The sequence below is a fragment of the Mucilaginibacter puniceus genome (assembly GCF_054783175.1).
On record NZ_BAAGRB010000001.1, the window covers coordinates 1 to 57,671 of the forward strand.

Here is a 57,671-nt window from a genome sequence, read left to right on the forward strand (position 1 = left end):
ATACCTATACGTTAACGAAGGGTGGTCAGACCTCGGCACCTATCACGGTAACGATGCTGGTAAAACCCAAGGGCAGTGATGATATTGTAACTGTTTCTAAGAATACCGCAAAAGATATACCGGTTACAAATAATGATTTAACTAAAACAGGTGTTACTATTACAATTGTAGGTACGCCTCCGGCTCATGGTACAATTGGAACTATAGATAATGTTGCCGGCACAGTAAAATATACCCCGGCAAGCGATTATACAGGTACTGATAGTTTTAAATATACATTAACCAAAAATGGTTTAACTTCTGCTCCTATCAATGTTGATATAACAATAGCCGAAATTACGCTTGCCGGTGTTGATGATATAGATTATGTGCCTGGCTATAACAGTGGCCAAACCCCAACCTCTGTAACAACATCAGTAACAACTAATGATGGCGCGGATGGAATCGGCGCAACCGTTACAGCGGGTAATGGTTCAAACGGAACTACCATTGTAACCGGTAACACGGTTACTTATACACCAAATGCAAATTTTATAGGAACTGACACTTATAAATATAGGTTGAACAAAGGAAGCGGTGTTTCGAATGATATTACAGTAACTATACATGTATCTGGGATAACGCTTAAAAAACAGGCTACTAATGTGGTAAATCGGGCTGGAGATGTTATTAATTATAACTTAACTGTTAAAAACGTTGGCCCTGTAGCATTAACTAATGTGGTAATAACAGATTCCGGTGCCGATGCAGGTTCAATTTCACCAGCTTTGATAACATCGTTAGCGCCGAATGAGGAGCAAATAGTTACAGCTAAACATACTGTAACAACTACTGATGTAGCTGCTGGTAAATACGCCAACCAGGCCACCGTAACCGCTAAAGATCCTAAAAATCCTACGCCAAACGATATCACCAGTAAATCTGACGATCCAACAACTACGGCTCCGGATGATCCTACTGAAGTGTCAATAATACCATTACCTGCATCAATAAGCTTAGCCAAAGCTGGTGTGCAGGCAGGAAATAATATTAATTATACTTTCACTATTACTAATACAGGCACTGCAAATTTAAATACCATTACTTTAACTGATGCCAAATTAGGGCTTAGCGGTGTTGCCGTCACCGTACCTGGCGGTGTATTAGCACCAAATGCAAGTGTAACCTATAACGCGGTATATGCATTAACTCCAACCGATAAAACTGCCGGATCTGTAAATAATACGGCCACAGTTAACGCTAAAGATCCGGGTAATAATGACATACCAGGCACCGGCAATACTGTAACCCCAGTGCTTGTTGGAGTAGACGATAATGACTTAACTCCTGTAAATACGCCGGTAACAACTAATGTAATTGGTAATGATGGTACAAGTGGAACGAGTGCTGTAGTTACCTCAACTGCCGGTTCACATGGTACTACAACAGTAAGCGGTGGTGATGTTACCTATACACCTGCTAATGGTTATATAGGGACAGACACTTATACCTATACCTTAGCAAAAGGCGGCGGAACATCTGCTCCAATCACGGTAACTATTAATGTTTATTCGGCAACAATGTCATTAAGCAAAGTGGCCAATAATGGTGCAACCAAAGCGGGTGACGTTATTAATTATACTTTGATATTGAAAAATACAGGTACCGTAGCGTTGACTAATATTGTAATAACCGATGGGGGAGCAGATGCGGGTTCAATTTCACCGGCTTCCATAGCAACTTTGGCGCCGGGCGCTTCTGCAACAATTACAGCTAACCATACAGTAGTGCCATCGGATGTTACTGCCGGAAAATTTACTAATCAGGCAACAGCAACAGCAAAAGACCCTAAAAACAATACGGTTAGCAAAATATCTGATGATCCGTCAACGACTCCTTTTGATGATCCTACCGTAGTGCCAATAATACCTGTTGTACCGGGATCAATAAACCTGGCCAAAACAGGTGTGTTTTCGGGCAACCAGGTTGCTTATACTTTTATTATAACTAATAATGGTGGTGTAGCGTTAAATACAATTACACTTACCGATACAAAATTAGGCTTGAATGCGGTTTCGATAACTGCACCGGCGGGGGGATTATTGCCTAACGCAAGTTTAACCTATAATGCCACTTATACCTTAACACAGGCAGATAAGGATTTAGGTGCAGTAAATAACACGGCTACTGTTAGTGCCAAAGACCCTAGTAATAATACAGTTACTGGTACTGGTACTACAGTTACTACGGTGCTAACATCACCGGTAGCTACAAATGACGTATCCGAAACAAAATCTGGTATACCGGTAGTTGTTAGTATACTTACCAATGATAACCCTAAAAACTCAACATTTAATTTAGCCAGTATCGAAATTGTGAGCAACCCAATACATGGAACAGTTGTAACTCATGCTGACGGAACTATTACATATACTCCAACTGCGGGATATGTAGGTACAGATTCATTTACTTATCGCGTAAAAGATGCGTATGGTTATTATACTAATGTGGCAACGGTAAATATCACAATAAACGAGTTCAAGGACCTTAAAATTCCAAGCCTTTTCTCACCTAATGGCGATGGGGTAAATGACGGGTTTGTTATTAAAGACCTTGGCGACTACGCCCAAAATGAATTGATCGTAATTAACAGGTGGGGTAATGAGGTATACAGACAAGCTGATTATAAAAACAACTGGTCAGGCACAGGCTTAAATGAAGGTACTTACTTCTATATAGTAAGACTTAAAAAATCAAATGGCGATTCGTGGGTGATAAGGAAGGGATATGTGACCTTGATAAGAACATTTAAAAAGTAAATGAAATATTACCGGTTGGTAATTGAATGAAGATATTATGAAACGAATAGTAGTATTGTTAATGTTTATGCTAAGTACAAGCTGGCTTTATGCCCAGCAGGATGCTCAGCAGAGCCAATATATGTTTAACGGTATATATATAAACCCGGCCTATGCGGGTTATAGGGAGAGTTTAAACATCCATAGTTTTTATCGTACTCAGTGGACAGGTATACAAGGTGCTCCCAGAACAATGGCACTTGCCTTAGATGCCTCTGCCAATGATGGAAATGTAGGTTTGGCCTTTCAGTTGGCCGGTGATAAATTAGGTGCCCAAAGTAACCTTTCTGCTTATGGAAGTTATGCTTATAGGCTTAGATTGAATGATGATGGCAGTTCCCGTTTAGCATTTGGTGTCAGCGTTGGTGTTATGCAGTTAGGCATTTCTGGTACATTACTTGACCCTAATGATCAAGAGGCAAATCAACCTATCGGAGTTCAAAACGCTATAGTTCCGGATGGCAGATTAGGAGTTTATTTTTCCAATGATAAATTCTATGCCGGTTTATCGGCTGATAATATGATAGCGCAATACATTAATGTTAAAGACCATGCTTATATATTACAGCCTAAGCCTCACATTTATTTTACTGCGGGTACTTTATTGCCGCTTACAGCCGATGTGTTGATCAAGCCAAGTATATTAATAAAGGATGATAGGGCCGGGCCTACCAGTATGGATGTAAACGCCTTTATATTATTAGGTGAAAAACTATGGCTTGGAGCTTCTTACAGAACAGGTGTAAGGATTTATGATAAAGGATATTTACAGCGTACGCTTAATACTCAAAATTCAGTTGTAGCCGTTGCCGAAGTTTTTGCTATGCCAAATCTAAGAATAGGGTATGCTTATGACTTTTCAGTTGGCCCATTGCAGGGATATAGCGGTGGCACACATGAAATATCAATTGGTTATTACTTTAAAAGGAATAAAAGCAGAATGTTAACACCAAGATATTTTTAATATCCCTGGTTATATAAAAAAGAAATATACATAACAAACCTTGTGATCTTGAAAAGAAGGAAAGGTAGAACAAAAATGAAAAAAATACTTACAACCAGTAGTCTTATCATAGCCTTTATGGTGTTGCTTATTCAAAGCAGTGCTGCACAGTATGTGATAAAAGAAGCTGATGAACAATATCGCTTATTTAATTATAGCAAAGCCGTTGATCTGTATGCGCAAGCTTTTAAAAAACAAAAAACTTTACATGCAGCACAACATTTGGCAGATAGTTATAGATTAATGCATGATTATAAAAATGCCGAAAGTTGGTATGCCATTGCTATAGCTTTGCCCGAGGCGAGGCTTGCAAACCGGCCAGAAAACATATTAAGATATGCTGAAGCCCTTCAAAACAATTCAAAATATACTGAGGCTAAAGTGCAATATTTATCTTATTTAGTTTCAAGTAGAGAGCCCGATGAGGAGCGTATTAAAAGGTTAATGATGTCCTGCGACTCGGCCATTAAATGGATGAAACAGCCTGGATGGGTAAATATTTTAAATGAAAAGGCTTTAAATAGCGATAAATCTGATTGGGGGTGGGCTCAGTATAATAAAACTATGGTTTTTACATCTGATAGAATTAATAATAACAAATTGCCGGAGACAGATATAAACAGGCCTTTATTAAAATTTGACCACGGAGACATAGACCCCAGCAAAAAAGTATATGGCTGGACGGGAAATAATTATTTACGCCTTTATCAGTCAGATGCCGACAGTGCGAAACTATTCCCTATTAATACAGGGACTGACTACCACATTGGCGCCGCAAGCTTTACTGGAGACGGCAACCAAATGTATTTTTCAGTAACCAGAAGAGAAGGTAAGGAAGATAGGGATGAGAATGGTACAAGTACTATTAATATTGAAATATTCTCGAGCATAAAGGACCCGGCAACGGGAGTATGGGGACAGCCTATCGCCTTTGAACATAATAATGCAAGTAAATACTCTACCGGCGATCCGTTTATTACACCTGATGGTAAAACACTATATTTTGTATCAGATATGGAAGGCGGAAAAGGTGGTACAGACATTTACTACAGCATAAAAAATAACCAGGGTGGATGGGATACACCCGTAAATATTGTCGCTATAAATACTAACGGAAATGAACGTACGCCTAACCTGGGTGCAGATGGATTTTATTATGCCAGCGATGGTGGTATAGGCATGGGTGGGCTTGATATATTTAAAGCCACAGTGGATGGAAATAAATTTTCGAACCCGCAAAATTTACGTTACCCAATAAACTCGCCGCAGGATGATTTTGCCTATGTTAGCACCGGTAAAAATTCAGGCTATTTCTCATCAGAAAGGGTTGGCGGAGCCGGCAGCGATGATATTTATAGCTTTGTTGAAAGACCTAAACCAATTTTGGCTTTCAGGGTTGAAGGCACAGTAATAGATAAAACTACACAGGCAGCTTTGGCTAATAGTGTAGTTACATTAAGAAATGCTAATGGCATTAATTTGATTGTGGAGACGGATGAGACAGGTAAGTTTAAATTTGATCTGGATGGTGGGATGACTTATTTATTAACCGGGGAAAAAACCTCGTATATCTCCGACAATCAAGGGGTAACTACTGCAGGTTTAACAGAATCATTGGTAATTAAAAAAGATCTTTTCCTTTCACCAATTGTTTTGAACAAGGGAATAAGATTGGAAAATATTTATTATGACCTGGATAAAGCAGATATAAGGCCCGATGCCGCAGTTGAGTTAGACAAACTGATAAAAATATTAAAGGACAACCCTACTATATGGATAGAATTAGGTTCGCATACAGATAGCCGCGCCAGCGATAGTTATAACATGGCATTATCGCAACGCCGGGCAGACGCTGCAGTTAATTATATCATCAATGTAGGCGGTATTGATAAAAACCGTATAACGGCTAAGGGTTATGGCGAAAGCCGATTGGTAAATGGTTGTTCAAATGGCGTAAGCTGTACTATTGAGCAACACCAACAAAACAGAAGAACAGAGTTTACTATAGTTAAACAATAAACTCAGATTATAATAGAATTACAAGGCCGGCAGCTACAAACTGCCGGCTTTTGTTTGTCTACTCTTTTCTCACAATCGTATTGCTTACCTCAATTTCTGTAAGTAAACCGGGCGAACTTTTAGCTGTGTTTGCATATACAGGGTCATTCTTGGTTTGCGACAGCTTAGTTATATCTGTATTTATCTGCTCAAGCTTTTTGATAAGGATATTAATTTGTTCCAGGTGGGCATTAAATATTTTAACCTTGGTATTATATCCTTCAATTATATCAATATTAGCTATAGCCGTATCGGTTTGGGCGGTATCGGCCACCGCATAATTAAAGGGTGTGAGATTAGAAACGGTAGTGATGATAGGTGTTAACGAGTAGGCCGAATCGGCACGCGTTAATTTGGCTAATGATAACCTTGCGGGGTTAGGATTATAACTGATCAGGTTTTCATACTCGCCTAATATGGCATCCTTTACCTGCCCTTGATGGGCATATGCGTCTGCAATGATTTTTGCTTTAACGCTATTTTTAAATCCATTAAACAAAAGTGATGTAAAATCATAAGCCTTGGTGCGCAGCACCGCGTTTTGTACCGAGTAAAAATTACTCATATTATTATTTTGCGCATACACTAAGCCCAGGTTTGAGCTAAACAATTTAAAGCCGGGATTGCTGCTTATAGAAAGATCTGTTTGGTTGCCAAAGCTATATAGCTTCTTGCCATATATATCCAAATTGTCTATCCGCTCGTAAGATGACAAGAAGTAAAGCCTGTAGCGTTGGTATTGCTGGTCGGGGTTATCAATTTGTGCGTAACAGTTTTGCAAAAATGATTTTACCGAGTTATCATCAAAAACCTGATAGATGTTGGCTGTTGGGCTCGGTTTCCATCTTAGTAATGATATTTTACCCTTAAAATTAAGCTGAACGCTATTGGTGTTGCCAAATTGAGACGATAGTTTTCCTAAAAAGTAAGCTACCTGTGCACCACCTTGTACCTTGGTTTGCGTGTTTACTAATGCGCTTAAGCTATCCTGGATAGTTAAATAATTTTCGCGGTTGTTCCAAAAGGATGGTTCAAGCGGCGGTAACAGCAACCTATTGGTTTTAGTATCCACAAAAATAAAAGTGCCCAGCGGGTACACATTTTGAAAGTTGTTTTCCAGTAGGGCAAAGCTGGTTGCTGCCGAAGAATCTATCTTCAATAAGAAATTTAAAACCTTATTATGTTCCAATTGCAGGCTTAGATTTTCAAGCGACTCAAAGCTGGCATTTTCTTTATCAGGAATAACAATAGGTATAAGCGTTATTTGATTTTTTGTATTTGATAGTATTTCATAGTCTTTCTTTACAATGGCTGATGTTACATCGCCGGGGCTTTGGCCATAAAAGGCAATCGTGTCGCCCGTTCTTACCGAAACCGATTTGATCAACTCCTCGCCTGCTTGCAGCCTGGCCAATGATTTTAATTTAAACTTGCCCGACTTTTTAGATATCTTATAAAACACAGTAACACTGGTTTTAGCGGTATTTTTTATTTTGAATTTAAAGCCATCGGCTTTACTTATAACCGGGAGTAAAAATACTGCCAATAATATGATAAGAGGTTTTATTAAACGCGGTTGAGTTATGCTTTTTAAAATCATGCTAATTTTATTGAAAGGCAAAAATGGCTATTTATCCAATCTTAATAACAAAAATTGGATGCTTTTAGTATCGGTTTATGTTAAAACGAGTCGATTGGCTTAACATTCGAAAGAAATTGGTAGCCTGTCCACTGCACAGTACCGGCATCTTGCCACGGATGTGCCATTTGGCGTTTTAAGAAGTTTGGTTCCCAGTTATTAATAGGATCAAGATGTTTTACTTTTACTTTAAAGGTCAGGTTATGCAAGGTAAAGCCGTGTTTAACGGCCCAAAAAGCCGTGTAGTCTTTTATGCCTTTAACTACCTTGTCCTGATCGGGATTGCCGGATACCACCCTGAAAGCCCAGTTAACCCAAAATGGCCCATATTGATATAAGCCCGGCTGCCCGGTTGGACGTGTGATGGGCAAAAAATGTTCAACGCCTTTGGCATCGGTATAGGTTACGGCTATTATTTGTGTATAATCGTGAAAATGAAAATCCATAAATACATCATGGCTTACTATGCCACAAAGTATTTTTGAAAAAGCGCGGCTGTCTAAGGCAAAGTTTTTCAATTTAGTGCCTACCCAGGTAGCTTCAAAGCCCGATTTGCGGGCAATGATATTAACCACGGGCGAGTTATAACTTACCATTAACTGCAGGAATACCAGTAACGAAACCCCGGCTGCAGCACCCCACCTTTTCAGGTCATGCAGCGTTAGGTTTTGAAATAGTTTAATATGGTCATCATTTTCCGGGGGATTAGGCGGTATGTAGCCGCAATTATCCTCGGTACAGCGCTCGGTTGTGCGGTTGCGCGAAACTTTTTTATAAATAGCGGCACTCAGCTGATAAATACCCGGTATACGTATAAACCAACTTAGCGGCTTTAAATAATTAATAGCATTAAATACCTTTATATAAGTATCAACTCCGCTATATACATTGCCTTTGGTATCTACGCTATATATATCATCCAACAACCTATCTTCACTAATTCCATTTAATGCAGGTTCATTCATGGCATGAGCTTGTACACTTGAAATTTTGATACGTTTTTTAATATCAAAATGCTCAATGGTTAAGCAAGCACGTGCACATAACGGGCACTCGGCATCGTAATAAAAGGTAAGCTTTTCTTTTCCGGGGGCGGCCTTAAACCAGCGTTTCCAGCAACCAACCGGAATCATGAGTAAATATAGCGCACCGAACCCAATAGCAAATAGCGGTATCGGGAATTCAATTAAAATACCCAGATGTAAACCAACGCCAATAATTATTAGCGGCCACCTGAATTTTTTAAAGGGTAATAAAAACAAGAATAAAAACTCAAAAACTAAGCTTAGGTAACCCAAAAACTTTACCAATATCTCATTATTTAACACAGGGCTGGTATCAACCTGCGCGGCAAATGGCAGCGAAGCGGGCAGCCACATACCCAGCCCCTTTAGCCATAAGGGCGATACAAATTTATGAAGCGTGCTATCAAAATAAACAAAGGCTATACCCACCACAACTAACACGTAATACGATAGCTGGCTTACCGTAGTTGGTGGCCGGTAAGTAAAGCGTGTGTTAGAGTATTTAAGTTTAATTAATAGCCTATCAATAGATAATACCCGCGATATGGGCAAAAACATAAATAATATGCCCACACATTGGTATACATAAAACATGTGATACGGGTATACCTTACAGGTAGCCATAAAAACCAGCGTAAAAATGTAATTGATAATGGCTGCTGTCCGTGTAAACAAGCCAAATATGAGCAACACGGTTATGCCTGCCCAAAGGGCTAATGGTATGGCTAAATTAACCTCATAAGGCACTACAAAAGGCACCACATCATAAACCAAATGGCGGAAATAAAAAAGCTGTAGTATTTCCAGTAACTGAACGGTACAAAAAACTATCCTGAAAATGGCAAGCCCTGTGCCATCTATCTGGTTGTCGTATACCTTTCTAAATGTTGTTGATATTTTACGGAACACTTATGCGCTTCTTTATGCTAATATATTACAAATTGGCCCTAAACACCAAACTGGCTTAAGTGATGATCAAGGTGTTTGTAAAACATGGTGTTCCATTCGGCAACGGTTAGTTTGCCAAATGATAATGATTCTTTACCATCAAAATGATCTTCGCCTAATTGCAGGGTTTGCTCAAGGTGGTCAATTAACCGCTTTTTTTCAACCTCAAAATCCCGGTCACCACTAATTAAAAATGCCGGTGCGGTACGTAGGTTTCGCCTGTAGGGTGTAGGACCGCATACAGTTGGCTTAACTATGGTTTTTAAAATCAATCGCATTAAAAAATTGGGCTTGGGGTGTTTATCGGTGTAAACCATTTCATAAGTTACGTTACAATGCGCCAGCATTTGTGCCACACTCATTTTTCCCCAAAGGGGTTTGCTTTCGGGTGTTAATTTATTTATGCGGTCGGTTAGTTCGGCAACGTCGGCAGGGTTAAATACACTTTTCATTTTTTTGTTTATTGATAATATAAAGATGGTTATTTATCTGCAATTTCAAAGGCTAATTGTTGCATACACACAGAACATTCGCTTCATTTTATTGTTCAATACGTACTAAGCCGGTGCCGACTATGATTTACAAAACGTAAAAATTTCCCGATCATAGTAGTTGTTTAATTTTTTATGGGTAGATTATCCGTTAGAATTTAATTTATATGCCGGCAAAGCAATATTTATCAAACAAATATTACATAAATGGCATTAATTTTATCTGATATTATTAAAATTGATAAAATTTTTAATAAAAAAGTATAAATATTTCAACAAAACGTTGGTTTTATAGAAAAAAGTTTTATAAATTACGTTTTTTATAAATAACAGACTAAAAACGGGCCTTATTTTACAAATAATTCATGCAGGATTCAGCTTATTTTGATAAATATAACCCAATTGGCGGCGTTTGGGACGAGATGTATGGTGCGGATAGCAATGTGCGCGAGCATTATCGTAAGGTTATTGAGTATATATCAAAAGAATCGTCTGATGACCTGAATAAAAAGGAAGAACTGGCTAAAAGCTTGTTTATGAGCCAGGGTATCACCTTTACGGTTTATAACAGCGGCGAGGGTATTGAAAAGATATTCCCGTTTGATATTATCCCCCGCATTATTACGGCTGCCGAGTGGGCCTTTGTGGAGAAAGGTATTAAGCAACGCTTAACCGCCCTTAATCATTTTTTAAAAGACATTTACCATAACCAGTTTATTATTAAGGATGGTATTGTACCGATAGATATCATATACTCGTGCCCGCATTTTTTACGCGAAATGTACCAGTTGCAGGTGCCTTATGATATCTACATACATATATCGGGCATTGACTTGATACGCGACCATGACGGTACTTTTTATGTGCTGGAGGATAACCTGCGTACCCCATCGGGCGTAAGTTATATGCTGGAGAATAGGGAGATCACCAAACGTTTATTCCCCGATCTGTTGCCACAGTGTGGTGTGCGCAGCGTAACCGAGTATCCAACCATTTTATATAAAAACCTGTTAGCGCTATCGCCAAGGCAAATAGCCAATCCTAATATTGTATTGCTTAGTCCGGGTATTTATAACTCGGCGTATTTTGAGCATACAACATTGGCCCGTTTAATGGGGGTTGAATTGGTAGAAGGACGTGACCTGGTAGTGAATAATCATAAGGTATACATGAAAACCACCACCGGCTTGCAGCAGGTAGATGTGATATACCGCCGGGTGGATGATGATTATTTAGATCCATTGGTGTTTAACCCATCAAGTATGTTGGGTGTGGCCGGTATTATGGGTGCTTATCGTAAAGGTAACGTGGCTATAGTTAATGCCATAGGCAATGGTGTAGCCGATGATAAAGCCGTTTACGTTTATGTGCCGGATATGATACGCTATTATTTAAACGAAGAGCCTATCCTTAAAAATGTGCCAACCCACCAGTTAGGCAATAAAGAGGAGCGCGAGCATGTTTTTGAAAACATGGATAAAATGGTAATCAAACGCACCAATGGTAGCGGTGGATATGGGATGTTGATGGGCCATGCGGCATCTAAGGAAGAAATAAAAGAATATAAAAAAGAGATATTAAAAGATCCGCGCAACTTCATCGCGCAGCCAACTATAAGCCTGTCTGCCGCGCCATGTTATATGCAGGGCGAGTTACAGCCAAGACGTATAGACCTGCGCCCTTACGCGCTGTGCGGACCCGACGGTATTGAGATAGTGCCGGGCGGTTTAACCCGTGTAGCCCTTAAAGAGGGGTCATTAGTAGTAAACAGTTCGCAGGGTGGTGGCAGTAAGGATACGTGGGTGTTAGCCTAATTTCGGATTTCGGATTTTCAATTTCGGATTTACTCCGGCATTGTAAAGCCAAATTTCCGACAATTAAAAATTGAAATTATGTATAAAAATAAATCCGAAATCGAACATTCGAAATCCGAAATGACAGAAATATGCTAAGCCGTGTTGCAGCAAGTTTTTATTGGTTAAGCCGTTACATTGAACGTAGCGATGGTATGTTGCGCATGCTTAAAATTAACTACGCCTCGTCGCAGGATACTATACAGGAGTTTACCTGGGAGCCGGTTATCAGGATATTTTCCGACTCGGAAGAGGATGAAACCGAAAACCTGGCAAATGATAGCCGCGCAGTGCTAAAATATATGGTTACGGGTAAAAGTAATTCAAACTCGGTACTGAATATTATTACTCTGGCACGTGAAAATGCCCGTGGGGTACAGGAGCATATCACCAAGGATTTATGGCAATGCTTAAATGAATACTACCACACTATAAAGGACCCTAAACTTGACAGGGCCTTACAGCGCGAGGACCCTATTGGCGTACTGGATGTTTTGATAAAGCAGGTAATGCTTTATTATGGTACGGTTGAAATTACTATGGAGCGTGGCGAGGGACGCAGCTTTATGAATATTGGCAAATACCTGGAGAGGGCCATACAATCAGTAGATATTTTGGATACCAAGTTTGGTTCCATAAATGATAACCCCGACCTGTTAACAGATACTACCTACTGGAAACATTTGCTGCTATCATTAGGTGGATATGAATTGTACCGTAAAACCTACCGCGAAGGATTTGAAGCCGAGAATGTATTGGAACAAGTGGTGTTGAACAATGATTTTCCACGCTCGGTTATCTACTCGGTAAATAATATTCAACGCTATTTTGAAAGATTGAAGAATAATAGCAATATGGAAGATTTTAGAGAGATGTCGTTCCAGATAGGCAGGCTGCAAAGCCGTATTAAATATAGTTCGGTTCGCAGTATTAAACAGGAAGGATTACATACTTTTTTAACCCAGATACGAAGTGAGTTATATGGTGTGGCCAATGCATTGAATGAGCATTATTTTGCGAATTCGTAAACCCCACCTAAATCCTCCCCGGTAGGGAGGACTTAAATTTGAGGGGATATAATTTATAACATTAAACAATAAAGTCTCCCCTGCCGGGGGAGATTTAGAGGGGGTCAATTATGCCTGAATTTGAAATACAACACACTACCCGTTATATATATGAGGGCCCGGTACGCGATAGTGCCAACCAGATCATATTATTCCCGATAAAGGATGAGTACCAGGATGTGGTAAAGCAGGAACTGACTATAACCGGCCACCCCATAGTTGATACGCATATCGATTATTACGGCAATGAAGTGGGCAGCTTTACGTACAGCGAGCCGCACTCCATGTTGATCATCAATTCAAGAATAACGGTAGTTACCAAACATCGGAACTTACCGGTAAATGATATTTTTCCTTCACAACAGTGGCAGTATTTGGCCAACTTGCAGCACATGGTGCCCTATATTGATTTTTTAAAACAGGAATACTTTGAAGGCCTGGAGGAGCTGGAAAAAATAGTAGAGGCAGAAAGGTCGAAAGATGAAACCCCTTACCAGGTTGTCCTGCATTTTTGCCAATACGTGTATGATAACTTTGAGTATATAAAAGGTGTTACTACAGTAGAAACAACGCTTGATGAAATATGGAAACTAAAAGCAGGTGTTTGCCAGGATTTTGCCCATATACTAATGGAAATGCTGCGCCTGGTTCAAATACCTGCCCGTTATGTTAGTGGTTATATCTGCACCTATAAAAATGGCTTACGCGGCGAAGGTGCTACCCATGCCTGGGCAGAAGCTTATATACCTGATTATGGCTGGCTGGGTATTGATCCGACCAATAACTGTATAGCTAACGAAACACATATACGGTTAGCCGTTGGGCGAAATTTTACCGACTGCTCGCCGGTAAAAGGTGTTTATAAAGGCGCATCGGGCCATAAACTGGAGGTATCGGTATCAGTTGATGATGATAATACTATTGTTCCGGCAGATTTTACACCGGTTACAGATATAGCCCCATCAACAGCACCGGTAACCACATTTGCCCGCAATAGCTATCAGCGCTATATGGAAATGGTGCAGCAACAACAACAACAGCAGCAATAATAATTGTTATTACAGGCCAGGTCCGGCAGCACCCATATCGTCGTACTCATCTGTTTGGCCGTTGTCCCTGTCGTCTTTATCTCGGTTCTTGCGCTCAGTTGATGATTTATTTGAGCCACCAAACCGGTACGATAACGTAAATAATATAGTACGTATTTGAAAGTTGCGTTCCGCGTATTGATCAAGCACAATATTTGCATTATTAATACGGGTTTCGGATATAAATTTACGGCTGTTTAAAATATTACGCGAGTTAACACTAAAATTAAGCGACTTGGTTATGTCGTATTTTATAGCTGCATCTAAACCATATCTTGCCCTGTTTCTTCCCTGTGCTGCAACTTGCGCTGCCTGGTAATCTCCACGCAATTGGAAACCCAATTTTTTTGTGGGTTTAATGCTTGCCGTTAAATTACCGTTCCATGAAAAGCCTGACGTTGTGGCTATATTATAAGCGGCATACCCTTCAATACGGCGATAGTAAACATTTAAATTAGCCGTTAAATCAAAAATAGACGAAGGTGTTATTTTAGCTATTAATTCATATCCCGCGTTTGATGCGCTTTTTAAATTCTGTGAGGTAGATAAGGTTGTATTGGCATTAAGTAAGGTAGATACCCGCTGTATATTATCATTAGTGAGCCTGTAATATACCGATGATGTTACTACCAATGATCTCCAATAGTTAATATAGCTTAGTTCAAATGAGTGCGTATCTTCCGGTTTCAGGGCAGGGTTACCTTGCGAGTAGTTTAAAACATTACTCACATCTAAAAATGGTGATAGTTCTCGTCCGTTGGGCCTGCTTATCCGTCTGCTATAGCTTAACTGTAAGGTTTGGTTATCGTTAAATTTATTGGTTAAAAACAAGGTTGGATAAACACGGAAATAATTTTGCTTATTGGGTGTATAAGCACCTGCCGAATATAAATCAAAGTTGATACGGGTATCCTCTAAACGCAAACCACCCTGTATACCAAATTTGCCAAACTGATGCTGGTAATTGCCATAAATGGCGTTTACATTTTGCTTGTAAATAAGGTTGTTTGATAATAATGGGTTATAGTAATAAGTGCCGCTGTTTATATCAAAAGGATTTACCATAAAATCATCGTCGCTTTTGTCAAACATACTACGGTAACCGGCCTCAAATCGTCCATTCTCTAAAGGCAGCGTATAATCTGCCTGGATATTAAAATCCTTGTCATTACTTGAACTAAAGTTATTATAAATATTTGATGGCAAAATGGGTGGCAAATAGTTGGTGATAACGGTGCTTAATTTATTATTGTTGTTATTAAAGCCTGTTGAGTAACCAAAGTTAGCGGTAAGTACTTCGTCTTTTTTATCAAACTTGTGTTCAAAATCTAAATTAAAGTTAACATTGGTACCGTTACCGGTAGAAACGTTATTTTGATCTTGAGTTTGATAGGGAGCCCCATTTTGAGTTACCGTGGTATTGCCATTTTGAAACTGGTTACGATCACGAATGTTAATATTGTTAGAAAAACTTAGCGTGTTTTTATCATTTAAATAGAAATCAATGCCACTACGGATGTTATGCCCGCCAAAACGGGATAGCTGGTTAGATTGTTGGTTAGTATATTGATTGGTAACTGTACCGTCTGTGGCAGTTTGCATAGTGGTTTTAGTACTAAAACCATTTCCATTACGGTCGGCTTTACGGTAGCTGTAGTTACCATAAACGTTTATTTTTTTATTTTGATAAGCCAGGTTAACTGACCCATTAATTGTATTTTGGTTTCCTGCAGTTGCCGAAACCGATCCTGTTAAACCGGCTTTTACATTTTTTTTAAGCACTATATTAATAATTCCCGATTGTCCTTCAGCATCATATTTTGAAGAAGGGTTGGTAATAACCTCAATATTTTCGATAGAACTTGCCGGCATTGATGCCAAAATATCAGCTAAATTGCTACCTGTAAGTGCAGATTGTTTGCCATTAATAAGCACGCGTACATTGCCTGACCCGCGCAGGCTTAAATTCCCGTCCACATCTACTTGTACCGAGGGTACATTGGCCAACAGATCAGTAGCAGAACCACCCTGGCTAACCAGGCTTTCGGATACGCTGAATATTTTTTTATCAACGCCTAACTGTATCTGGCTGCGCTGTGCGGTAACCGAAACTTCCTGCAATACACCCTTGGCCGGGGTTAATACAATTTTGCCAAAGTTGATATTGTTTTTATCAGGGCTTGCAATAAGGGTATCTTTTGTATAGGATAAATAGCCAATATAACTGGCTTTTAGTGTATAAGCACCATCTGCAACATCGGTAATGGTAAAATTACCATCAATGTCACTTTGCATGCTTTTAGGAGATTGAGAAGTGTCTTTTGGGGCTAAAACCACCGATGCAAAAGGAAGCGGTTGGTTGTTAGCACCATCAATTAATGAGCCTGATACTGTACCCCCATTTTGAGCAGCCGCCGTGGCAGCAAAAAGTATGAAAATTACGAAGAAGAACGATTTAGCAATATTAAATATCATGCTACAAAAATCTGTTTTTAAAAATGGATAGGCTAAAAAAGCCTGTAACTTTCTTGATAAGAAAACTTCAGGCCGGTTTTGAAGATGTCTGACGCGGATTCATTACTTACTAACATTCAGTAACTTATGCATTTTTTAGCTTTGCGATAAAAGCTACGCAAATAACATAAGCTAATTATACGTTTGAAAAACGCGTTAGGGCAATTATGCAGAAACTTTTTTAATCACACTTAGCAGGTCATTTACATTTTCGGGTACCATCGTAAATGATTTAGCCACCTTGCCATTACGGTCATATACTACAATATAAGGTGTGTTAAATATTTCATAATAACGTTGAACTTTATAGTCAGGGTACTCGGTACCTACTGTAACGTTAGGGTATTTTTTAAGGTTATACTTTTTGATAAAAGAAGTAAGCATACTTAAATAAGGAGATTCAGTATGGGTATAGGTTACCAATACCACCTGCACATTCTTAAGCTTACTCATATGTGGCTTCAACTCATCCATTAAATGTTCGCAATGGCTGCAGGTGGGTTCAAAGTAAATAAACATCACCGGCTTTTTTCTATTCAGGTTAGCCTGTGTACTAATTTTGCCGTCATCTTTCATTATCCGGTAATTAGGTATAGGCAGTGTAGTTTCATGATTTTGCGCGTTGGCATATAACCCTGATATGATTAAAGAAAGTACAAGTAGTAATTTTTTCATTTTTATTGTTTGTTAAGCTTCCAGCAACTCCATTTGCCAGTAAATATGTTCTTCTGTTATGGGATATAACGCATTATCACGTATGGTATGATACACGGCGTTAAATAAATTATTATAATCCCCTTTTTCTGATGTTACCCATTCCACAATTTTTTTACCATCGGCTTCAATAGTAACCAGTTTGCCTTCGCTGCCCGGAGCTTCAATACCATACTGTTCATCGGTTGGCATCATACCACCATCTAACTGCTCCTCCTGTACATCGGTACGGTATTTTAAAAAGCTGCCCAAAGTACCATGCACTACAAATGATGGTACAGGCTCAGGTATTAACAATCCCGAAGTTAGGTAAACATTAAAATTGCCCGGGTAGGTTAAACGGAAATTAAAATAATCTACCACTATCGAGTTATCGCGCTGCAAAGCTACGGTTTTATCAAAACTTAAAGGTTTACCAAACAAAATTATAGCCTGGTCAATAATATGCGGTGCCAGGTCATACACCAATCCGTTTACCGGTGTTTCAGTTTCTTTAAAGGGCTTTACTGATAATTCGGGTTTATATCGGTCATATCTAAAATGTACTTCGGTAAGCCTGCCCAGTTTGCCGCTTTCAATAATTGCTTTAACCGCTAAAAAGTCGCTGTCCCAACGGCGGTTTTGGTAAAAGGTAAGTTTACGGCCGGCAGCTTTTGCGGTATCAAATAACGTTTCTATTTCGGCAGTATTGGCAGCCGCCGGTTTTTCAACTAAAACATGCTTGCCCGCTAATAACGCCTGTTTGGTTAAATCAAAATGAGTAAAATTTGGGGTGTTAACAATAACCAGTTCAATCTCCGGGTCGGCAAGCATATCATCCACACTATCATAACTCACAATGTCCGGGAAAGTGCGGCCCATCTTTTTTTCGTTACGCTCAACCACGCCTTTTAATTTAAAGCGTGGATTGGTACTTAAAAAAGGTGCATGGAATATCCTGCCCGACATTCCGTAAGATATAATACCAGTAACAATTGGATTTACCATTGATTAAAGGGACATTTTAAGATAATTGCCAAATTATTATTTTAATAAAGGTTATGCAAAAAAACAGGGTAAAATAGCTGTTAATATTTCATAATTGCCTTTATTCCATTTAGCGCATATAGGTGGCGGTGCAGTATAAGCAGGTGTTTCGAAGCCTGTTTTTTGAGGTCCTTATCAACTACATGGTTTGAGGCGTATTCAAAAAATTTAATATCAGTTTCATGATTGTTGATCATGAAGTTTAAAAAAGCCTTATCAAAGGCTTTTCCGGAGTATGTCGAAAGACTATCCAGGGTTTTCTGAGTGGCAGAAGTGATAGTAATGGGTAATGTTATCGATTTAAGTTTGGCAACCTTTTGGAATCCGGCATCTATTTTAAGATGTTGTTTGACAATCATGGCACCAAAGTTTTTTATTTTTTTGTCCGATCCTTTTTGAATGGCCAGTTTACCCAGTTCAATATGGGCCAGGCCTTTCTGTGCAGCGTCTACGGCAAACTGCTTATCACCCTCTTCAATAAAAATAACCGGTTGTTTGCTTTTATAGCTACCCGAGGCTGACTCGTCAACATCATTAATACAAGCTTGCATTAATAACAGTAATAATGAACTAATTAGGAATAGATTTTTCATCGCCCCGTGAATTTTTATATAATCTCTGCAAAATTTATTCCATTAATAGGTTTACTACGCCTAATATAGTTTTAATACGGTTAAAGTAGGTGTTAACTTAAAGTTTTATTATTTTTGATGCAACAAAATCAAACAGCATTATGAATTTCCCCGCAGAATTAAAATACACCAAAGACCACGAATGGATACGCTTAGAAGGCGATGTAGCCTACATAGGCATAACCGAATTTGCACAGCGCGAGTTGGGCGATATTGTTTATTTAGATATTACTACTGCAGGGCAAGAAGTAAGCAAGGATGCTGTTTTTGGTACAGTTGAAGCGGTTAAAACCGTATCAGACCTGTTTATGCCGGTTGCCGGTACTATATTGGAAGTTAACCCATTATTAGATAGCCAGCCTGAACTGGTTAACAGCGACCCGTATGGCGATGGCTGGTTAGTAAAAGCAACGCCGGCCAATGCTGCTGATATTGATAGCCTGATCTCGGCTGAAGAATATAGCAAGTTGGTTGGTGCTTAACAACATGATGATAAAAGGTAGATTATTTATAGCCGCAGGCTTATTGGTTATGTTTAGCCTCTCAGCCTGTGGTATATTTAAAAAAGGTTGTAACTGCCCCCCAATTAGTAGGGTAAATGTGATGGGTTTGGCTCGACTTTGTTAGTAAATTATCCTTTCATCGCCTTAGCGTAACTGTTTATACATTAAAGTTTAGTCGGCTTTAGCCGGTAAAACATTCCGTACCGCGTCTATGCCCAAACGATCTTTAAGTTGTGTTAAATAAAGACTTCTTGGGGTAACGTGTTGGTCTAATGATTCAATATATCCCCTTGGCTTGGTCAAATCCTGGTAACCGGCGTTATATATTACTGATGCTGTACCAATATGGCCGAATGAATAATTTTTAGCCGTAGGCGGGTTTTGTATCAGGAAATCGCCTTCGCAATTCCACATTACCACGTTTGCACCGCCCCAGCCAATGTTTATATCTTTCCAGAAGCGGGCCGTTAGGGGTGCTTTTACGTTATCGTATAATATACCGCTACTCCAATGGCTATGAGGCTCGCTGGTTGAATAGGGGTTAATGGCAGTACAATCTAAAAACACGTTGCCGCTTGATTCTGATTCTAATACAACAAACGAGTGACGGCCTTTTTGTGAGGTACAACGTTGCACCAGGCAAAACTGTCCGCTCATTTGGTAAGTGAAACGACGTGAACCCATCCTGATAGAAACCGGCTCGCGCGAGTCGCAATCCTGCACGGTAACATATTTTGAACCCGCGCTAACTGCCACCAGGCTTCGGGCAAAATGTAATGCTGTAACATTACGCACCCAGGCATTTTTAACATTACTAAAGATGATAAAGTTATAATAGTGCCGCTCATCAGAAAAATATTCTTCACCCTCATAGCGCGTCTCTGGTTTATCGGTTATGCCGCGGTCCATATTGCCATAAGCTTTTTGACGTACGGTAGGATTATAGTCCGATTGGCCGCGTAGGTTTTCTACAGCTACGTTCTCAATTCTGTTTTCGGTATATTTCACAATATCACCACCACCCCAACGGGTTTCAATGGCGGTAAATATCGGCGCATCTACTGTAATGTTATCACCCTTTATCTCGGTAATGGTTCTATCAAAAGTAATAGTGAAAGGGCGCCATTGATAACGGCCCGCACTGGCGCTATCTAACCCAAGTTCCTTTACCCATTCTTTATTGCCATAACGTCGTACTAAAATAACATCGCCAACCTTAAATCCCTTGGCTGATTTTATATTGAATGTTTTAACCCCAACGCCCACATATTTATCAGTAATAGTTTGCTTGGTAGCCTCTTGTACAGCGATGGCTGTTGGTCCGGTAATGTTAATCAATGCTCCCGTTTGTGAGCCTTTTCTGCCTATCAAAATAGTGCCAATATCGCTCAAGCCTTCGCCGCGTAATACTACGCCGGATACTTTTATGCTTAGTGGTTTATCTAATGAATATGTACCCATTTTTAAAAGCACAGCGCCCCTAAAGCCGGATGCGTCAATTGGCATGCCTGATACTTTATCAATAGCGGCCTGTATATTATCTGTATTATCGCCCGGCACAGGCCAAACAGTTGCTTTGTTTGGAACGTAAGGTATAGCAACACCGCCACCCCTGTATCCCGCGTTTGAAAAATCGGGTATGCGGTTACCTAAACTATCAGCTACATACACCAGTTTGCCGTCAACACCGGGGTAAACCAAAGAGGTGGATGGTAACAAGCTTTGTGCACGGGCCGAATACACGGCTGCATAGGTCAATAACGCGCCTGTAAAAAAAGGTAAAACATTCTTCATTATAGATTTTTTCATAATGATCGATGGTTTTTTGTGTGTATTATTTAACCTATACTCCGCTAAATACCGAGAAACCACCATCTACGTTCAAGATGGTTCCGGTTACAAATTTTGATTCTTCGCTTAATAAATATATCAGGGCGCCTATTAATTCTTCGGGCTGGCCAAAGCGTTTGTATGGGGTGTTTTGTAAAACCAGTTTACCACGCTCGGTATAGCTGCCATCAGGATTGGTTAACAAGGTGCGGTTTTGCTCGGTTAAAAAGAAACCCGGTGCAATGGCATTCATTCTTATTTTGTCGCCATGCCTTAAAGCGGCCTCAACAGCAAACCATTTGTTATACATATCAATAGCGGCTTTAGCTATGCTGTAACCCAAAACTTTGGTAATTACACCCTGCGGTGCCATTGATGATATATTTACTACGCTGCCTTTGCCATTTTTACCCATGGCTTCACCAAATATCTGGGTAGGTATAATGGTTCCCCATAAATTAAGGTCAACTACGCGGCGAAGGCCATCCATATTCATGTTAAATATATCCGATCCCGGTTGAACAATAGCCTCGGGCATATTGCCACCCGCACCATTTACCAGGCCATCAATACGTCCAAATTTATCAAGTATCTTGGTTTTTGCAGCAAGTAACTGCTCTTCGTTTAATACATCAGCTATCAAGGCAATAGCTTTGCCTCCTGAAGCATTAACGGCATCTGCACGTTGTGTAGCCAGGGTTTCATTTCGGCCCAATATGCCTACTGCACCGCCTGCCGCTACAATGCCTTTAATAAAGGCATCACCCAATATTCCGGTGCCTCCGGTTACAATAATTACCTGATCTTTTAACGAGAATCTTTCCATTATTTAATACTTCAGTTTGGGTTATCCGCGCCAAAAATAGTATTAAGATCGGTAATAATGTATTTTTTGTGTTACTAATACACTATTGGGCTATCCATATTACATCTAAAAACCAGTGTTTTTTATCGTAAAAATGGCCGTCGGTTTTAAAACCCGCCAATTTGGCCAGGTGATCTGTTTGGGTAACGGTATATTTTTGAGATATCTCCATAAAAATATGCTCGTTCTTTAAAAAGTGGATAGGTTCGCCACTATTTATTGTTACGCTTTGATCGGTAAGGCTAACCAAATAGCTTTTGCATGACCCCGTTTCAGGATCATAAGTAGGGTAATGGTCAAACTGCGAAATGTTGAAATTAGCATTCAATTCGCGGTTAATACGTTCCAGCAAATTAAGGTTAAATTTTTTGGTGATGCCACCTTTATCGTTATACGCGGCCAATATAGTTTTAGGATTTTTTTTCAGGTCGATGCCTATCAGTGCCATATCGCCGGGCGAAAGATGATCGCGCAGTTCCTGGCAAAATTTTTCGGCGGCACTCACCGGCATATTACCTACGTTTGATCCCAGGAACAAAACTACCTTGCGCCTGTTTGAGCGTTCGGCTGCTTTTTTAAGCATGTCAAAATAATCGCCGTTAAGGCCGTCTATTTTTAGTCCAGGTAAGGTAACCGGCAGGGTGCTGTTCAGGTAATCAATTACGTGGTCCGATATATCTATGGGCAAATAAGTAAAGTCGGCCTTTTTATCCAACAAGTGTTGTAGCAGGTAAGATGATTTTGTGGCATCCCCGGCACCTAACTCTATCAGGTCAAAGCCATCGCCGCCAACCAGTATCGCGTTAGCTAAGTCCGCTGTTTGTTCAGCAAAAATCTCCAGCTCGCAATCAGTAGGATAATATTCATCACAATTCATAATATCCTGGAACAGCCTATCGCCCGCACTATCATAAAAATATTTTGACTGCATATACTTGGGCGATGCCTGCAGCCCTGCCATTACATCGGCGTAAAATTGCTTGGTTTGGCTTTGGGTTTGTTGTGTAGATATATCCATAGTAGTAGAGGGTATATTTATTTGGCCAGGCGTATACCCGTAAATTGCCATTGTAAATAAGGTGCAAAAAAGTTACGGTATGTATTACGACTATGCCCCGGTGACGTAACCTCAGACGCGCCGCGTAATACTTTTTGATTTACCATAAATTTGCCGTTATACTCGCCGATGGCGCCGGGCGCTTTGGCAAAACCGGGATAGGGCAGGTACGCGCTTTCGGTCCACTCCCAGCTTTTACCCCATTTAAATTTTGATGACGCTGCTTCCCACTCAAATTCCGTTGGTAATCTTAGCCCTTTGTAGGCCGCATAAGCATACGCCTCATAGTAACTGATATGGCAAACCGGGTCGTGAGGTTTAATTGGCCCTAAGCCGTTATAAGTATAATTATACCATTCGTCATTAATGACATGCCAGTACAGCGGAGCTTCTATTTTATTATTCTTTACCCAATCCCAACCCTCGGCATGCCAGTGGCGAAAATCATGATAGCCGCCGCTGTTTATAAATTCTAAATATTCTTCGTTAGTTACCAGATTGGGGCTTATTTCAAACGTATTTAAATAAACTTTGTGGCGGTTCAATTCATTGTCAAAGCAAAACCCTTCGCCTTCAAAACCTATCTCGTAAACGCCCTCGTTCATTTGGATAAATTCGCCGCTTTCAACTGCCTCTGCCTTTGGCGATACATAGCTTTTATCATAAGCCGGAAACAGCGGATTATGACCCAATATGTATTTAATATCAGTATATAAAAGCTCCTGGTGTTGCTCCTCGTGGTTAAGGCCAAGTATCAGCAGTTCCTTAACTTCTGCAGATGGCTCGGTACAAAGAAACTTTTCCATAGCTTCATCTACGTACTCGCGGTATTTATAGATCTCGTTAACCGTTGGGCGACTTAAATTACCTCTATCTGTACGGATCACCCGGGTGCCTACCGATTCATAATAACTATTGAAAACAAAATTATAATCGGGGTCATATTCCTGGTAGCCCATAAAGTAGGGCTTTAAAATAAAGGTTTCAAAAAACCAGGTAGTATGCCCAATATGCCATTTAGGCGGACTAACATCAACTACAGGCTGCACCACATAGTCCTCAATTTGTAAAGGGCTGCATATAGTTTCTGTTCGTTTACGTACTTGCTGGTAGCGGTTAATGATATCCATTTATATTATTTACTATCCAAATACCTTTTCAGGTCGGATATGGTTTTAACGTTCAAATTTGATGCCTGTTTTTGCCGCATCATTAAAGCATAGGCATTATTAAACCCAATTGGCTGTAGCCATTTGATTTGATAACGCTGATTAAATACGTTTTTAACATAGGCATAGGTTTTATCCTTATCTACCGATAAAGCGTCTAGCGTTTTTTTATCTGCCTGTATTATAGCCAGCAAACCGGTGCCGGTATATTCAGGGTACAAGTCAATCTGGTTATTGGTTAGCGCGTCAAAACAAATTTTGGTACCGCCTAAGCCTGTTTTGGTAGCCACATCATAATCGGTATAACCTTTTATGAGCATACGGTAAATGTTTGCCAAAATATATTGTTCGCCAAATATTTTGGAGCCGATGCGCACGATCCCGTTGTTGCCATCGCGCTCCGGTTTCCATAATTTTTTCGATACTAAAAAATCTTTAGCCACCCGCTCGGGCGTTTGGTGAAGATAATCGGTACGATAGTTTAATTCGGTCATTACGCTATCATTTATTTGGCCCGACAGCAGATTTAACGTTTTTTCGAGGTCCGGGAATTTTTGCAGAGACTCGTTTCTTACAATTGGCGCGCAATAATAGGGCGGGAATATCTTTTTATCATCATCCAAAACTACCAGCCCATAGGCTTTTAATCTGCCATCGGTGGAATAGCCGCTGATGACATCCAATTCCTTTTCAAAAGCGGCTTTATACATTACCGCGTCACTAATAACTATGGTATGTATTTTTAAACCATACCTGCTTTGCAGCCCCAGGTTACCATCCTGCCGCCCCATAAACTCGGGTGTAAAACCCGCGGTAAGCTTACTCCCATAAGCCGACGGGATAAAATAAAAAGATGCCATCACCACCAACACAACGGGTAATGCTACAGTAGCCCTTTTTAACTTTTTGAGGTTAAGGTTTTGCAATCGCGACAGCAAAAAATCAAATATAATAGCCAGTAGGGCGGCGGGTATGGCACCTGCCAGTATCATATTGGTATTGTTTAAAGATATGCCGCCGAAAATGAACTCGCCTAAGCCACCAGCGGCAATGTATGATGCCAATGTAGCCACACCCACATTGATGACCGTAGCGGTGCGGATACCGGCCAAAATAACGGGCATAGCAAGCGGCAGCTCTACCTTTAATAGTATTTGCCATTTGCTCATGCCCATAGCAACAGCGGCCTCCTTTACTGCCGCATCAACCCCGGTAATGCCGGTATAAGTGTTGCGGATGATTGGTAACAAGGCGTAAAGCAATAAAGCCACAATAGCCGGCCTGGCGCCAATGCCCAGTAAGGGTATCATAAAACCCAATAAAGCAATACTGGGGATAGTTTGTAAAACACCAGCCACACCCAAAACGGGTCCGGATAATTTTGTTTTACGAGCGATAAAAATACCTAAGGGTAAACCAATCAAAACGGCTATGAGCAATGATATAAACGTAAGCCCGATATGCTGCAAGGTTTGGGTTGCCAGCTTATCGCTCTGCTGCGTCATAAAGCCCCACAAGGTTTGTTGTTGCTCATCCATGGGGGTGCTCTGTTTTAGATTTATAAAATGCAGCCATCAATCGCTCATATTCTATTTTACCCTCTGGTGTGCCATCAAATTTCAATTGTTCCAAAGTTTCCCATAAGTTCATGCCAGGGTGCCCATCGGGGGTAATTGCCTTAAACTCCAACTGCAGGCGCTGGTCCTTTAAAAACTCCTTTACAAAAGCATTAGCAGGGGTAAATAGCAATTCGGCTGGCGTGCCTGATTGGATGATCTTTCCCTTATCCATTAAACAAATGCGGTCGCCCAGTTCAAAGGCTTCCTGTACATCATGGGTAACCATCATGATGGTTTTGCGTTTGAGTTCATCCAAACCTTTAAATTCATCGTGAATTTTTGAGCGGGTCACATTATCCAGCGCGCCAAAAGGTTCGTCCATTAACAGCACCGGCGGATCGGCCACCAATGCCCTTGCCAGCCCCACACGCTGTTGTTGCCCGCCGCTTAACTGGTTAGGGTATTTATTTAAGTATTCGGCCGATAAGTGTAGTTTTTCAATCAGCTCGCTCACCCTTTTGTCAATCCGGGCTTTATCCCAATTTAATAACTGGGGTACAATGGCAATATTTTCGGCTACGGAATAATGGGGGAACAGTCCATTGTTTTGCAATACATAACCAATACACCGGCGCAGTTCTTCGGGTGGTTGTTGTAGAATGTTTTTACCGTCGATATAAATTTCCCCGCTGCCTGGCTCTATCAACCGGTTGATCATTTTAAGCGTGGTAGTTTTGCCACAACCGCTGGTGCCCAGCAAAACCAGGTTCTCGCCCTCCTTTACCTCGAACGAGATATCATCAACGGCCTTTATATTGCCAAATAACTTGCTTAATTGTACCGCTTTGATCATAGGCGTTATACATCCACCCGCATAAACAGGTTATTTAATGATTCGGAATATGTGGGGTGTGCAAATACAAAATATCTTACCTGTTCGTACGTCATTCCGGCTTCCATGGCCATTTGCAATACGCTTACAATTTCGCCGCCTTCGGTTCCTAAAATGGCCGCACCCAAAATCTTCTTGGTTTTGGTATTGATTATGGCTTTCATCAAGCCGCGGGTATCGCCCATTTCAACTGCACGGGCCACGCCCCTCATGGGTAAAACTACTGTTTTTATATTTTTTAGCTTTTGTTTTTTGGCCTCATCCTCGGTTATGCCTATTCGGCCCAGTTGTGGGTCGGTAAACATACAATAGGGTACCGGGCGGTTTTTAATAGACAGGTTTTGCTTTTCTACCAAATTGCGATAAACAATGGTATAGTCGTTATAAGCAATGTGCGTAAACGCGGGACCGCCTTTTACGTCACCTAAAGCATAAATGCCCGGCACGTTGGTTTCCAGTTTGTCATTTATCTTAACAAAACCTTTATCATCAATTTTAACGCCGGCGGCTTTTAAGTTAAGGGTATCTGTTTGGGGTGAGCGTCCGGCAGCTACCAGTACGTGCGAGCATTTAATAGTTTTGGTTTTGCCACCAACACCTATAGTGGCTTTTATGCTTTTTTTAGCTGTTTTTTTAAAATTATTAACCTGTACCCCGGTATGTATTTTAATACCTTCATCTACTAAAATTTGATGTACGGCTTGGGCCACATCAGTATCCTCGCGGGAGAGTATGCGGGGTGATCGCTCTAAAAGGGTAACCTTACTACCAAACCGCCTAAACATCTGCCCAAACTCTAATCCAATATAATTGGCACCAATAATTAGTAAATGCTCAGGTACATAATCCAGTTCTAATATGGATGTGGAGGTTAAGTAATCGGTATCCTCTAAGCCCTCCACAGGTGGTATAACGGTTTTTGCGCCGGTATTAATAAAAATCCATCCGGCTTTCATTTCTTTATGGCCGCCCGAGTTTAAATCAACAGCTAAAGTTTTTTCGCCGGTAAATGTGGCCTCTCCATATATCAGGTCGAGGTTTTTGATCTCTTCCATTGATTTTTGGATGCCGTTGCGGGCGTTAAGTACAATATCATCCTTGCGCTTTTTAATGAGGCGCATATTTAATTTATAGTTTTTTATACTAATGCCTAAATGCCCACTATGCCCCGCCATGTAAGCCGCCCTTGCCGAGGCCACCCAGGTTTTAGTAGGTGTGCAACCATCGTTAACGCATACACCGCCTACCCAGCGCTTTTCAATAAGCGCCACTTTTTTGCCCGCATTAGCCAGTTTTTTAGCTAACGGAACGCCTGCCTGCCCGGCGCCAATTATTATGGCATCATATTGCTGCATATTATTGGGTTATTTGTACGCCTTTCCAAAAGGCAATATGATCTTTAATTTGTGCTGCTGCCTCCTTTGGCTCAGGGTAATACCAGGCGGCATCGGGATTTTCTTTACCGTCAACAGCTAAAGTATAATAAGACGCCAGCCCTTTCCATGGGCAGGTGGTGTGCGTATCTGAGTTTTTTAGATATTCGGGTTTTACACTTTCCTTTGGGAAATAGTGATTGTTTTCAACCACTACGGTATCATCACTTTGGGCAATAACCCGGTTGTTCCAAACTGCTTTCATGGTATTTGCTGTAAGATTATATTAAAATAAATATAGGTTTAATAACTATACCATTATAATATTACAGGAGCGTTTTTGTTTGGAAGGTGTAAAATTGCCACTTATAAAGAGCTGGTAGTAAAAGCAATAAATTTTTTTTGAAAGTTTATTTTAAAATTATCTTTAAACGTATATCTTTGCAATCCCAAAATAGGGGTTACTATTAAGTAATAAGGCCCGTTCGTCTAGGGGTTAGGACGTTAGATTTTCATTCTAGAAACAGGGGTTCGATTCCCCTACGGGCTACAAAGCCGCTTAGCAAAAGTTAAGCGGCTTTTTTAATGCACTTTTTTAAACATGGTTGGGAGGTGCAGTTAATAAACCCCCAACACCCACCGCACATCAAAAGCATCAGTTATTTCAACCAATGTTTGATCTTTATCATTTATGGCCGGTAACTCCTTGCGGCCCAAGCTTAACTTATCAATAAAAGCCTTTCTGTCTCCAGCATTTTTAAACGGCAGAAAAACCGAGAGATAATTCCCGATTTTTCTGCCCTCGTTATGTACCAGGTCCGAGCCATGTATCACAATATTATCGGCTACTAATGAGCCGCTAATTACCGGTTTTTCTTTATAGCCGTGCAATTCTTGAGCAAAAGTTTCAAAATACAACGTGCCGCCAAAACAGGTATGGTAAAACGTGAGCGCTTTTTTGCAGTTGCCGGCAAAGGTTATAAATATCCCGCCTGTTAATTTTTCGCTATTTTGAAGCAGCATAGGTTTAAAATTTAAGCATCCGGGATGTTGGGTTCAACCAGCTTTTTCAATTTTTCTAATGATTCCTGCCAGCCCAGGTAGCACATTTCGGCAGGTATAGCTTCAGGTATACCTGTTTGCTCTATTTTAATTTCGGTACCACATATTACTTGTTTAAGTGAAACAGTGGTGATCATTTCTCCGGGTAAATTGGGGTCGTCAAACTTATCGCTGTATTTAATAAACTCATTTGGTTTTATATCTAAATACTCGCCGCCAAATGAATTACCATTACCTGTACCGAAATTGATAAAGCTCATTTTAAAATGACCACCCACCTTAAAATCCATTTGATGCACCTGGCATAAAAAGCCGTAAGGGGGTATCCATGATGCATGTGCCAATGGATCTGAAAATGCGCGGAATACTTTCTCGGGGCTTGCTGTAAGCACCCTGTGTAATGAAACTGAGTTGTTTTTCATGTCTTTGATTTTTAATTGGTTAATTTTTTGTTGATAATGGCTTAGCTATTGGTACGTAGCTTATTACCGTAGATGTAAGATACAGCCAAAATACCCAGGAATGCCAGCGGCATCAGTACATAGCCAATATTTTTATCTACACAGGCGTGGCTGATGGAAGCAAATAGTAAATTAAAGGTTAGACCTGCATACGCCCACTCCTTTACCTTACCCGGAATTGCCGGGATAGCTATGGCTAAAACTCCCAGTACCTTGCAAATAATTAAGGTATAGCCAAAGTAATCAGGGTAACCCAAATCCCTTGAACCTACAGTAGCATATTGTGGTGCAAACAGGATTACGCCAAGCGGCATTACACCTTCCCATAGGACAATGATGATGGTAGCTATCCAAAATAGGGTTTTGTTCTTTTTCATGATATTTAATTTTTTGGTTTAATGTATAATACAAAGATGCGGCAGGCTGAAAAACTCGGGCTGTTGTAAAAGCGACAATTAAGGGGTGAATTACGACAACATATTTATATCTTTAATCAAGATTTAAATTTATGCAAATTTCAGTATTTGTTCCGCAGTATGGTGTAATAGAAGCGATTACACCACCATTCAGAACTTTTAACACGGCCAATGAGTTTTTAACCGTATTTGGCAAAAAGCCCATTTTTAACGTGGAATATGTGGGCCTTAATGAATATGTGCCAGCCAACAATGGCGAATACACCATAAAAACCGACAGGCTGCTTAAGGATGTTACCCATACCGACCTGTTAATTATACCCCCCACCTATGGCGATACCCTTGCAGGAATTGAGGCCAATGCCGAAGCCATACCTTATTTCAAATCCCTGCATCAAAACGGAGCCAGTTTGGCCAGTTTATGTATAGGCGCTTTTTTATTGGCCGAAACAGGTTTGTTGGATGGAAAAAAATGCTCAACCCATTGGGCGCATATTACCGAGTTTAGAGAGAAATATCCGCAAATAGAGGTAGAGGACGGTGCCGTAATAACCGAGCATGGTAACATTTACAGTAGCGGAGGAGCAAGCAGTTTGTGGAATTTAATACTGTATTTGGTTGAGAAATTTTCTGACCGTGAAACGGCAGTAATGATATCCAAGTATTTTGCGTTGGACATTGGCAGGGATAGCCAATCGCAGTTTGCTATATTTAAAGGACAGAAGAACCATGGCGATGCAGACATTCAAAAAGTACAGGACTATATAGAAAAAAACTACGAAGACAAGATCACGGTAGAGGATTTGGCCAACCTGGTAAATATTGGCCGCCGCACTTTTGAGCGACGGTTTAAGGATGCAACCACCAACACACCAATTGAGTACATACAACGCGTACGTATAGAAGCCGCAAAAAAGTTTTTTGAAGCTTCACGTAAAAATGTAACTGAAGTGATGTATGATGTGGGTTATACCGATACCAAAGCTTTCCGAGATATTTTTAGGAAGATAACCGGACTTACGCCCATAGAGTACCGAAACAAGTTTGCAAAGGTGGCTAATGAGGTATAATAAAAAAGCCCCTTCCGTATGGAAAAGGGGCCGTATTTAACATAGGGAAAGGGCTATTTTTTCTTGGGTCCAAAATCAAACATCCTTGAAATAGTAAAGCCTAAACGGTATTGGCCCTGCGAGAACCGGTATGCCGGATTGCTTAAATAATTGATGCCTGATATAGCGTTGGTGTTGGTAACGTTTATGGTAAATACGTGCCCGCCGGTTTCCATTTCTAATCCTACGCCTATCGGGTCCTGGAAGTTTATGTTGTTATTTCGCAGATCAGAGAAGGTGTGTGCATAATCCAACAATACGCTCATGCGTTTGCTTAACCCAATACGGGCTGCTGCCTGTAAAGCAAAAAATTGCTGCTCACTGCCGGCCATTAACGGGTAGGGCGTATTGTTGCGTACAAAAGTTGGGGATAACTGCAAGGATAAGCCCGGCGAAAATTTACGTGCTATAGCTGCCTGCAGTAGGTAAGATGCCCGGCCTTCAAATGTTTGGAAATTGCCATACGGGCGTATCCCCGCTTCGCCTATGAATGTTAATGCTACCGGCGAACTGTTGTTGGACGTTTGCTGAAGTGCCGCGTACTTTAAACCTAATTGCAGTAACTGCCCTATGGTACTACGGCCAAAATCGATATTTAACTTATCGCTTATGCCATACTCAAACCCGAAGTATACATCGTTTACCCTATCCAATCCAAATGCGGTTTGAGGGCCGCCAAGGTTTCCGGCAATGTCACCAAAGCGGTGAATGATCAAAAAATTTAAATTTTGCTTTTTTATCATTTCGGTAGTTCGCTGGTTTACCAGGCGGCTCGCTTTAAATATTACTACACGGTTTGCTGTTTCCGGCTCCTCCATTTGTTTTAAAAGTGACTCGGCAGATTGGGCTTTAACGTTAATACCTGTAGCCAGCAGGGCCAATAAAATAAGGGTATGTTTTAAGGCGATTTTCATGATTGTGAAGTTTATGTGGTCGATTTATGATTTTTTTACCGGTGTATAAGTTGCGGATACATTCATTTTTATGGTTTCGGCAATGTTATGAAATACAATTTTTGGGATGTCAATATGATGGTCAACACATTTAACCACAAATTCTGAAGCCATAGTTATATTGCCATTATTTACAGTGATGCTACCCGGAATGGTGCGGATTTGTTTAACGCCATGTATGTCCAGTTCGCCTGTTGCAGTTACCGGGTAACTGCCATTTTTGGTAACATCAATTTGCTGAAGTATCTTTCCTTTAAAGGTAGCTTTAGGGTATTTATCACTCTCCATGTAGTCGCTGTTAAAATGCTCCTGCATTAATGATTTTTTAAACCTGAACGAGCTAATATTAACGCTGAATACCAACTCGCCGGTAGCGGCATTATAAACGGATGTGCCCGCTGCGGTATTAGCAGCTATATCTTCCAATGGTGCAGACGAGAACAGGCTGATATTAGCATTTTTACAAGTGTATAGGTCCTGTGCTGCCAGGGTATAGGCACCAATGCAAGTCAAAAAAACAATTAGGATATATTTCATAACTATGGTTTTGTTAATGAATTGATGTTCCAGCTTAAGCCTATGGCTACCCCGGCCGATTGCAGCCTTACCTGGCTGGCGCCAACCTCGCCCAGCGGAAGTTTCAAATAGGGTTGCACGCTTACACCAACTTTGGCGTTAACCTGCCGTTTATAAGTAGCCTGCAGGTTAAGTACTCCAAATAAATATTTACCCGGCGACGCGATACTGTACCCGTGTGGCCCCACGGCAGCAGGATCAGCATATTCATATTTATAGCTTTCCTTCAGCATGATGTATGATGATAAGCCTGTACCAATGCTAAGTTTATTTTGATTTTTATTAAAAATCTGGTAATCAATATTAAGTGGGATATCCAGCATGCGGCAATCTGCCAACACATTTATTGGATTGGCTCTAAAATTATATCCACTTTTATAGGTATACCCATTATTTTGAAAACCATTAAAAGGGGTATTATAAGGTTTATATGAATAAGCAACCCCGGTAGTAAGCGTTAACTTATTAATGCCTATTGAAAACAATAATCCTACGTTGGTTCCGGTTCTGCTTTGTTGAAACGAGTTTGCCCCATTAATATCCGGCGCGCCCATCACAGTCAATGCAAACTGTGGGTGGCTAAGGCTTGATGTGAGCGTAACTTTATTTCGTTGTATGGCTAAATTTTTAGCATAGTCATTAGTAATAATATTTTTAACTGATACCTTGCCGGTTTTTGCAACTGTATTAATTTGAAGGCCGGGTTTTACCGCCATTAATTCCGGCAAGGCGTTTTTATCAGGAGCAATAACCGGGGTTATAACAATAGGCATACCCCCGTTTGTAACTCCTGATATCCTGCTAAAACCCTTATTTGCCGGCACCTGTTGCGCAGGGACGCGTAAAATATTGCCGGCACCTTTTTGTAATGGCGCTATACCAATTACATTTGGCTCTGTTGCGTTATTTTTGGCGACAAGTTCATCGGTATTTGCGGTTTGTTGTTTTTTTAGCTGCTGTACTTTTGCTAATTGTTTTTTGGGCTTTTGCGTATCATCGGTAGTTTGCGGTTTAAATAACCACCAGCCTAAAACTAGTAATAATAGGGCAGCCACGCTGCTCAAAACAGGTAGCCAGTAAACAACACCGCGACGTTTTTTGCCCCCGTCAAGTAATTGCTCAAGCGCATTCCAGTCATCTTCCCGGTAAGCGGGTTGGTTAACCGGCTCACCAAGCTTTTGCCTGAAAATTTTATCTATATCCTGTTCCTCTTTCATTCTTGTATGCCATTATTATAATATATCGGGTTTGTAGCTGCATTTATAGCTACTACCGATGTAAAATCCACCCCCTTGTTATAATCACTATTACTTGTAGGATAATTGGATGTTAATATCATTTGCTTTAACTTTTGCCTTGCCTTAAACAGGTTTGATTTTGATGTGCCTACGTTAATATTCAGCATCTCCGCAATTTCTTCATGCGAATAGCCATCAATGGCAAATAAGTTAAATACGGTGCGATAGGCTTGTGGTAATTGTTGTACCATGGCTAAAAGGTCCTGGTAGTTTAAATTACTATCTGTAACGGTGCCGTCATTTACATGGTCGGCATTTTCCAGGTCTTCCGCGTACACCATTTTCAGGTTGGCTCGATAATGATCAATAGAAACATTCATCATTATACGCCCCAGCCAGGCTTTAAATGGTCGTGAGGCATCGAAAGTTTCAATTTTTGTAAACACCTTCATAAAGCCCTGGTTCATTACTTCGGCAGCGTCATCCCTGTTGCCGGCATAACGTAAACATATAGCCATAGCAAAGCCATAAAATGCCTTATAGAGCATTTTCTGACTTTTCCTGTCATGGCTTATACAGCCGCGTACCAGTTGATGTAGCTCTTCATCACCCATGGGGGTTTAGCCTGTTTAGGTATATTCCGTTATTATATAGTTATCACGACAAAACCTTTCAAAAGGTTGCCTGTGTGTATAAATTTAGTATAAGTTATTGATAGACAGATAAATTATTTCGGCTTGCCTGGTAGTATTTGTAAAACAATAAAAGCAGACGCTATTTGCCTATGTTTTCATAAGTTTGGTGTTCCAATTATAAACATGAATAAGACAGCACTTTATATAGCGGGCGCAATTACCACATTGGCCGCCTTAACCAGCTTAACTATTAACCAAAAGCAAAACCCACTCCCTGCTAACCTTTCATTGCCGCAAGGGTTTTCAGCCACAATAGTGGCTGATTCGCTTGGACCGGTAAGACACCTTGAGGTTACCGCCAACGGCAATATTTACATTAAGGAAAATTCTATCCGCAGCCGCAAAGGGTTATATTATTTAACAGACACTAACAACGATGGCTTTTTTGAAACAAAGGCAGGCTTTGGCGACTACCCGGGTACCGGTATTAAAATAAAGAACGGATATTTATATTCCTCCTCCAATAGTGCTATATACCGTTATAAGCTCAATGCAAAAAACGAGGTTATAGATACTGAAAAGCCCGAACTGCTGGTTAAAGGATTGGTTGATAAGCGTGCGGATAATGCTAAATCATTTGTAATTGATGATAATAATAACCTGTATGTGGCCATAGGCTCTTATTCGGATGCTTGCCGTGCGCAGGGAACCATTGTAGGTATACCGGGCTGCCCGTTGTTGGATTCTGTAGCCGGGATATGGAAATTTAGGGCCGATAAGTTTGACCAAACTTATGCCGATGGTACCAGGTTTGCTACAGGTGTAAAAAACTCGGTAGGTATTGATTGGAACCCGGTATCCAAAAGTATTTTTGTTACCCAACATGGTCGCAGTTTAGATAATAAGTATCCGCAATACTATACTGACCAACAGGTATCCCAACTACCAGCCGAAGCGTTGTACGAATTGCATCAAGGTGTTGATGCAGGGTGGCCGTTTGCATATTACGATCACTTTCAAAAAAAATACGTACAATCACCAGAATACGGAGGAGATGGAAAAAGATCGCCGGATGTAAAATACCTACAGCCATCTGTTATTATACCGGCTCACTTCGCGCCAAATGACCTGCTTTTTTATACGGGTAAAATGTTCCCGGAACGATATCGCAATGGTGCTTTTATGGCTTTTCACGGCCAATCGCCCGAAATGAAGAAAGGCTACCTGGTGGCTTTTGTGCCTTTTAAAAACGGCCAACCGTCCGGTAAATGGGAAATATTTGCCGATAATTTTTCTCCCATAGAACAAGGGAATTTGGTTTTTAGGTATCGTCCATGTGGTTTGGCCCAGGGGCCGGATGGTGCCTTGTATGTAGCAGATGATGTTAAAGGCACCATATTTAAAATAAAATATTCAGGCAAATAGCAATTAAATCTCCAAAAATTCCTTTTTATATTCTGATGGTTTTTTGTGCATCACCTCTTTAAAAAGCTTATTAAAGTTGGATAATGTTTTAAATCCGCATTTATTGGATATTGCCGATATAGTTTGGTCCGTTTCTGTCAATAATTTACAGGCATGTTTAACACGCAGCTCGGTAATGAATTTAGAGAAACCTTTGTTGTGGGTTACTGAAAAATAGCGACTAAATGATGTTGGTGTCATATGTAGCAGCTCGGCCAGTTCATTCAGATGTATTTTTTTACGATAGTTTTTTAAAGCATACTCGTACACTTTATTCATACGTGCCGTTTCATCTTCCTTAAAAGGATTGGCATATTCGGTGGTGGATATATAATGGTACTCTTTAGTATGGGCCAACAGGTTAAGTATCTTTAATAAATGTATCAAACTATCTAAACCGCTTAATTGCACCAGTTCTTTCAGCATTTTTATGACCTGTTGCTTGGTTTCGCCATAAAACTCCAGCCCCCGGGCCGATTTTTTGAACAGCTTTTTTAGCAGCATCATCTCTTCCTTTTCCATTAAATGATCGCCCAGCAAATTCTCCTGCATGTAAACTACTATACCATTTACCTTTAAGGCGCTATCCTTATTAAAATAACGCTCATCGCTGCGCCATAAATGGGGCAGGTTTGAACCGGTTAGCACCAGCTCATTATTGCCAAATGATTTAATGCTATCACCTATAAATCGTGTGCCTGTGCCCTTAATAGTTACAAATAGTTGATACTCAGAATGTGAGTGCCAGATAGGATCAAAGTGATTTTCATTTAACTCCTTAGCAATAAAAATTCTACTATCTTCAATAGGTGATTTATGAAGGGCTGATTTCATAAGCGATTATTGCATTAATTAAAGTAAATGTAATGCTAATTACGATAAAATACAGTCATTTATTGATAAAAAACAAAAAGCTATATTAACCATATTTGCTATATTCACACTAAGTATAAACCTACTTAAATAAAATTTCATGAAAAAGTATTTGGCTATTGCCGCAATTTGCATTGTGGCTATTGTTAGTTTTAATGGTGCCTTTGTTAAAAGTGCCCCGCCACGCAGGTTGGAATTATTGTTTTTGGGACATGTGGCTAAAAACCACGATTCGGAAAAATTGGCTGAAATTCTGTCAAAGGAGTATTTTAAAAGTGGTATTAACATTACCTATACTACCAATATTAACGACCTTAACAGCACCACGCTGCCTAAGTACGATGGCTTAATAGTTTATGCTAATTATGATAATATAACGCAGCCACAAGCCGATGCATTGTTGTCGTTTGTTAAAAGCGGTAAAGGATTTATCCCACTGCACTCTGCATCGTTTTGCTTTCGCAATAATGATGAAGTGGTAAAGCTAATAGGCGGCCAGTTCAAATCGCATAAAACCGGCGATTTTGATATGACCATTGTGGATAAAAAGCACGAGATAACCAAAAATTTCACCCCTTTTACTACCTGGGATGAAACCTATGTACATACCAAGATCAACCCTGAAATACATGTATTAACCGAGCGTGTAGAAGGCGATCACCACGAGCCATATACCTGGACAAATACTTATGGCAAGGGCCGTGTGTTTTACACCGCATATGGACATGATATCAAAACCTTCAATAATCCCGGTTTCCAAAAATTAGTTTATAATGGCATATTATGGGCAGTTGGTAAAGATGCAGCAAAAGACCTTTCTAAACTGGAAAAACCACAAGGTGTTTATACTGTAGCAGATATCCCTAATTATGAAAAACGTGATCCGGCTCCAAAACTACAGGCGGTAATGTCTCCAAAAGAGTCGCAGTTAATAACACAAATACCTGTTGACTTTAAATTGGAGTTGTTTGCACAGGAGCCAGATATTCAAAAACCTATTGCTATGGCATGGGACGAGCGCGGGCGCCTATGGGTAGTTGAAACTGTGGACTATCCTAATACTGTATTAGAAAATAAAGACCAGGGCCAGGACCGTATCAAGATATGTGAAGATACCAATGGAGACGGCAAGGCTGATAAGTTTACCATTTTTGCCGATAAACTGAATTTACCTACAAGTATGGTATTTGCCAATGGTGGTGTAATAGTAGCACAGGCACCATACACTGTATTTTTGAAAGATACTAATGGCGATGATAAAGCTGATATAAGAGAAAATATTATCACCGGCTGGGGCTTTAATGATACCCACGCGGTTGCTTCAAGTTTGCATTATGGTTTTGATAACACCATTTGGGGTACAGTAGGTTACTCAGGTTTTAACGGAACTGTCGGCGGAAAACAAATTAGAATGAGTAATGCCGCTTACCGTTTTTCGCCTGATGGCAAATGGATGGAGCACTTGGGTAATATGAGTAATAATACCTGGGGTATTGCTTTTTCTGAAGATAACAACGTGTTCATATCAACAGCCAATAACTCGCATAGCGATTATTTAGGTATTCCTTACCGTTATTTAAGCACAACAGGTGTGCAGCCGGCTACTTCTATATTAAAAATTGATGGGCACTATGGTGTACACGCAGTTACTAAAAACCTGCGCCAGGTTGACGTATTTGACGGTTTTACTGCCGGAGCCGGACACAACTTATATACTGCGCGTAACTTCCCTCAAGAATACTGGAACAGAATTGGATTTGTTAACGAGCCCACCGCACGTGTTATTCACCGGGCTATTTTGGAAAAAGATGGCTCGGGCTTTAAAGAAAAAGACGGATGGAGTTTATTGGCCAGTGCCGATGAATGGATGGCTCCGGTACACTCAGAAGTAGGTCCTGACGGTGCGGTTTGGTTTGCCGATTGGTATAACTACATCATTCAGCACAACCCGGTTCCAAAAGGATTTGAGAATGGTAAAGGTAATGCGTACGTAAACCCGTTGCGTGATCGTGTTCACGGACGTATTTACCGCATAGTTTACAAAAACGCTAAGCCATCTGACATTAAAAAATTAGATAAAAACAACCCTGATGATCTGATAAAAGGTTTAAAAAGCGATAATATGTTTTGGCGAATGACTGCTCAGCGTTTAATTGTTGAGTCGGGCAACAAAGCTATTGCACCTAAACTTTATGAGTTGATCAGAGATCAGGGGGTTGATGAAATTAATCTTAATGGCGCTGCAGTACATGCTTTATGGGCATTGCATGGTTTAGGTTTAATGGACGGATCAAATGCCGAAGCTATTACTACTGCCGAAGTAGCATTAAGGCACCCGGCACCGGGCGTACGTAAAGCCGCTTTGCAGGTATTGCCTCCAACCGAAAAAACATCTGCTGTTATACAAAGATTAAATATGCTGGCCGAAACTAACCTAAACACCCGATTGGCTGCTATATTAGCTATTGCTGATCTGCCTCAAAACGATGCGCTTGGTGTAGCGTTATTGGCCGCGCAAAAATTACCTGAAAATGCAAACGACCAATGGATAGCTTTAGCTTTAGATGTAGCTATTGCTAAACATGTAAAAGGTGCTGCAGAGGGTATTCTAGCTAAAAACAAAGAAAAAGCCGAGTCGGATGCACTTGCCCGTATTCCTGCAAATAGGGTTCAAACCGTTAAAATAGGCGTTATTAAAAACGAGATGAAGTTTGATATTAAAAACTTTACAGCGGCAGCAGGTAGTGTAATTGAATTTGAATTTACTAACCCTGATTTTATGCAGCACAACCTATTGGTACTGCAAAAAGGAAGCTTGAATAAAGTAGGCGAAGCTGCTGATAAATTGGCACAGGATCCTAAAGGTATTGAAATGAATTACATACCTAAAATGCCTGAGGTATTATTTGCAACTAAATTGATCAACCCTAATGAAACTATTAAAATGAGGTTTAGGGTTCCGCAAGAGGTTGGCGAATATCCTTTCATTTGTTCGTTCCCGGGTCACTGGCGGATAATGAATGGTACTATGACTGTTACTCCGGCGCCACCTCGCCCGGCCAGATAATTTGATAAACCTTGTCACTCAATAAATATGACAGCTCAAAAAAATAATTCAGGAGCAGCTACTACTGCTGCTCCTGATATGAAAATATTTTACGCGTGTTTTATCGCGTTAGTAACCACCGCCTTTGGTTTTGTATTGCGCGCCATAGTATTGCCAACCTGGGGCCATGAGTTTAATTTAACACAAACCCAATTGGGCGAAATATCCGGGGTAGGGTTATGGCCATTTGCTATCAGTATTGTGCTGTTCAGTTTGATCATTGATAAAATTGGATATAAAACAGCCATGATATTTGGGGTAATTTGTCACCTTACATCTACTACAATTACCATTTTTGCAACCGGGTACTGGTCATTATACATAGGCACATTTATTGCCGCCCTTGCAGCCGGAACTGTTGAGGCCGTAGCCAATCCGGTAGTTGCAACTATGTTTCCTAAAGACAAAGTAAAATGGCTTAGCCGCCTGCATGCGGGCTGGGCCGGCGGTTTGGTTTTAGGCGGTATAATGGGTTTGTTAATAGGCGAAAATACTGCCTGGGTATACAAAATAGCATTGATATTTATACCTACAGTAGTATACGCTGTAATAACTTTCTTCTGCAAATTTCCGCTTAATGAGCGTGTGCAGGCTGGTGTATCCTACAAAGAAATGTTGCAGGAAGTTGGTGCGTTAGGTGCCCTTATTATTACGGCTTTAATTGTGTTTCAGTTGGGTGCAGTAATTGGCTGGTCGCCCACAGTAAGCGTTATTGCAACATTGATAATTGCCGCGGGCTTTGGTTTGTATACACGCAGTTTGGGGCAGCCACTGTTTGTTATTTTCCTTTTAATAATGATTCCATTAGCCATTACCGAATTAGGTACTGATAGCTGGATATCTGACCTAATGACGCCCGAAACCCAAAAAATTGGTTTACAGGCAGGTTGGGTATTGGTATATACCTCGTTAATTATGTTGGTGTTAAGGTTTTTTGCAGGGCCGATATCGCATCAATTTTCATCACCGGGTTTGCTGGCCATATGTTCGGCAATAGCGATAGTTGGCTTGTACTTTTTATCTGTTTCTTCGGGAGTAATGATATTGGTAGCCGCTACTATTTACGGCATAGCCAAAACGTTCTTCTGGCCAACCATGCTGGGTATGGTGTCTGAGCGTTTTCCTAAAGGCGGGGCGTTAACACTTAACATTACCGGGGGATTGGGTATGATAGCCGCCGGAGTTATAGGTGCCGGTATTTTAGGCTTTATGCAGGATAAAACCATCGACCGAAACATTGCCAGCTATGATGCGGCAAACAATACGGCTATCCACTCTACTTTTGTAACGGAGAAAAAAACAAGCGTTTTTGGCGATTACGAAGGGTTGGATCAAACCAAACTTGCTGCAGCGGGTACTGAAGAGCAGGAGGCAGTTAAAACTATACAGGATGGCGCCAGGAAAGAAGCCTTAAAAAATGTATTGGTATTCCCTATCATTATGTTTATTAGCTTTTTAGGGCTGATTTTATATTTCCGGTCAAGGGGTGGATATAAGGTCATACTGTTAAAGCGACAGGAAGAGGATATTATACACATCTAACCATCTGCTATATGTCATTACAATTAAAATTTGGTGTAAGTACCTGGTTATGGACATCGCCATTCCAAACTTCGTCTATTGATGAGCTTTTTGCCAAAATAGCCGGCATGGGTTATGATATCGTGGAGATAGCGGTTGAAGACCCAGAAATTATAGATGGACAAAAAGTTAAACAAGCGTTAGCCACTTACGGGCTTAGAGCCATTGTATGCGGAGCGTTTGGCCCCACCCGCGATTTGACTAATGAAGATACTGCCGTTCATGCCAACTGCTTTAAATACATTGAGGCGTGTATGGACCTTTGTGTTTTATGGGGAACTTCGTTTTTTGCGGGCCCTATGTATTCGGCTGTTGGCAAGGCACGTATGCTGCCGCCCGAGCAACGGAAAAAGGAGTGGGACCTGGCTGTAAAAAACCTAAAGATCGTATGCGAGATGGCTGCATCACGCGGATTAGACATCGCTTTAGAGCCGCTTAACCGTTTTGAATCTGACCTGGTTAATACAGCCGAAGATGTGGTAAGAATGATAAAAGATATTGATCATCCGTCTGCAAAAATATTACTGGATGGTTTCCATATGAATATTGAAGAGCCAAGTTTAGAAGCCGCCATAAAACTGGCAGGCGATAAATTGATACACGTACAGGTAGCCGATAATTATCGGGGCACACCGGGTACGGGCCAAACCAACTGGAACGCTTATAGAACCGCTTTGGAGGAGATCAATTACCAGGGCGCTATATCCATAGAAAGCTTTACACCACAAAATAAAGAGTTGGCACAGGCGGTATGCATCTGGCATCCTTTGGCCGAGAGCCAGGACAAATTTGCTATTGATGGCCTGGCATTTTTAAAACAATGGGCGGCACAGCCGGCTAAAATTCAACAATACAGTTTATAATATATCATGGAGAACAAAACAATTAACATTGCTATAATCGGCTTAGGTTTCGGAGCCGAGTTTATTCCAATTTACCAGCGTCATAAAAACGCTAATATGTATGCCATTTGCCAGCGCGATGAGAAAAAGCTGAATGAAGTAGGCGATGCTTTTGGCATTGAAAAAAGATATACCAATTATGATGAATTACTGCTTGACCCGAAAGTGGATGCCGTACACATCAATACGCCTATACAAAACCATGCAGAGCAATCTATAAAAGCATTAAGGGCAGGCAAGCATGTGGCTTGTACCGTACCAATGGCTACAACAGTTGAAGAATGCCGCCAGATTGTTGAGGCCGTTCAAGAAACCGGGTTGACCTACATGATGATGGAAACCGTAGTATATAGCCGCGAGTTTTTATTTGTAAAGGAATTATACGAAAAAGGTGAACTGGGTAAACTACAGTTCCTGCGCGCATCGCACCAACAGGAAATGGCTGGCTGGCCGGGCTATTGGGAAGGCCTGCCGCCAATGCACTATGCTACACATTGCGTGGGCCCGGTAGTAGCGTTAGCAGGTGCCGATGCCGAATATGTATCCTGCTATGGGTCTGGTACTATTGACGAAAACCTGATCAGCAAATACGGTTCGCCTTTCGCTATTGAAAGCTGCCATATTAAGTTTAAAGATTCTGATTTGGCTGCCGAGGTAACACGCTCATTATTTAATACTGCCCGCCAATACCGCGAGAGCTTTGATGTATATGGTTCAAAAAAATCTTTCGAGTGGACGTTAATTGAGCATGAGCAATCTGTTATACATACCGGCGAAACACCTGAAAAAGTAATCATCCCTGATTACGCACATTTATTGCCTGAGGAGATACAATCATTTACTACAGGTGGTGTATATGATGCAGATAGTAACCAACACCTTTCATTTATACAGGGATCGGGCCACGGTGGTTCGCATCCACATTTGGTTAATGAATTTGTACAGGCGTTGGTGCAAAACCGTCAGCCATTCCCTAATGCGCGGCAATCGGCAAATATTACCTGCGTAGGTATTTTAGCGCACGAGTCGGCCATGAATGGCGGCGAAAAGATCAGCCTGCCTGATTTTACATTGAATAAATAACCATTTATTATATTGATTGATTGTTAAGCCCTTTTCATAATTGAAAAGGGCTTTTGTTTGCAGATGTTTTTAATCTAAAATGTTAACGTTTGTTAAATTTAAGTTGGGTAATAAATTACTTATAATCAAAATGTTATTATTGTCCACTTAGTTTATCATGCCAATGCATACAATCAATCCCGGGCAAATAAATAAATGGAAATACAGGTGCTTTCTCAGTAGCGCAATTGTCATTATTGCCCTAATAATTAGCAACAGTGCTAATTGCCAGAATAGGTTAAACGGGCGGATATTTGAATATAAAACACGGAAACATCTTCCTTATATACGTATTGAAAATTTAAATACTTCCGCTACCACCTTGTCTGATACAGCTGGTAAATTTTCTATCGCAGCAAAACCGGGGGATAAGATTGTATATTCAGGCATAGGGTATTTGGCAGATACAGTTTATTTAACCAAAATAAAGGATGCAGAGGTTTTTTTACTGGTAAATATGCTGGATGATGTAAACATAAAAAGCACAAAAATGAACCTGGGGTATTTAGGCCTTCCGCCTTTACTGGCACCATTTGGCGGGGAAACCCTTGTTTACACAACTGATAAAAATCGCAATTATGTGGGCGGCGTTACATTAAAATTATGGAATAAACGACTTAATGAAAAAAGCGATAATAAAGTACAGGAATTTCAATTGCAGGCAAAGATAGGACAGATATTTTCTGCTCAAAACTTAAAAGATTATCTACCCATCAGCGGGCAGGAAATGACTAACTTTATTATTCTTTATACACCGGATATTAAAACTTATAAGCAAATAACTAATCTGTTTTTATACTTAAATACTTGCTATAAAGAATTTATCAAAATACCTGTTGAAACGCGCCAATCGAAAGAGTTTTTAGATTTGAACGGTCAATCAAAACAAAATTGAGGTTCTGTACGCTTTATTTTAGTATTTTCGATATCTATTTGTTTAAAGTTCAGCATGAAGAAAAGTTGCTCTAATTATTTTCTTTACCTCGTTATAGCCTGCTCGGTTGTTATTACTTCTTGTAAAAAAGATAATAAACCAACTGAACCGGTAATTACTAATTACGCTACCATTGGCCTATATCAAAAATCACTAGTCGAAAATGGAATTACCTATAAGAGGGTATTTACCGGCGTTACAATAGGTAGTTCAACGCAATCTTATCCCGCTATTTTCGATACCGGCTCAACCGGGCTTACAGTTGATGCCAGAAACCTGATACCTGCTGATAAAATAAAAGATTATGGCATAGAGGTCGGCGGTGATAGTACTATTTATAATGGTATTACGGTTACTTCATTTAAAGGCGTTATAAGTTTTGGTGGCGGTGCATCGGGTACAACCCATCAATATGGTCATTTAGCTTACGCCAGTGTAACTATAGGTGATGGTAATGGTAGCGTGAACGTTAAACGCATACCTTTTTTTCTGTATTATAAGGTAACAGATGGAAATGGCAACAACATTTCTTTTAATCCCCATGAAATCAATGTATTCGGTGTAGGTCCTGGGTACAGCTATGCAAACAGTGCTATAGGTAGCCCTTTAAGTTATTTCACATTGCCAACTGGGGTAACTAATGGCTTCAAATTAGCCTTGTTTACCACTCCTTTTACTCCAACCCCTACTTATGTGCCGGGTTTGGTAACTATTGGTTTAACGCCAACAGATTTAAATTCATCAGGCTTTAAAATGCACAATCTTGATAATTATCCAACAGCGGGCGGTTATTCACCAAACATAAGAGCTACTTTAACATTTAATAATAAAACGATAAATGCTTTTTTATTATTTGATACCGGCGATCCTGCCATTACTTATTTGGCTGACCCTGTTGCTACTGGTGTAACTACCCTGCCTGCAGGTACGGTGGTATCATTAACCACTAATAATGGATTCAGTTATCAGTATACTACTGCGACCAGTAGTAATGTTACACAAGTAGTAAATAGTTCAAGCGACCCGCGCAGCATTTTTAGCATTGATTTTTTTGTTAAAAATGAGTATTTGATGGATTACCAAAACCACCGCATAGGGTTGAAGAACAATTGACGTTGTAATCGATTGCAATTTTAGTTGTTTGTACATACCTTAGTGCCGTGTTATGCATACCGCATATTTAACCAATTAATTAAAATTAACCTTAGCTAATGTACTGTCCCTGGCATTGCTAACGTTCATACTATTTAAAATCTATATTAAATGAAAAAGTTATTTTACCTTTTGTTGTTAGTTAGCTGCACTGTGCAGGCGCTTGCCGAAGATGGCTATCGCCTATGGCTGAGGTATGACAGGATAGCCGACAAGGCATTATACAACCAGTACAGACAATCCATTACGCAACTGGTATTTCCGGGTAATTCTGAAACATTACAGGCTGCTCAAAAAGAGTTGGGCATGGGCTTAAATGGCCTTTTGCAGTTAGAACTTCCGTTAGAAGCCAACGCTACAAAAGGTGGCGCGTTAGTAGTTGGTACACCGGTAACATCTAAATTAATAGCGGGATTGCCCCTTGCCGCGGCTTTAAAAACTGCAGGTAAAGAAGGTTATGTTATACGTACTGTAACTATCAATGGCAAGCCTGCCAGAGTAATTGCGGCTAACACTGATATTGGTGTAATGTATGGGGTGTTTAACTTCCTGAAGTTACTACAAACCGAAAAAAGCATTAAAACATTAGCTATAGTTGAGGCGCCAAAAATTAAAACCCGTATCAATAACCATTGGGATAATTTGGATGGTTCTGTTGAACGTGGCTATGGTGGTAAGTCCTTATGGAACTGGGCAAAACTGCCCGAGATCGAGCAACGTTATATAGACTACGCCCGTGCAAATGCCTCAATAGGTATTAATGGTACCGTGTTAACCAACGTTAATGCCAACGCACAAATTTTAACGAAAGATTACCTGCTAAAAGTAGCGGCATTGGCTAAAGCATTCAGGCCATATGGTATTAAAGTATATTTAACAGCAAGGTTTAGCGCCCCTATTGAGCTAAAGGGTACAACTACTGCTGACCCGCTTGACCAGGGCGTACAGCAATGGTGGAACAACAAAGCCATTGAAATATATAACCTGATACCCGATTTTGGCGGCTTTTTGGTTAAAGCAAATTCCGAAGGACAGCCCGGTCCGCAAAACTATGGTCGTGGTCACGTGGAAGGAGCTAATATGTTTGCCGATGCTTTGGCGCCACACGGCGGAATAGTAATGTGGCGGGCATTTGTGTATGATGATAAAGTAGCGGATGACCGTACCAAGCAAGCTTATAATGAGTTTCAGCCGTTAGACGGTAAGTTTAAAAGTAACGTAATGATACAGGTTAAAAATGGCCCGCTTGATTTTCAGCCCCGCGAACCATTTAGCCCGTTATTTGGTGCTATGCCAAGAACTCCGGAGATGATGGAGTTTCAGGTTACTAAAGAATATTTGGGATGGGCAACTAACCTGGTTTACCTGGCACCATTGTGGAAGGAAACTTTAGAATCTGACACTTATGCTAAAGGCAAAGGATCAACCGTGGCTAAAGTTATTACAGGCGAATTAGAGGGGCATACACAATCGGGCATAGCCGGTGTAACCAATATTGGCAATGATATTAATTGGTGTGGTAATAACCTATCGCAAGCCAACTGGTACGCTTATGGCCGCTTGGCCTGGAACCCCGAACTTACATCGGCAGGCATAGCTGATGAGTGGTTGCGTATGACCTTTAATAACGACGAAACTTTTATTGAACCTGTTAAACAAATTATGCTAACCTCAAGAGAAGCCGCGGTAAACTATATGACACCGCTTGGCTTAACTCACCAAATGTCGCGCGGTGGCCATTATGGCCCTGGCCCATGGGTTACCGGTGGCAGGGCTGATCAAACATCCATCTACTTTAACAAAGCCGATGCGGTAGGTTTAGGTTTTGACCGTACTTCAAAAACAGGAAGCAACGCGGTGAGCCAATATAACTCGCCGCTTAAAGAGATGTGGGATAACATTGCGACTACACCCGAGAAGGATCTATTATGGTTTCACCATGTGCCATGGGATTATAAAATGAAATCGGGCAAGACGTTATGGATAGAGTTAATAGAGCATTATAATAAAGGGATTGAAAGCGTTAAGCAAATGCAAAAGGTTTGGAATTCAATGGAAGGAAAAATTGATGCCGAGCGTTTTAAAGATCAGCAGCGCGCATTAGATATCCAACTGGAAGATGCCGAAATATGGAAGGGGGCTTGTTTGCTATACTTCCAAACGTTTTCAAAAATGCCTATCCCTGCCGAGTTGGGTATACCAAAACATGACCTGGAATACTATCAAAAATTAAGGTTAACCAGCGATAAAAGAAAGCTGGAAGGCGAGCAATAATTTATAACTTAAAGCCCTTAGCACACAGCTAAGGGCTTTTATTTTTATATTAGTTGAAAATTACCCAATGTATTTTTTCTTTTCAAAGGTCCTGCTCATATTAATACTTCCTTTAACCTGGATATTGATATTATTATGCTTTTCTTTATTCAGTAAAAGCAAAAAATGGAGATACCGTAGTTTAGTTGCCGCTATTGCGCTTTTAGTATTATTTACCAATCCGTTTTTATTTAATCAATTTGCACAAAGCTGGGATATAGCACCCTATAAACCCGATAATAAAAAGTACAGTTGTGCCATTGTATTAGGCGGATTTTCATTAAGTGATGGCAGCGGAAATGGGTTTTTTAGCCCGGGTGCAGATAGATTCATACAAGGCATAAAACTACTTTCAACCGGGCAAACATCGCATTTATTAATCACAGGGGGTAGCGGTAATTTGATTCAGGGCAAATTCAGAGAAGCTACATGGGTTAAAAAGCAATTACATGAATTTAATTACCCCGATAGTGCTGTTTTGATTGAAAGCGCATCAAGAAATACGTTAGAGAATGCTATGTTCTCAAAATTAATACTTGAAAAAGCTAACCTGCACCCACCCTACTTATTAGTTACCTCTGCCTATCACATGCGTAGGTCATTGATGATATTTAAAAAAAAGGGTATAGATGTTATTCCTTATCCGGCTAATTATATATCAATAGGTAAACCAACCGTAAGTGATTTAATACCTGACGCAAGTGTTTTATCATCCTGGAATGTTTATATTAAAGAGGTTGTTGGCTATGTGGCCAATAGTTTTTAGCAGGTTTAACACAGCCACTATACCTTGCTATTAAAACAGGTTAAAAAAAACGTTTTTCAATTATAGGATTTTTACCTACATTTGCGGGCTAATTGTTGCTCATTGAAATCGCTTAAAAATTATTCCATCCCTTTTACAGGACTTGCATTAGGGAAGCACCTTTTTGAGTTTGACATTACAGATGCCTTTTTTGACGAGTTTGAATACTCGCTGGTTAAAAAGGCCGATCTGAAATGTAAGGTTGAGTTAGAAAAACAGGAAACAATGCTTATCCTTGATTTTAACATAACCGGCACAATAGATGCTAACTGCGATAAGTGCCTGTCGCCCTATCCGCAAGTGCTGGATATACAGGAGCAGCAGATAGCCAAGTTTAGCGACGAGGCAGTTGCTGAAGATGATGAGATCATCACCCTGGGTAAAAATGAGCATCAAATTGAGCTTGCGGGCTTAATATATGAGTATATAAACGTTGCAGTGCCATTTATATTAAGTTGCGGCAACGAGGGGAACACCCCATATTGTGATAAAGAAATGCTTGCTGATTTAAGCAAGCTGACGGAAAATAATGAACAAAACGAGAGTACTGACCCACGCTGGGATGCTCTTAAAAAATTTAAATGATTAATAACTAAAAGTTATGCCACATCCAAAACGTAAAATATCCAAATCAAGAAGGGATAAACGCAGAACCCACGACAAAGCGGTAGCTCCTACTTTAACTACCTGCAAAACTACGGGTGCTATACATTTACCACACAGAGCATATACTGTTGATGGTAATGTTTACTACAACGGTAAATTACTTATTGAAAAAGCAGCAGTAGCCTAACCCTAATTTTCTAAAATGAAGATTGGCTTAGATATTATGGGCGGTGATTTTGCTCCCGAAGCGGCAGTTTTAGGGGCAATTTTGGCTTATAAGGAGATTTCTGATTCAAAGCTGGTACTCATTGGAGACAAGGATGTAGCTGTAAAAATTTTGCAGGACAATAATTTTGATCCTGCAAATTTTGAGTTTGTACATACTACCGAGATTATTGGCATGGGCGAACACCCTACCAAAGCTATTGTTCAAAAACCAAACTCAAGCATTGCTGTTGGCTATAATTTGCTAAAAGAGGGCCAAATACAGGCTTTCTCATCGGCAGGTAATACCGGTGCTATGCTGGTTGGTGCTATGTTTAGCGTAAAAACTATTACCGGGGTATCTCGCCCCGCTATTACCACTATTGTGCCTAAGCTAAAAGGCGGCTTAGGTGTTTTATTGGATGTAGGTGCCAATGCTGATTGCAAACCTGATAATTTATTACAGTTTGGCATATTGGGCAGTTTATTTTGCGAATTTATTTATGGCGTTAAAAACCCAAGGGTTGGCCTTATAAATATTGGCGAGGAGGAAGAAAAAGGCAATATGCTTAGCCTTGCTGCCCATCTCTTGCTGAAAGAAGAAAAGCTTATAAATTTTGTAGGTAACGTTGAGGGCCGCGATCTGTTTACAGATACGGCTGATGTATTTGTATGCGATGGATTTACAGGTAATGTTATTTTAAAGCTTGCCGAATCATTTTATGTAATTTCATTAAAAAAAGGTTTTAACGACGAATTTTTTAACAAGTTTAATTACGAGCAATACGGTGGTAGCCCAATTTTGGGGATAAACGCGCCGGTTGTTGTAGGTCACGGAATTTCAAATCCTGAAGCTATAAAAAACATGGTTCTTCTGTCAAAAAATATGATTGAAAGCAACCTGGTAAATAAAATGCAGCAGGCTTTTCAATAAAAAAATAAAATATGAGTAAAATTCATGCTGCTATTACTGCAGTAGGTGGTTACGCCCCGGAGTACATACTCACTAACGACGAGCTGTCGCGCATGGTGGATACAAACGATGAGTGGATAACTACCCGTACCGGGATAAAAGAGCGGCGGATATTAAAAGGCGAGGGCCTGGCAACATCTGACCTGGCTGTACCCGCAGTTAACGAATTACTACGCAAACGCGGCATAGGTGCCGAAGAAATTGACCTTATTATTTTTTGCACAACCACACCTGATATGCCTTTTCCGGCTACAGCCAATGTGTTTGCACATAAAATTGGCGCCATAAACGCCTGGGGTTTTGATATGCAGGCAGCCTGCTCGGGCTTTGTATTTGGCCTGGCTACCGGCGCACAGTTTATTGAAACCGGCAAACACCAAAAAGTATTGGTAATTGGTGCCGATAAAATGTCGTCAATAGTTGATTACGAGGACCGTTCAACCTGTATCATATTTGGCGATGGTTGCGGCGCAGCATTGCTGGAGCCTGACACCGAAGGTTACGGTATTATTGATACCGTATTAAAAAGCGATGGTGCAGGCATTCCGTTTTTACACATGAAAGCCGGCGGCTCATTAAAACCCGCCAGTCATGCAACTGTTGATGCCCGCGAGCATTATGCTTACCAGGAAGGTAAAGCAGTATTTAAATTTGCAGTGACTAATATGGCCGATGTTGCCGCCGAAGTAATGGAGCGCAACAATTTAGAAGCCGATGATATTGCCTGGTTGGTACCACACCAGGCTAACAAGCGTATTATTGATGCTACCGCCGCACGTACGGGTGTTAGCGTCGATAAAGTAACTATAAATATTGAGCGTTACGGTAACACCACTAATGCTACCATACCTTTATGTTTATGGGAGTGGGAGAAGAAATTTAAAAAAGGGGATAACCTGATATTGGCCGCTTTTGGCGGAGGCTTTACCTGGGGATCGCTTTATTTAAAGTGGGGTTACGATAGTAAATAATTAATATGCAAATAGGCAGATGCGTCCCAATAACTATCCGGATGCAGATGCTTGCAAATTTGATTGGAACATTTTTATAATATAACTTGTTAAACAATAATTAAATAATCTGCACATTTGCATATACGCACATCTGCACATTTAATAATAACCATTATCCAAAACCAACAAATCTAAATATGGATATTAAACAAATTCAGGAGCTTATACGCTTTGTTTCAAAATCAGGCGTAAACGAGGTTTCGTTAGAGCAAGATAATTTTAAGATCACCATAAAAACTAATCAGCCGCAAACGGTAGTTAATGCAACTATCCCGGCTCCGCAACCTGCTGTTGCGTTGCCTGCTGCAGCTGCTCCGTCACCAGCTACTCCTGCCGCACCAGCTGCCCCTGCCGCTGCTGACACTTCAAACTATATCACTATCAAGTCGCCAATGATTGGTACTTTTTACCACTCACCAACGCCTGATAAGCCGGTATTTGTTAATGTAGGAGATGAAATTAAAGCCGGTACTGTTGTTTGTATAATTGAAGCTATGAAATTATTTAACGAGATCGAATCAGAAGTATCTGGCCGTATCGTTAAAATATTGGTTCAAAATGCATCGCCGGTTGAATACGACCAACCTTTATTTTTAGTAGAACCTATTTAGTAGTTGATTAGGTGAGTGGTTGATTAGTGAGTAGTACTTATCAACCTATTAACTTAACCAGCTTTTAGTTTAAAGTGAATGGTTGATTAAGAGAGTAGTTAACTCAATCAACTTAATCAACTCAATCAACCCAATCAACTTTAAAAGATGTTTAAAAAAATATTAATAGCTAACCGCGGAGAGATTGCCCTGCGAATTATTCGCACCTGTAAGGAAATGGGTATTAAAACAATAGCTGTATATTCTACCGCTGATAGGGAAAGCCTGCATGTGCGTTTTGCAGATGAGGCCGTTTGTATTGGCCCCCCGGCAAGTAAAGATTCTTATTTAAATATTCCTAATATCATATCAGCAGCCGAGTTAACCAATGCGGATGCAATACACCCGGGTTACGGTTTCTTGTCTGAAAATGCTAAATTTTCGGCTATTTGTGCTGATTATGGTATCAAATTTATTGGTGCCACTGCTGATCAGATAAACGCTATGGGCGATAAGGCATCTGCCAAAGAAACCATGAAAAAAGCGGGTGTACCAACCATCCCCGGATCTGAAGGTTTATTAACGGATGTTAAGCAAGGCATAGCTATCTCAAAAAAAATAGGCTATCCGGTAATACTTAAGGCAACTGCCGGTGGTGGTGGCCGTGGTATGCGTGTGGTTTGGAAAGATGAAGAGTTTGAAGCTGCCTGGGATTCGGCACGTGCCGAATCTGGTGCCGCGTTTGGTAATGATGGTATGTATTTGGAAAAATATGTGCAGGACCCGCGTCACATCGAAATACAAGTAGTAGGCGACCAATACGGTAAAGTTTGCCATTTATCAGAGCGCGATTGTTCTATACAGCGCCGTCACCAAAAATTGGTAGAAGAAGCTCCATCACCTTTTATGACAGAAAAACTGCGTAAAAAAATGGGCGAAGCCGCTATTAAGGGCGCAAAAGCGGTAAAATATGAAGGTGCCGGTACAGTAGAATTTTTGGTTGATAAGGACCGTAATTTTTACTTTATGGAGATGAACACCCGCATACAGGTAGAGCATCCGGTTACTGAAGAGGTTATCAACTTCGACTTAATAAAAGAACAAATAAAAGTAGCCGCGGGTATACCTATATCGGGTAAAAATTATGAGCCAACAATGCATGCCATTGAGTGCCGTATAAATGCCGAGGATCCGTTTAATAATTTCCGCCCATCACCGGGCAGGATAACCAACTTCCACTCGCCGGGTGGCCATGGTGTACGTATTGATACGCATGTGTATGCCGGTTATACCATTCCGCCTAATTACGATTCAATGATTGCCAAAGTAATTTGCTGCGCGCAAACGCGTGACGAAGCTTTGAGTACCATGGAGCGTGCATTAAGCGAGTTTGTGATAGAGGGTGTAAAAACAACTATACCATTCCATTTAAAATTATTGCAGGATCCAAACTTTAGGGCAGGCAATTTTACCACCAAGTTTATGGAGACGTTTGATTATTCGGAATAATAAAACCATTGCCCCGAAATAAAACGTAAATAGCATTCCATAGGGATAGAAAAATGAGCGATAACAAAATAGTAAAGGCAATAAAGGAAAAGGGAAAAACTCTGGAATCCGAAATGTCATTTTTTGAGCATTTGGAGGCTTTGAGGGGACATCTTATTCGCGCTGCTATTGCTATAGTTGTATTTACTACACTGGCGTTTTATTTTTCTGATTTTCTTATAGATAAAATAATATTTGGGCCAAAAGAGGCAGACTTTTGGACCTACCGAATGATGTGTAAGATGGGTAATGCTTTACACATGGAAGGCTGGTGCATAGATAAAATAAACGCAGATATTATCAGCACCGAATTGGGTGGCCAGTTTAACCTCATGATCAACTCATGTATCATGGCGGGTATTATTTTAGGTTTCCCCTACCTGTTATGGGAATTATGGCGGTTTATTAAACCCGCCTTGCATGATAAAGAAAGAAAAGCGGCATCGGGTTTTGTTTTTTATGCATCTGCTTTATTTATGACGGGTATCCTATTCGGATATTTTATTATTGCTCCGTTATCTATAAAATTTCTATCCGGATTTACGGTTAGCGATTCCATTAAAAATACATTTACCATTGATTCCTATTTGTCTACCGTATTAACACTTACGTTGGGTAGCGGTATAGTATTTGAGTTACCTATATTAATATATATACTGGTTAGTTTGGGTATACTAAGTGCGCCATTTATGCGCAAAACACGCAGGTATGCCATTGTGATTATTTTAATAATAGCTGCAATTATAACACCAACACCTGATGCGATAACCATGATGGTTGTTGCCTTCCCATTATTAATGTTGTATGAAGTGGGTATTTTAGTGGCTGTTGGGGTTGAAAAACGCAAAGCGAAAAAGGAATTAATGGTTAGTTAGCCAACACATAGGTAATTATGAAAAGCAAATTAAAAATTGCTATTGGTGCCGATCACGCCGGATTTGAATATAAACAAGCTTTACAAGAGTTAGTGTCGCAAACGCACGAAACCAAAGATTTTGGCACCTATTCTGCCGAGTCTGTTGATTATCCTGATTTTGCGCACCCGGTTGCTAACGCGGTAGAGAGTGGCGAGTTTGACCTGGGTATATTAGTTTGCGGTAGTGCCAATGGCGTGGCAATAACCGCCAATAAACACCAGGGTATACGGGCCGCCATTTGCTGGCAGGAAGAACTGGCGGTTTTGGCGCGCAGTCATAACAACGCCAACATAGTTTGCATACCGCAACGATTTATAACTATTGAAGAAGCAAAAAAAATTATACAAGCTTTTTTAACCACTGATTTTGAAGGCGGGCGCCACGCCAACCGGGTTAATAAAATGACCTGCTAAAAAGGCGGAAAGCTTAAAGATATTAAATAGTAAAGCGACAGGTAAACCCCGTCGCTTTTTTGTTCAGGGAATCATTTTTAAACTTTCGGGCATTGTTTGGCTAAAGCCCTTTTGTTCTTATCAAAACCTCCGTCCCATAAATGGGACGGCAATGAATATTCAACGTTACTTTCAGCAATTTCCAATTCATTGCCGTTGGCTTCAGCCAACGGCTTATAAAAAAACACTATATGGCTTTAGCCAAATTTTTATAGTTGGGTTTAAAAACGATTTCTATGTTTTTTGTTAAAAGATGTTTTTATAGGGCTTAAAAAAATTATCTTCGCTATATGGGAACCGTTGCCGAAGAGTTTTTAGTAGACGCTGACAATAAGGCATTTGATATAGATCATAGGCGTATTATCAATTACAACGTTGGTAAATACGATGCTGCTGTTTCACGCGGGCTATCACGTATCATCAATGTTGAGAATGCCAAACGCCGCGGGCACGTCATTAAATGGAAGATGATGGAGAACCTGGATAAGGTTTTACCCGAGTTTGAAGCCAACTTTCAAAAGCGTGGCGGCAAGGTAATTTGGGCAAATGATGCTAAGGAGGCCAATGCCGAAATACTAAACATCCTCAAAAAAGTAAACGCCAAGGCCATTATCAAATCCAAATCAATGGTTACGGAGGAGATTCATTTAAATGAATTTTTGGAAAGTAATAACATTGAGTCGCTGGAATCTGATCTTGGCGAATACATTGTACAATTGCTGGGGCAGAAGCCTTACCATATTGTTACCCCGGCTATGCATCTTTCAAAAGAAGATATCGCCAAACTATTTCATGAACGCTTTGGCTCGCCCCTGGATGCAACTCCGGAGCAGTTAACTTTAAAGGCCCGCGAACTGTTGCGCGAAAAGTATTTGCAGGCCGATGTAGGTATAACCGGTGCAAACTTTATTATTGCTGATACCGGTAGCATTGCTATTAGCGAAAACGAGGGCAATGCGCGCTTAACTACCACGTTTCCTAAAATACATATCGCTGTAGTGGGTATCGAAAAGGTGATACCGTCGATGGCCGACCTTGACCTGTTTTGGCCCATGTTGGCTACGCATGGTACAGGGCAAAACTTAACGGTGTATAATTCCATTTTTAGCGGCCCGCGCCAGCCCGGCGAAACCGATGGTCCCGAAGAAATGTATGTAATATTGCTGGATAACGGGCGTACCAACCTATTAGCCCAAAAAGATCAGCGCCAGGGGTTATATTGCATCCGTTGCGGGGCTTGTTTAAATGCCTGCCCGGTTTATAAAAACATTGGCGGGCATACTTACAATACGGCTTATAGTGGTCCAATTGGCTCCATCATCACCCCACATTTGCAGGGGATGGAAAAATTTAAACACCTGAGCTATGCATCAAGTTTATGCGGCAAATGCAGCGAGGTTTGCCCGGTAAAAATTGATATACATAAAATGCTATTGCTTAACCGTCGTGACGCGGTTGACCAAAAACTGATAGGCTGGAAAGAACGTTTTGGCTGGGCCATGTGGAAGCGGGGAATGCTGAGCCGCAAAATGGAAGATTTTTTTAGTGGCAAAACCAAGAATTATTTTATAAAATTGTTGTTTAAAATGAGTTGGGGCCGGTTTAGGGGAATGCCTAAAGTAGCCGAAAAATCATTTACACAGCTTTGGCAGGAGAAAAACCAGGCCGGGAAAGAGTAACATCACCTATTTTTTGGGATAATATTTTAACAAGGCAATGCCCCTGTAAAGGATGGCTTTGCTTAAATTTTTTAGTGAATAGCGAGTACAATTAATGGTTTTTGACAGGCAAAATTTAGATCACAACATGCTGGTAACTTTATATAAAAAGTTGCTGTTTACCCGTATTGTGGAAGAAAAAATGCAGTCATTGGCTCGTTATGGAACTATTGAAAAATGGATACCCGGTATTGGCGGCGAAGCCATTGCCGTAGGCAGTGCACTGGCATTAAGCAGTGATGATTATATTTTGCCCACCCATAATGTAGGCGTGTTTTTAGCGCGCGATGTGCCTTTTGTACGTTTAATGGGGCAATGGCAGGGTAAACCATCAGGTTATAGCAGAGGGCGCGATACTTCATTAGGTATAGGATTACAGCATTATAAAATAATGGGGGCATCGTCGCATTTACAGGCGCAGGCATCAGTAGCCAACGGCATAGCCCTTGCTGATAAACTAAATCAGCAACAGCGGGTAACTTTAGTATTTGTGGATGAATGTGCTACCAGTCGCGGCGATTTTCACGAAGCATTAAACATTGCCGCGGTATGGAACCTGCCTGTTATTTTTTTGGTAGAGAATAACAGCGCGTCTACATCCACCCCAAATGAAGAACAATATCGCTGCGAGCAACTGGTGGATAAAGCCATTGGCTATGGTATAGAGGGGCGGCATATTGATGGTAATAATGTACTGGAGGTGTATAATACCGTTACCGAAATAGCCAACGATATACGCCAGCACCCGCGCCCGGTTTTATTAGAATGCGTAACTTTTAAACTGCCACAATATGAAGAAGGTAGT

50 protein-coding genes and 1 tRNA gene (1 of these 51 running past the window's edge) are annotated in these 57,671 nt (G+C 40.6%); 28 read left to right on the forward strand and 23 right to left on the reverse strand.

The window, feature by feature from the left end; all coding sequences use genetic code 11:
• The 3 genes from ACYVJ6_RS00005 to ACYVJ6_RS00015 form a co-directional block, all read left to right on the forward strand.
• The coding region (locus tag ACYVJ6_RS00005; protein WP_460691990.1) for a DUF7507 domain-containing protein at positions 1-2,798 on the forward strand (2,798 nt) is incomplete at its 5' end.
• 37 nt (positions 2,799-2,835) lie between these two features.
• The gene (locus tag ACYVJ6_RS00010; protein ID WP_460691991.1) at positions 2,836-3,801 is read left to right on the forward strand and encodes a PorP/SprF family type IX secretion system membrane protein; all 966 of its coding nucleotides are present in this window, start codon (positions 2,836-2,838) and stop codon (positions 3,799-3,801) included.
• Positions 3,802-3,876: 75 nt separating this feature from the next.
• Complete coding sequence (locus ACYVJ6_RS00015; protein WP_460691992.1) at positions 3,877-5,859, forward strand: OmpA family protein; 1,983 nt, start codon at positions 3,877-3,879, stop codon at positions 5,857-5,859.
• 58 nt (positions 5,860-5,917) lie between these two features.
• Here ACYVJ6_RS00015 and ACYVJ6_RS00020 read toward each other — a convergent pair whose 3' ends face one another.
• From ACYVJ6_RS00020 to ACYVJ6_RS00030, 3 genes are all read right to left on the reverse strand, one after another.
• On the reverse strand, positions 5,918-7,444 hold the full coding sequence (locus ACYVJ6_RS00020) for a hypothetical protein (protein ID WP_460691993.1): 1,527 nt from the start codon (positions 7,442-7,444) through the stop codon (positions 5,918-5,920).
• Between the two features lie 134 nt (positions 7,445-7,578).
• Positions 7,579-9,471, reverse strand: a complete 1,893-nt coding sequence (locus ACYVJ6_RS00025; RefSeq protein WP_460691994.1) for a DCC1-like thiol-disulfide oxidoreductase family protein — start codon at positions 9,469-9,471, stop codon at positions 7,579-7,581.
• Between the two features lie 38 nt (positions 9,472-9,509).
• Positions 9,510-9,962, reverse strand: a complete 453-nt coding sequence (locus ACYVJ6_RS00030; RefSeq protein WP_460691995.1) for a DUF1569 domain-containing protein — start codon at positions 9,960-9,962, stop codon at positions 9,510-9,512.
• Between the two features lie 404 nt (positions 9,963-10,366).
• Between ACYVJ6_RS00030 and ACYVJ6_RS00035 the strand changes: the two genes are divergently transcribed.
• The 3 genes from ACYVJ6_RS00035 to ACYVJ6_RS00045 all read left to right on the forward strand — a co-directional run bounded on the left by ACYVJ6_RS00035 (position 10,367) and on the right by ACYVJ6_RS00045 (position 13,970).
• A complete protein-coding gene (locus ACYVJ6_RS00035; RefSeq protein WP_460691996.1) occupies positions 10,367-11,815 on the forward strand; it encodes a circularly permuted type 2 ATP-grasp protein in 1,449 nt (482 codons plus the stop codon).
• Between the two features lie 131 nt (positions 11,816-11,946).
• Positions 11,947-12,882: an alpha-E domain-containing protein gene (locus ACYVJ6_RS00040; RefSeq protein WP_460691997.1), complete on the forward strand. Its 936-nt coding sequence runs from the start codon at positions 11,947-11,949 to the stop codon at positions 12,880-12,882.
• A 110-nt stretch (positions 12,883-12,992) separates the two neighbouring features.
• Positions 12,993-13,970 carry a transglutaminase family protein gene (locus ACYVJ6_RS00045; protein WP_460691998.1) on the forward strand — a complete coding sequence of 326 codons (978 nt, stop codon included), beginning with the start codon at positions 12,993-12,995 and terminating at the stop codon, positions 13,968-13,970.
• 9 nt (positions 13,971-13,979) lie between these two features.
• Here the strand turns inward: ACYVJ6_RS00045 and ACYVJ6_RS00050 are convergent, their stop codons facing one another.
• The 4 genes from ACYVJ6_RS00050 to ACYVJ6_RS00065 all read right to left on the reverse strand — a co-directional run bounded on the left by ACYVJ6_RS00050 (position 13,980) and on the right by ACYVJ6_RS00065 (position 18,856).
• The gene (locus ACYVJ6_RS00050) at positions 13,980-16,484 is read right to left on the reverse strand and encodes a TonB-dependent receptor (protein WP_460691999.1); all 2,505 of its coding nucleotides are present in this window, start codon (positions 16,482-16,484) and stop codon (positions 13,980-13,982) included.
• 204 nt (positions 16,485-16,688) lie between these two features.
• Complete coding sequence (locus ACYVJ6_RS00055) at positions 16,689-17,198, reverse strand: TlpA family protein disulfide reductase (RefSeq protein WP_460692000.1); 510 nt, start codon at positions 17,196-17,198, stop codon at positions 16,689-16,691.
• Between the two features lie 12 nt (positions 17,199-17,210).
• The gene (locus ACYVJ6_RS00060) at positions 17,211-18,224 is read right to left on the reverse strand and encodes a Gfo/Idh/MocA family oxidoreductase (RefSeq protein ID WP_460692001.1); all 1,014 of its coding nucleotides are present in this window, start codon (positions 18,222-18,224) and stop codon (positions 17,211-17,213) included.
• Positions 18,225-18,304: 80 nt separating this feature from the next.
• Entirely contained in the window at positions 18,305-18,856 is a 552-nt protein-coding gene (locus ACYVJ6_RS00065) for a DUF4142 domain-containing protein (RefSeq protein ID WP_460692002.1), read from the reverse strand.
• A 140-nt stretch (positions 18,857-18,996) separates the two neighbouring features.
• Here ACYVJ6_RS00065 and gcvH point away from each other — a divergent pair, with 140 nt between their 5' ends.
• Positions 18,997-19,377, forward strand: a complete 381-nt coding sequence (gene gcvH, locus ACYVJ6_RS00070; protein ID WP_460692003.1) for a glycine cleavage system protein GcvH — start codon at positions 18,997-18,999, stop codon at positions 19,375-19,377.
• Positions 19,378-19,569: 192 nt separating this feature from the next.
• Here gcvH and ACYVJ6_RS00075 read toward each other — a convergent pair whose 3' ends face one another.
• From ACYVJ6_RS00075 to ACYVJ6_RS00110, 8 genes are all read right to left on the reverse strand, one after another.
• On the reverse strand, positions 19,570-21,207 hold the full coding sequence (locus tag ACYVJ6_RS00075; protein ID WP_460692004.1) for a hypothetical protein: 1,638 nt from the start codon (positions 21,205-21,207) through the stop codon (positions 19,570-19,572).
• 34 nt (positions 21,208-21,241) lie between these two features.
• Positions 21,242-22,054 (reverse strand): SDR family oxidoreductase, encoded by an 813-nt coding sequence (locus ACYVJ6_RS00080; RefSeq protein WP_460692005.1) that lies wholly within the window; start codon positions 22,052-22,054, stop codon positions 21,242-21,244.
• Positions 22,055-22,136: 82 nt separating this feature from the next.
• Positions 22,137-23,111: an L-histidine N(alpha)-methyltransferase gene (locus ACYVJ6_RS00085; protein ID WP_460692006.1), complete on the reverse strand. Its 975-nt coding sequence runs from the start codon at positions 23,109-23,111 to the stop codon at positions 22,137-22,139.
• A gap of 17 nt (positions 23,112-23,128) precedes the next feature.
• Positions 23,129-24,280, reverse strand: a complete 1,152-nt coding sequence (gene egtB / locus ACYVJ6_RS00090) for an ergothioneine biosynthesis protein EgtB (RefSeq protein WP_460692007.1) — start codon at positions 24,278-24,280, stop codon at positions 23,129-23,131.
• Positions 24,281-24,285: 5 nt separating this feature from the next.
• Positions 24,286-25,857 (reverse strand): ABC transporter permease/substrate-binding protein, encoded by a 1,572-nt coding sequence (locus ACYVJ6_RS00095; RefSeq protein WP_460692008.1) that lies wholly within the window; start codon positions 25,855-25,857, stop codon positions 24,286-24,288.
• Positions 25,850-26,731: an ABC transporter ATP-binding protein gene (locus ACYVJ6_RS00100; RefSeq protein ID WP_460692009.1), complete on the reverse strand. Its 882-nt coding sequence runs from the start codon at positions 26,729-26,731 to the stop codon at positions 25,850-25,852. The genes ACYVJ6_RS00095 and ACYVJ6_RS00100 overlap by 8 nt, the downstream gene beginning before the upstream one ends.
• Positions 26,732-26,736: 5 nt before the next feature.
• Positions 26,737-28,125, reverse strand: a complete 1,389-nt coding sequence (locus tag ACYVJ6_RS00105; protein ID WP_460692010.1) for a mercuric reductase — start codon at positions 28,123-28,125, stop codon at positions 26,737-26,739.
• 1 nt (position 28,126) lies between these two features.
• Positions 28,127-28,408, reverse strand: a complete 282-nt coding sequence (locus ACYVJ6_RS00110) for a DUF427 domain-containing protein (RefSeq protein ID WP_460692011.1) — start codon at positions 28,406-28,408, stop codon at positions 28,127-28,129.
• A 213-nt stretch (positions 28,409-28,621) separates the two neighbouring features.
• On the opposite strand from ACYVJ6_RS00110, the gene ACYVJ6_RS00115 reads away from it, so the two are divergent.
• Positions 28,622-28,693 (forward strand) — tRNA-Glu (locus tag ACYVJ6_RS00115).
• 68 nt (positions 28,694-28,761) lie between these two features.
• Here the strand turns inward: ACYVJ6_RS00115 and ACYVJ6_RS00120 are convergent.
• From ACYVJ6_RS00120 to ACYVJ6_RS00130, 3 genes are read right to left on the reverse strand one after another with little or no spacing between them, the layout of a single operon-like run.
• On the reverse strand, positions 28,762-29,166 hold the full coding sequence (locus tag ACYVJ6_RS00120; protein ID WP_460692012.1) for a VOC family protein: 405 nt from the start codon (positions 29,164-29,166) through the stop codon (positions 28,762-28,764).
• 11 nt (positions 29,167-29,177) lie between these two features.
• Complete coding sequence (locus ACYVJ6_RS00125; protein ID WP_460692013.1) at positions 29,178-29,627, reverse strand: SRPBCC family protein; 450 nt, start codon at positions 29,625-29,627, stop codon at positions 29,178-29,180.
• 41 nt (positions 29,628-29,668) lie between these two features.
• The gene (locus ACYVJ6_RS00130) at positions 29,669-30,043 is read right to left on the reverse strand and encodes a DoxX family protein (RefSeq protein WP_460692014.1); all 375 of its coding nucleotides are present in this window, start codon (positions 30,041-30,043) and stop codon (positions 29,669-29,671) included.
• Between the two features lie 131 nt (positions 30,044-30,174).
• Between ACYVJ6_RS00130 and ACYVJ6_RS00135 the strand changes: the two genes are divergently transcribed.
• Entirely contained in the window at positions 30,175-31,152 is a 978-nt protein-coding gene (locus tag ACYVJ6_RS00135) for a GlxA family transcriptional regulator (protein WP_460692015.1), read from the forward strand.
• Positions 31,153-31,205: 53 nt separating this feature from the next.
• Here ACYVJ6_RS00135 and ACYVJ6_RS00140 read toward each other — a convergent pair whose 3' ends face one another.
• Genes ACYVJ6_RS00140 through ACYVJ6_RS00155 form a run of 4 tightly spaced genes read right to left on the reverse strand, consistent with a single transcriptional unit; the run spans position 31,206 to position 34,572 of the window.
• The gene (locus ACYVJ6_RS00140; protein WP_460692016.1) at positions 31,206-32,105 is read right to left on the reverse strand and encodes a DUF5777 family beta-barrel protein; all 900 of its coding nucleotides are present in this window, start codon (positions 32,103-32,105) and stop codon (positions 31,206-31,208) included.
• Positions 32,106-32,129: 24 nt separating this feature from the next.
• Positions 32,130-32,681 carry a YceI family protein gene (locus ACYVJ6_RS00145; RefSeq protein ID WP_460692017.1) on the reverse strand — a complete coding sequence of 184 codons (552 nt, stop codon included), beginning with the start codon at positions 32,679-32,681 and terminating at the stop codon, positions 32,130-32,132.
• 2 nt (positions 32,682-32,683) lie between these two features.
• Positions 32,684-33,937 (reverse strand): porin family protein, encoded by a 1,254-nt coding sequence (locus ACYVJ6_RS00150; protein ID WP_460692018.1) that lies wholly within the window; start codon positions 33,935-33,937, stop codon positions 32,684-32,686.
• Positions 33,934-34,572 carry an RNA polymerase sigma factor gene (locus ACYVJ6_RS00155; protein ID WP_460692019.1) on the reverse strand — a complete coding sequence of 213 codons (639 nt, stop codon included), beginning with the start codon at positions 34,570-34,572 and terminating at the stop codon, positions 33,934-33,936. The genes ACYVJ6_RS00150 and ACYVJ6_RS00155 overlap by 4 nt, the downstream gene beginning before the upstream one ends.
• A 204-nt stretch (positions 34,573-34,776) precedes the next feature.
• On the opposite strand from ACYVJ6_RS00155, the gene ACYVJ6_RS00160 reads away from it, so the two are divergent.
• Complete coding sequence (locus ACYVJ6_RS00160) at positions 34,777-36,018, forward strand: PQQ-dependent sugar dehydrogenase (RefSeq protein WP_460692020.1); 1,242 nt, start codon at positions 34,777-34,779, stop codon at positions 36,016-36,018.
• A 3-nt stretch (positions 36,019-36,021) separates the two neighbouring features.
• On the opposite strand, the gene ACYVJ6_RS00165 is transcribed toward ACYVJ6_RS00160, so the two are convergent.
• Positions 36,022-36,891, reverse strand: a complete 870-nt coding sequence (locus ACYVJ6_RS00165) for an AraC family transcriptional regulator (RefSeq protein ID WP_460692021.1) — start codon at positions 36,889-36,891, stop codon at positions 36,022-36,024.
• Between the two features lie 139 nt (positions 36,892-37,030).
• Here ACYVJ6_RS00165 and ACYVJ6_RS00170 point away from each other — a divergent pair, with 139 nt between their 5' ends.
• The 18 genes from ACYVJ6_RS00170 to ACYVJ6_RS00255 form a co-directional block, all read left to right on the forward strand.
• Positions 37,031-39,997, forward strand: coding sequence for a PVC-type heme-binding CxxCH protein (locus ACYVJ6_RS00170; protein ID WP_460692022.1), 2,967 nt, complete (start codon positions 37,031-37,033; stop codon positions 39,995-39,997).
• Positions 39,998-40,024: 27 nt separating this feature from the next.
• Entirely contained in the window at positions 40,025-41,578 is a 1,554-nt protein-coding gene (locus tag ACYVJ6_RS00175) for an MFS transporter (protein WP_460692023.1), read from the forward strand.
• A gap of 11 nt (positions 41,579-41,589) precedes the next feature.
• Entirely contained in the window at positions 41,590-42,480 is an 891-nt protein-coding gene (locus ACYVJ6_RS00180) for a sugar phosphate isomerase/epimerase family protein (protein WP_460692024.1), read from the forward strand.
• Positions 42,481-42,486: 6 nt separating this feature from the next.
• Positions 42,487-43,602, forward strand: coding sequence for a Gfo/Idh/MocA family protein (locus ACYVJ6_RS00185; RefSeq protein WP_460692025.1), 1,116 nt, complete (start codon positions 42,487-42,489; stop codon positions 43,600-43,602).
• Between the two features lie 361 nt (positions 43,603-43,963).
• The gene (locus tag ACYVJ6_RS00190) at positions 43,964-44,536 is read left to right on the forward strand and encodes a hypothetical protein (RefSeq protein WP_460692026.1); all 573 of its coding nucleotides are present in this window, start codon (positions 43,964-43,966) and stop codon (positions 44,534-44,536) included.
• A gap of 54 nt (positions 44,537-44,590) precedes the next feature.
• A complete protein-coding gene (locus tag ACYVJ6_RS00195; protein ID WP_460692027.1) occupies positions 44,591-45,688 on the forward strand; it encodes a pepsin/retropepsin-like aspartic protease family protein in 1,098 nt (365 codons plus the stop codon).
• 150 nt (positions 45,689-45,838) lie between these two features.
• Positions 45,839-48,001: an alpha-glucuronidase family glycosyl hydrolase gene (locus tag ACYVJ6_RS00200; protein WP_460692028.1), complete on the forward strand. Its 2,163-nt coding sequence runs from the start codon at positions 45,839-45,841 to the stop codon at positions 47,999-48,001.
• 67 nt (positions 48,002-48,068) lie between these two features.
• Positions 48,069-48,806 (forward strand): YdcF family protein, encoded by a 738-nt coding sequence (locus ACYVJ6_RS00205; RefSeq protein WP_460692029.1) that lies wholly within the window; start codon positions 48,069-48,071, stop codon positions 48,804-48,806.
• 102 nt (positions 48,807-48,908) lie between these two features.
• Entirely contained in the window at positions 48,909-49,430 is a 522-nt protein-coding gene (locus tag ACYVJ6_RS00210; RefSeq protein ID WP_460692030.1) for a YceD family protein, read from the forward strand.
• Between the two features lie 16 nt (positions 49,431-49,446).
• Positions 49,447-49,638 carry a 50S ribosomal protein L32 gene (gene rpmF, locus ACYVJ6_RS00215; protein WP_460692031.1) on the forward strand — a complete coding sequence of 64 codons (192 nt, stop codon included), beginning with the start codon at positions 49,447-49,449 and terminating at the stop codon, positions 49,636-49,638.
• 15 nt (positions 49,639-49,653) lie between these two features.
• Entirely contained in the window at positions 49,654-50,589 is a 936-nt protein-coding gene (gene plsX, locus ACYVJ6_RS00220; protein ID WP_460692032.1) for a phosphate acyltransferase PlsX, read from the forward strand.
• 11 nt (positions 50,590-50,600) lie between these two features.
• Positions 50,601-51,599: a beta-ketoacyl-ACP synthase III gene (locus ACYVJ6_RS00225; protein ID WP_460692033.1), complete on the forward strand. Its 999-nt coding sequence runs from the start codon at positions 50,601-50,603 to the stop codon at positions 51,597-51,599.
• Between the two features lie 179 nt (positions 51,600-51,778).
• Entirely contained in the window at positions 51,779-52,252 is a 474-nt protein-coding gene (gene accB, locus ACYVJ6_RS00230; protein WP_460692034.1) for an acetyl-CoA carboxylase biotin carboxyl carrier protein, read from the forward strand.
• 147 nt (positions 52,253-52,399) lie between these two features.
• Complete coding sequence (accC, locus tag ACYVJ6_RS00235) at positions 52,400-53,740, forward strand: acetyl-CoA carboxylase biotin carboxylase subunit (RefSeq protein ID WP_460692035.1); 1,341 nt, start codon at positions 52,400-52,402, stop codon at positions 53,738-53,740.
• Positions 53,741-53,793: 53 nt separating this feature from the next.
• Positions 53,794-54,654, forward strand: a complete 861-nt coding sequence (gene tatC / locus ACYVJ6_RS00240) for a twin-arginine translocase subunit TatC (protein ID WP_460692036.1) — start codon at positions 53,794-53,796, stop codon at positions 54,652-54,654.
• Between the two features lie 17 nt (positions 54,655-54,671).
• On the forward strand, positions 54,672-55,109 hold the full coding sequence (gene rpiB, locus ACYVJ6_RS00245; RefSeq protein WP_460692037.1) for a ribose 5-phosphate isomerase B: 438 nt from the start codon (positions 54,672-54,674) through the stop codon (positions 55,107-55,109).
• A gap of 329 nt (positions 55,110-55,438) precedes the next feature.
• A complete protein-coding gene (locus ACYVJ6_RS00250) occupies positions 55,439-56,827 on the forward strand; it encodes a LutB/LldF family L-lactate oxidation iron-sulfur protein (protein WP_460692038.1) in 1,389 nt (462 codons plus the stop codon).
• A gap of 94 nt (positions 56,828-56,921) precedes the next feature.
• A protein-coding gene (locus ACYVJ6_RS00255; RefSeq protein WP_460692039.1) for an alpha-ketoacid dehydrogenase subunit alpha/beta crosses the window boundary here: on the forward strand, positions 56,922-57,671 show its 5' end (the start). The gene runs 1,218 nt beyond the window's last position; 750 of the gene's 1,968 nt are visible here — the first part of the coding sequence; it begins with the start codon at positions 56,922-56,924; the stop codon falls past the right edge of the window.

Bases quoted from the DNA above. Each gene is read 5' to 3' on its own strand.
- rpiB (WP_460692037.1), top strand. From the start codon at position 54,672: ATGAAAAGCAAATTAAAAATTGCTATTGGTGCCGATCACGCCGGATTT.
- ACYVJ6_RS00010 (WP_460691991.1), top strand. From the start codon at position 2,836: ATGAAACGAATAGTAGTATTGTTAATGTTTATGCTAAGTACAAGCTGG.
- accB (WP_460692034.1), top strand. From the start codon at position 51,779: ATGGATATTAAACAAATTCAGGAGCTTATACGCTTTGTTTCAAAATCA.
- tatC (WP_460692036.1), top strand. From the start codon at position 53,794: ATGAGCGATAACAAAATAGTAAAGGCAATAAAGGAAAAGGGAAAAACT.
- ACYVJ6_RS00165 (WP_460692021.1), bottom strand. From the start codon at position 36,891: ATGAAATCAGCCCTTCATAAATCACCTATTGAAGATAGTAGAATTTTT.
- ACYVJ6_RS00060 (WP_460692001.1), bottom strand. From the start codon at position 18,224: ATGGTAAATCCAATTGTTACTGGTATTATATCTTACGGAATGTCGGGC.
- ACYVJ6_RS00075 (WP_460692004.1), bottom strand. From the start codon at position 21,207: ATGAAAAAATCTATAATGAAGAATGTTTTACCTTTTTTTACAGGCGCG.
- ACYVJ6_RS00100 (WP_460692009.1), bottom strand. From the start codon at position 26,731: ATGATCAAAGCGGTACAATTAAGCAAGTTATTTGGCAATATAAAGGCC.
- ACYVJ6_RS00130 (WP_460692014.1), bottom strand. From the start codon at position 30,043: ATGAAAAAGAACAAAACCCTATTTTGGATAGCTACCATCATCATTGTC.
- ACYVJ6_RS00080 (WP_460692005.1), bottom strand. From the start codon at position 22,054: ATGGAAAGATTCTCGTTAAAAGATCAGGTAATTATTGTAACCGGAGGC.
- ACYVJ6_RS00030 (WP_460691995.1), bottom strand. From the start codon at position 9,962: ATGAAAAGTGTATTTAACCCTGCCGACGTTGCCGAACTAACCGACCGC.
- ACYVJ6_RS00140 (WP_460692016.1), bottom strand. From the start codon at position 32,105: ATGAAAATCGCCTTAAAACATACCCTTATTTTATTGGCCCTGCTGGCT.
- ACYVJ6_RS00120 (WP_460692012.1), bottom strand. From the start codon at position 29,166: ATGCTGCTTCAAAATAGCGAAAAATTAACAGGCGGGATATTTATAACC.
- ACYVJ6_RS00095 (WP_460692008.1), bottom strand. From the start codon at position 25,857: ATGGATGAGCAACAACAAACCTTGTGGGGCTTTATGACGCAGCAGAGC.
- ACYVJ6_RS00160 (WP_460692020.1), top strand. From the start codon at position 34,777: ATGAATAAGACAGCACTTTATATAGCGGGCGCAATTACCACATTGGCC.
- ACYVJ6_RS00180 (WP_460692024.1), top strand. From the start codon at position 41,590: ATGTCATTACAATTAAAATTTGGTGTAAGTACCTGGTTATGGACATCG.
- ACYVJ6_RS00150 (WP_460692018.1), bottom strand. From the start codon at position 33,937: ATGAAAGAGGAACAGGATATAGATAAAATTTTCAGGCAAAAGCTTGGT.
- ACYVJ6_RS00185 (WP_460692025.1), top strand. From the start codon at position 42,487: ATGGAGAACAAAACAATTAACATTGCTATAATCGGCTTAGGTTTCGGA.
- ACYVJ6_RS00055 (WP_460692000.1), bottom strand. From the start codon at position 17,198: ATGAAAAAATTACTACTTGTACTTTCTTTAATCATATCAGGGTTATAT.
- egtB (WP_460692007.1), bottom strand. From the start codon at position 24,280: ATGGATATCATTAACCGCTACCAGCAAGTACGTAAACGAACAGAAACT.
- ACYVJ6_RS00015 (WP_460691992.1), top strand. From the start codon at position 3,877: ATGAAAAAAATACTTACAACCAGTAGTCTTATCATAGCCTTTATGGTG.
- plsX (WP_460692032.1), top strand. From the start codon at position 49,654: ATGAAGATTGGCTTAGATATTATGGGCGGTGATTTTGCTCCCGAAGCG.
- ACYVJ6_RS00065 (WP_460692002.1), bottom strand. From the start codon at position 18,856: ATGAAAAATCTATTCCTAATTAGTTCATTATTACTGTTATTAATGCAA.
- ACYVJ6_RS00225 (WP_460692033.1), top strand. From the start codon at position 50,601: ATGAGTAAAATTCATGCTGCTATTACTGCAGTAGGTGGTTACGCCCCG.
- ACYVJ6_RS00040 (WP_460691997.1), top strand. From the start codon at position 11,947: ATGCTAAGCCGTGTTGCAGCAAGTTTTTATTGGTTAAGCCGTTACATT.
- ACYVJ6_RS00110 (WP_460692011.1), bottom strand. From the start codon at position 28,408: ATGAAAGCAGTTTGGAACAACCGGGTTATTGCCCAAAGTGATGATACC.
- rpmF (WP_460692031.1), top strand. From the start codon at position 49,447: ATGCCACATCCAAAACGTAAAATATCCAAATCAAGAAGGGATAAACGC.
- ACYVJ6_RS00175 (WP_460692023.1), top strand. From the start codon at position 40,025: ATGACAGCTCAAAAAAATAATTCAGGAGCAGCTACTACTGCTGCTCCT.
- ACYVJ6_RS00085 (WP_460692006.1), bottom strand. From the start codon at position 23,111: ATGGATATATCTACACAACAAACCCAAAGCCAAACCAAGCAATTTTAC.
- ACYVJ6_RS00125 (WP_460692013.1), bottom strand. From the start codon at position 29,627: ATGAAAAACAACTCAGTTTCATTACACAGGGTGCTTACAGCAAGCCCC.
- ACYVJ6_RS00105 (WP_460692010.1), bottom strand. From the start codon at position 28,125: ATGCAGCAATATGATGCCATAATAATTGGCGCCGGGCAGGCAGGCGTT.
- ACYVJ6_RS00205 (WP_460692029.1), top strand. From the start codon at position 48,069: ATGTATTTTTTCTTTTCAAAGGTCCTGCTCATATTAATACTTCCTTTA.
- ACYVJ6_RS00200 (WP_460692028.1), top strand. From the start codon at position 45,839: ATGAAAAAGTTATTTTACCTTTTGTTGTTAGTTAGCTGCACTGTGCAG.
- ACYVJ6_RS00145 (WP_460692017.1), bottom strand. From the start codon at position 32,681: ATGAAATATATCCTAATTGTTTTTTTGACTTGCATTGGTGCCTATACC.
- gcvH (WP_460692003.1), top strand. From the start codon at position 18,997: ATGAATTTCCCCGCAGAATTAAAATACACCAAAGACCACGAATGGATA.
- ACYVJ6_RS00045 (WP_460691998.1), top strand. From the start codon at position 12,993: ATGCCTGAATTTGAAATACAACACACTACCCGTTATATATATGAGGGC.
- ACYVJ6_RS00155 (WP_460692019.1), bottom strand. From the start codon at position 34,572: ATGGGTGATGAAGAGCTACATCAACTGGTACGCGGCTGTATAAGCCAT.
- ACYVJ6_RS00170 (WP_460692022.1), top strand. From the start codon at position 37,031: ATGAAAAAGTATTTGGCTATTGCCGCAATTTGCATTGTGGCTATTGTT.
- ACYVJ6_RS00135 (WP_460692015.1), top strand. From the start codon at position 30,175: ATGCAAATTTCAGTATTTGTTCCGCAGTATGGTGTAATAGAAGCGATT.
- ACYVJ6_RS00050 (WP_460691999.1), bottom strand. From the start codon at position 16,484: ATGATATTTAATATTGCTAAATCGTTCTTCTTCGTAATTTTCATACTT.
- accC (WP_460692035.1), top strand. From the start codon at position 52,400: ATGTTTAAAAAAATATTAATAGCTAACCGCGGAGAGATTGCCCTGCGA.
- ACYVJ6_RS00035 (WP_460691996.1), top strand. From the start codon at position 10,367: ATGCAGGATTCAGCTTATTTTGATAAATATAACCCAATTGGCGGCGTT.
- ACYVJ6_RS00250 (WP_460692038.1), top strand. From the start codon at position 55,439: ATGGGAACCGTTGCCGAAGAGTTTTTAGTAGACGCTGACAATAAGGCA.
- ACYVJ6_RS00195 (WP_460692027.1), top strand. From the start codon at position 44,591: ATGAAGAAAAGTTGCTCTAATTATTTTCTTTACCTCGTTATAGCCTGC.